This window comes from Ignatzschineria sp. LJL83 (assembly GCF_054871845.1).
Map to the genome: position 1 here is coordinate 57,672 of NZ_JBTXLY010000001.1, position 57,671 is coordinate 115,342.

The window sequence follows — 57,671 nt, forward strand, 5'->3', positions numbered from 1 at the left end:
GGAGTAATCTCTTAAAGCTTCAAGGTATTGCCAAAGGCATCTATTTAGCCGTTGGCGGAATCACGCTGTTAGTCGTCACAATTGTGCTGATTGCCGGTGCTAAGAACCCTGAGGGCGTGAATGCCGGATCACTTGCACTTTTTGTGAAAGGTAATCCGATTATCTATCCGCTTCTTGTTGTGATGTCTGTTTTCTGGCTCTCTATGCCATTTTTGCTTTCGATTCATGCAAGAAAGCCTTTAGCGATTTTGACAAATCGTGAGTTTCTTTTTGTTGCAAGTATTCTCTCTCTATCGGCGCTCATTATTACCCTAGCAGCATTTCAGCAGGGATTAGTCTTTATCTTCTATCTGATTTTACTCATTATTATTGCCGATAGCAGTGCGTACTTTGTAGGTAAAGCTTTTGGAAAACGAAAGCTTGCGCCGAGCATTAGCCCTGGAAAAACCATTGAAGGCGCAATGGGTGGACTTGTGATTGGTGTGATCTTTTCATTTATTTCGATTCTATGCTTCACAAGTGGCGAAAATCCGATCTTTCCGGTTGATGGCTCAAAAGTAGTTTTAATTGTGAATTTTGTCTCTTTAAGTGCATTAGTGGTGATTGTGTCGATCTCCGGTGATCTATTTGAAAGCGTAGTCAAACGTTCTGCGGGAATGAAAGATAGCGGTAATATCTTGCCAGGACACGGCGGCGTATTGGATCGCATTGATGCATTAACAGCCGCAGCACCGCTCTTTTTTGTAGGTTTACAATTTGTATGAATAAGCTCAAACAAGTTTCTATCTTAGGTGCAACGGGTTCTATCGGCGATTCTACCTTAAAGGTGATTCGTGAAAACTTAGATCGTTACCAAATTCACTCGCTAGTTGCGCATAAAAGCGTTGATAAAATGGCAATGCTTTGTCAGGAATTTACGCCTAAGTACGCCATTTTAGAAGATGAAGTTGCGGCAAAAATGCTTCGCTTAAAAGTGAAAGAGCTGGGTTTATCTGTCGAAGTATTATCAGGCGAGCAAGCAGTCATCGAGCTCGTAAAAGATGCAGACATTGATTTGGTAGTTGCGGCGATTGTAGGTGCGAAAGGTTTTTTATCGAGCTTATCTGCAGCAAGAGCAGGAAAGACGATTCTGCTTGCCAATAAAGAGACGCTTGTTGTGGGCGGAAAACTCTTTATGGCGGAAGCGAAAAAGTTTGGTGCGACGATTCTGCCTATTGATAGCGAGCATAATGCGCTCTTTCAGTCTCTCAGTAAACATGCAGATCATACAGCTTCTTATGAAGGTGTAAAACGCTTGATATTAACGGCATCGGGTGGTCCTTTTCGGGGATTTTCACGGGAAGCGCTTTCCAAAGTGACTTTAGAGCAAGCTTTGAAGCATCCGAATTGGTCAATGGGTGCGAAAGTGACCATTGATTCGGCAACTTTGATGAATAAAGGCTTAGAGTTTATTGAAGCACACTTTCTCTTTGATATGCCGGTAGAGAAGATTAGCGTTGTCGTGCATCCGCAAAGTATGATTCACTCATTAGTGGAATATATCGATGGTTCTCTCATCTCTCAAATGGGAAGCGCAGATATGGCAATTCCCATTGCGCATGCGTTGGCGTATCCTGAGAGAATTAAATCGGGCGCAAAAGATTTAGATTTAACCACAATGCCAGCATTAACGTTTGAAGCGCCAGATTTAGTTGCTTTTCCAGCACTGAAATTGGCGAAAGAATCTTTAATTGCCGGAGCATCACATTTGGTGGCTTTGAATGCGGCAAATGAAGTGTTTGTAGATCAGTTTTTGCAGAAGAAGATCGGCTTTTTAGATATCTCCGATAACGTTGCAATGATTTTAGATGGGGTGACGATCTCTAACTCGGCATTAGATAGTGAAGAAGCTCTATTGGATTATGATCAAACGATTCGGGAAATTGCCGAAAAGATGGTTCATTCACAATATTAAGACGTGAGTATTTTAACTGATTGAAAAATCTATAAATATTGGCTTGTGGTAGAATTGGATCAGCTTTATAAAAGTATCCATCAAGTAAGTATCATGCATTCAATCAAGACTTCTACGATGACTAGAATTTTAAGATTTTATGAATACTTTTGTGGCATGTAATCTTTAGTAACTTAGGAATCAATAATGTTTTCAGGACTTTTTAATTCAGTATTTGGTTTTTTACTCTTAATGGGTGTGCTTGTCACGATTCATGAGTTTGGGCATTTTTATGCCGCTAAAAAACTAGGATTTAAAGTTCTGACCTTCAGCATCGGATTTGGGAAAAAAGTTTGGGGCCGTGTTGGTAAAGATGGCGTTGAGTATCGTATTGGGCTGATTCCACTTGGGGGTTATGTTGGGCTTTTAGATGAACGAGTTCATGACATCCAACCCTCAGAGAAAGACCAAACTTTTAATGCAAAACCTGTATGGAAGCGTGCTGTTGTAATCGCCGCAGGTCCCGGTGTGAATCTTCTGTTTGCCATTGTGCTGTTATTTGGGCTCTATCTATATGGGATGCCGGCAATTAAAGCGAAAATTGATACGCCACCAGCGAACTCGGTGATGGCAATTGCAGGATTTGAGCGAGGCGATGAGGTTGTTGCCATTGAAGGTCGTTCCATTCGAACCGCAGAAGAGATGCTTATGGGATTTGTAGAGCATTTAAATGATGGGGAAGCAACCGTTGAGGTTCTGCGTAATGGGCGATTGGAAACTTTAGAGATTCAGATGGATGAACCGCTTCGCTTAAATGCCAATGAGTATATTGATCAGCTATTGGGTGCAACACTTTATATGCCACTGATTCCGCCTGTTATCGGTATTGTGGTAGATAGTAGCGCATCATCTAATGCCGGTATTTTGGTAAATGATGAAATTATCAAAATGGATGAAACATCAATTCACAGTTGGCAGGATCTCCTCTTAAAGATGCAAGAATTAGATCAGCAGGATATAAATGAGCATCTTTTAAATCTCACAATAATGCGTCATAAACAGATCATAGAAGTGCCTGTGCAACTGACAAGAGATGGGAATGGTCGTTTTATGCTTGGGATTGGTGTGAGTAATATTGATCCTGAAATTATGGCAGAATTTGAATCATTACAAGTATTACAAAAACATTCGATTATAGATTCATTTAAATATGCGATTAAAGATACTTATTATAATTCTTTATTAATATTTAAGTTTATCGGTAGAATGATTACCGGTGAAATTCATCCTAATGTCATGGCAGGTCCTGTATCGATTGCAGATGTTGCCGGTAAAAAATTGGATTCAGGTTGGATTCACTTTATTCAATTAATGGCACTATTTAGTGTGAATCTAGGTATTTTAAATCTTTTACCAATTCCGGTATTAGATGGTGGGCGCTTGGTTGGTCTTGGCATTGAAGCCGTAGCAGGGAGAAATAGAATCCCCGCAAGACTTTCCATGATGGTGATGCAATTGGGCGCGTTATTTCTATTTTTATTTATGGCTTTGATTATTTTTTACGATATTACAAAATGGTTTTAAAGTGATAAATATTGGATTTTTTGCAGTTATTCGGTATATTAACGCAGTTTATAGATGCATTTCTATGCCCTAATGATAGAGAATTTTAAAATGGCAATTGTCGATATAAAGAAAGTTTTTTTTGCAACAAGTTTGCTCATTGGATCAACAGCATTTGCGCAAAAATATGAAGTAAAGGACATTCGAATTGAAGGTCTTGAGCAAATTAATCCAGGAGCCGTTTTTACGACATTAGGATTGGATCCTGATGCGACCGTTCAGACGGGGAACGTTAAAGATTTAGTTGAAAGACTTTATTCGACAGGGTTATTTAAAGATGTCACGGTTAAAACAGAAAACGGACGCATTTTAGGACGTACAAGACCTAAATCCATTACGGTACAAGTTGCAAGACCAAAGCAGGGCTCGGCAATTAGACAAGGCGGTGCTTTTGGTAATATTCGAACAGAAGCGCAAGAGCCTGAAATTGAATATGTGTATGAAGAGATTCCTTGTACTCCTGAGGATCCACGCTGTCAGCCAAGAGAAACAATCGTTCGCTCTGATTTAGTGATTGAATTAGCAGAATTTCCAGTACTTTCAAAAGTGACTTTTAATGGAAATAAGGATCTTAAAGATAAGCAATTAACAGAAATCATTGCAGCTGCAAACTTAAGACCTGGGGAAACCTTAAGAGGATCCTCTGTAGAAACTGCGAAAAACAATATGCTCAAAGCATATGAAACTCGTGGAAAATACGCGATTATTATCGAACCTAGAATTGTAGAGTTGCCGCGTAATAGGGCAGAAATTCAATTCGATATTTCAGAAGGTCGTACAGGTCAGATCCAAAAAATCAACTTTACGGGAAACAATGCTGTTTCAGATGGTAAGTTGCTTCGTCAAATGCGAGTGCGTGAATCGAGCCTGAAAACGATTTTCTCATCAGGAGATCGATATGACCCATATACGATTCAAGATGAGTTAGACAAGGTCCAAGAATATTATCGTGATAATGGTTATTTGAAAGCAGAAGTAAACTACTCAAGTGCGACCATCAGTCCAAGTCAAGATACGATCTATTTAGATATCGATATCAATGAAGGTCAAAAGTATACTTTTGGCGACTTTACAATTGTGGGAAATTACCCAAGCGTCGATCAGGAAGAATTACTCTCTTTAGTGACAATCGAAGAGGGAAATACTTACCGCGCTAAAACCGTCGATGAGAGCGTTAAGGCTATTCAAGATCGATTAGGGAATGAAGGTTATGCATTGGCGCGTGTGAATGCGATTCCTAAGATTAATGAAACAGATGCTGTTGTGGGTTATGCTTTTGCGATTGACCAAGGTGAGCGTGTTTATGTAAATCGTATTAATATTGAAGGAAATGAACGTACTCGTGATGAAGTTTTCCGCCGTGAGTTAAGACAGATGGAAGGTGGGCGATTTGTTGCGAGTGATATTGAACGTTCTCGTGTACGTATTCAGAGATTAGCACACGTTGAAGATGTGAATGTAAGCACCAATCAAGTAGAGCCGGGTGTGGTTGATTTAACGTATAACGTTAAAGAGAGAAGTGCGGGATCTATAACTTTTGGTTTAAGTTATGGAATGGATAGTAAATTCGGGATTAATGCCGGCTTTAATCAACCAAACTTTATGGGAACAGGGCATGAGCTAAACGTTCAAGCAGAAACCAATAAGAGCGGTAGTTATTATGGAATTGATTATATGAATCCATATATGACTAAAGATGGTTTAAGTGCCGGGGTATCTTTGAGCTACAGTAAGCAGAAACATGACTATGATGACACTGGTAACTACATTGCCGATGGTATCTCATTAATGTTTAACTTTGGATATCCTGTGAGTGAATATACTTCTATTCGTGCGGGTATTGGTTATGAAAACCTTAACCTAAAAACAACCTATTCATCTCCTGCGGAAGTTGTAAAAGAAATTAGTGGCATATCGTGTGGTAATGGTGTTTATTGTGCGGATGGAACACCTCTTTACAAGAGTAAACGACATTTATACCGTATGAATGTCGGTGTATATCGTGACACTAGAAATAGAACAATCTTTGCTTCAGATGGTAGCCTTAATAGTGCGACATTATCAGGTACACTTCCTGGTTCAACAGATAAATTCTATAAAGTACATTTGAAGCATCAGAGCTACTATGAGTTAGGAGAGACAGATGATTATGTATTATCTGTACGTGGTGACATCATGGCGGGTTGGGGTTATGGGAATACGAAAGGATTACCATTTTATGAGAACTTCTATGCGGGAGGTTTAGGAACTGTTCGTGGTTTTAGAGGAAGCTCTATTGGTCCTAAATATAAAGGTACTGATGATGCAAAAGGTGGAGCAATGCGCTATAACGCAACTGCCGAGATGATCATGAAAGTTCCTGGGTTTACAGATAATAATGATGTGCGTTGGAGTATTTTCTTTGATGCAGGTAACGTGACTGCAAAACCGAAGAAACCGGAGTTTGGAGATGTAAGATATTCAGCGGGTATGAGCTTTGTGTGGTTATCCCCACTTGGACCTCTTGCTTTCTCTTATGCAAAACCTTTCCATTCTAAAGATGACGATCGTGAACAGAAATTCCAGTTCTCTATCGGTATCCCATATTAATGGATACTTGAATGGTGATTATGAAAATTCATCACATATTTAAAAAAGGGGCAGCAGCTTTGATAACTGCTGCTCTCCTCATTTGCGGAACGCCAACTTTTGCACAAGATCTGAAAATAGGCGTTGTTGATATCAATCTCCTTTTAGAGAAATATATTGAAGAGAAAGATATCTACTCGTTATTAAATGAGGAGTTTTTTGCAAGAGATCAATATCTTTTGAAAAAGCGTGATCAAATTGAAGGATTACGCAGAGAACTGATTAGTCTGAGTAATGAAGAAGCATCTTCCGTCAGAGAGATTGAGCGTAATATCGTGAATTTAGAACGAGAATTTGTTCGAATTAGTAACGATACTCGCCAAGAATTTAATCTACGAAAGAATGAAGAGTTATACAAATTACAAAGAGAAATTAATACCGCAATTTTACAATATGCCCAAGATCATGATTATGATCTGATTTTAGAATCAGGGCTTCTATTTGCGAAAGAGACGCTTTACTTAACAGAGCCTATTTTTCAAACACTTGTAAAAGAGCACGAGGAATAATAATGACATTACAAGAAATTTTCACTTATCTTGAAGAAAAAGGTGAAAAAGTAACATTACATGGCGATGGTTCTATTGAAATTTTAGGATTATCAACCATTCAGCATGGAAAAGATCAAACACTCTCTTTCTTCCATAATCCTCGATATAGACAATATTTAGAAACTACCAATGCTGCAGCTATTTTAGTGGACGAGCGAAATTTTGAGCATGTCACGCAGCCGGCAATTGTCTGTGGGAATACCCATGCCGCTTGGGCGTATGTAACACAATTGTTTCAGAAAGATTTTCGTAATTTTTCCGGTATTCATCAAACAGCGGTGATTGCGGAGAGTGCAAAGATTGGCGAAAATGTAACGATCGGCGCATATAGCGTGATCGGGGAAAATGTGGTTGTCGGTGATGGTAGTTACATTGATGGACATTGTACCGTTGAGCGAGATGTTGTGATGGGCAATGATTGCTATCTTTTCTCAGGCGTGACCGTTCGTTATGAATGTCAGCTGGGTGATCGAGTAGTGCTTCACCCGAATGCCGTCATTGGTGCAGAAGGTTTTGGTTTTGCGCGAACGGCGCAAGGCTATATTAAAGTCGCGCAACTTGGGCGCGTGGTATTAGCGGATGATGTTGATATTGGTGCAGGAAGTTGTATAGATCGTGGTGCAATTGAAGATACAATTGTCGGTCGAGGCACGAAAATTGATAATCATGTGCAGTTAGGACATAACTGTATTGTGGGTGAAAATACGGTGATTGCCGGTTATACCGGCATTGCTGGCTCCACAGATATTGGTAATAATGTGGTCATTGGCGGCGGCGTTGGGATGAATGGTCACATGAAAATTGAAGATAATGTGATTGTTACCGGCGGAACTCAGGTCAGTCAGCCACTGAAAGCTGGAAAAGTGTACTCTTCAATACCGCCGGTATTAGAGAACAAAGAGTGGCGCTATAATAGTGCACGAATTAAGCGTTTAGGAGATCTTTTCGATCGAGTAAAAACGCTTGAAAAACATATAAAACAGATCGACGAAAAGGTTGAATAAGTTGCTGTTTAACATCTGAATTTAAAAATTTAAAGAAGGGTTTTCATAAAAGTGGCAAAAGGATAGAAGTCACGAAGCTCTTTTTCATTAATAAGAGATGGATGAATAAATTGATGAGTAGGTTGCTATGAATAGAATGTTATTCGATAGCAGAGTTGTGAAATATCAAAATGACAATTAGAAAATTAAAAAATAGAGAATAATAATATGAGTGATAATAAAGTAATTGATATTAATGAGATCATGAAATACTTACCGCATAGGTATCCATTTTTAATGATTGACCGTGTGCTTGATTACACTCCTAACGAAACCTTACATGCTCGTAAAAATGTCACGTACAATGAGCCTTATTTCTTAGGACACTTTCCTGTAAAACCGATTATGCCGGGCGTAATGATTCTTGAAGCATTAGCGCAAGCAACAGGGATTTTAAGCTTTAAATCGGTAGAAGATTACGATTCAACGGATCAATCCATTTATTACTTTGTCGGCATTGATAAAGCACGTTTCCGCCGTCCTGTTGAGCCAGGTGATACGCTCGATCTTAAAGTACAGTTCCTTCGTGCAAAACGTGGAATTTGGGCGTTTGAAGGAAAAGCATATGTAGATGGTAAACTCGTTTGCCAAGCAGAGTTAATGTGTACCCGTCGTGAGGCTTTTGAATAATGAGTACGCCATTAATTCATCCATCTGCGGTGATTGATCCGACAGCTGAATTGCATGAAATGGTAAAGGTTGGTCCTTTTTGCGTTATTGGTCCGAATGTCAAAATTGGCAAAGGTACCGAATTGATGTCGCACGTTGTGATTCAAGGCCCGACAACTATTGGTGAAGATAATACCTTCTATCAATTTAGTTCCATTGGTGAAGTGCCACAAGACAAGAAATATCAAGATGGCGATCAAGTTTTCTTAGAAATCGGCGATCGCAATACGATTCGTGAATATGTCAGTATTAACCGCGGAACCATTCAGGATCATGCGCTCACGAAAATTGGTGATGATAACTGGATTATGGCAACGTGCCATATTGCACACGATTGCATCGTAGGAAATCGAACCATTTTTGCCAATGGTGCCTCTTTAGCAGGTCATGCGATTATTGAAGATGATGTGATTTTGGGCGGATATTCCATGATTTATCAGCGTTGCCGAGTGGGGCAAGGCGCGATTACAGGATTCTCTTCAGGAATTCATCGTAACGTTCCACCATTTGTGACAGCTGCGGGCTATCGTGCGGTGCCATCAGGCATTAACTCTGAAGGTTTGCGCCGTAAAGGGTATTCTCCGGAAGCGATTAAAGCAACAAAAGATGCTTATCGTGCACTTTATCGTAAAGATCTTCCTCTTCATGATGCAATTAAGGAAATCAAGAAGTTAGCAGTTGAAGCGCCACATTTAGAGAAAATGGTGACGTTTCTAGTAGAAACAGAAGATCGAGGAATTGTTCGATAAGGATTGATCAGGTTGATGGCTAAACGATAACATTCGATAGAAATCGTGAACCATTATTAGATATTACCGAAAATGGGCTTTTGAAAATCATATGATTCATCATTGATGAAAGTATGAGGTTTGAATAGCCCATTTTTATTCGGTTTTAGCGCATGAAAATCAGAGAAATAATCGGAGAAAAACGATGACAGAAACGAATATAAATACGACTCTCTCGAATAATGAGGAAGCGCCTATTTTCATGCTGGTTGCCGGTGAATTATCGGGAGATCTTCTGGGGGGTGGATTAATCAAAGCGATTAAAGAGATTTATCCTAAAGCGCAGTTTTTCGGGATTGGTGGCCTGAATATGATTCAGGAAGGACTTGAATCTATTGAGCCGATTGAAACGCTCTCTATCATGGGATTAGTGGAGATTTTAAAAGATCTTCCGCGTCTTTTTAAAGTCAAGAAAACGTTGGTGGAAGAAGCGATCAAGCGTAAGCCCATTTGTTTTATCGGCATTGATGCGCCAGACTTTAATCTACGCCTTGCTAAAGATCTTAAAAAATTGCAGATCACAACATTTCAATATGTATCTCCTTCCGTGTGGGTTTGGCGGGAAGGTCGCGTGAAAACCATTCGTAGAAATATCGATCGTGTGCTTTGTTTATTTCCTTTTGAAGTCGATTTTTATAAGAAACATCAGGTGGATAGTGTTTGTGTCGGGCATCGTTTGGGGGATGAAATTCCTTTAGAAACAGATATGGCAGTAGCAAGAATGCATTTAGATCTGGATCAGGAAGCACAATATTTAGCGATGTTGCCGGGCAGTCGCCGAGGAGAGATTTCTCGATTATTACCCTTCTTTTTAGATTCAGCGCCATTAATCTTGGAAGATTATCCCAATTTAGAATTTTTGATTCCGGCAGCAACCCAAAAAATTAAAGAACTCATTGAAGAAGCGATTGCTCAATTGCCGGCAATCTTGCAGAACAAGATTCATCTATTTCAAGGGCAATCTCGAGAAGTGATGAGCGCTGCAGATTCTGTATTATTGGCATCTGGAACGGCGGCATTAGAAGCGATGCTTCTTAAAAAACCGATGGTAGTTTGTTATCGATTTAGTGGTTTTACGGCGTGGCTGGCACCGAAAATTGTGAATATTACGCATTTTTCTCTGCCGAATATTTTATCGAAAGAAGTGCTTGTTACAGAGCTCTTTCAAAAAGAAGTGACGCCGGAGAATATTCGTAAAGAGATCAATCTCACATTGGAAGATAGTGAAGAGAATCAGCAGAAGCTCCTAAAATTTAGAGCGCTTCATGAGTCTTTACGCTTAAATTCGGATATTGCTGCAAGAGATGCCGTGATTTCTCTCTTAAAAGAGAAGGGAGTGTTATAGATGAAACAGGAAAGTTTAGGGTTTGATTTGGAATTGGATTCTCAAATAGAGAGAGAAGAAATCATTGCCGGCGTTGATGAAGCAGGCAGAGGACCTTTGTGCGGAGAAGTCTTTGCGGCGGCTGTGATTTTAGATCCTGATAATCCCATTGAAGGATTAGATGATTCTAAAAAGCTCACTGAAAAAAGACGTACACAATTAGCCATTGAGATTAAAGAAAAAGCGAAATCTTGGGCGATTGCGAGTAGCTCTGTCGAAGAGATTGATGAGATTAATATCTTACAAGCCACGTTACTTGCTATGCGAAGAGCAGTGGATGCATTAGATATTACGCCAACATTATTACGAGTAGATGGCAATCAAAATCCGAAAAGTCATGTATCGGCAGAAACAATTGTGAAGGGCGATGCGCTCTTTGCAGAAATTAGTGCGGCATCGATTTTGGCGAAAGATGCGAGGGATCAATCGATGATTGAGGTTGATGAAGAGTATCCGGAATATGGATTTGCACAGCATAAAGGCTACGGCACAAAGGCGCATATGGAAGCTTTACAAACATATGGTGTGACGCCAATTCATCGGAAAACGTTTGCGCCTATTCGCAAACTGATAGAAGCAGGTAAAGATTAAGATAATCGTGAAGTAGGTCATGCGCTTTCAGTTATGAAATTCAAATGTTGTATTAAAAGACAATATTATAGAAAGATAGTAGAATATTGAAAAAACATCTCAATGAAAGGTTAATAATGAAGAACTCTAAATGGTTGGATTTTGTTGTAGGATTATTTGTTCTCAGTGGCATCGCAGCATTCGGGTGGTTAGCGTTAAATGCAAGTAATGCAACATCGGGATTTGGTGGTGGGAAACCTATTCAAGTGACGACTTCATTTACAAATATAGGCTCATTAAAAATCAAAGCGCCTGTGATGATTGCCGGCGTTCGAGTAGGCCAAGTTAGCAGTATTACGTTAGATCATAATAATTACAAAGCAATCGTATCTTTGGCATTAGATAGCACTGTGCCGATTCCAAAAGAGGGAACGATGGCGATGATTAATACATCGGGATTAGTGGGCGAGCAATATATTGCGATTGAACCAGGATATTCTGAGGCAGTATTAGAAAATGGAGATACCATTCGCCGTACGCAAGATGCATTTGTGATGGAGCGTTTAATCGGGCAATTGATGGCATCATTTGGCGATTCAGGGAAAGATAAATCGAATGATGATGATTCTGAATCTTCCTTTAAACCTTCTTCCCTATTAGATTAACGAAAGGGCTGAGATTCTTAGACTCTTAGATTCATAGTTGTGATGACATTCATACATGATGAATCTAGAAAATAATAGAGCCAAGAACAAAGCGAAGAAAGAAAAATAGATGCAAGATGAATTAATATTAAACCGGACGGAAGGTGTTGTACTGAATAAGCGACCCTTTAAAGAGTCCGGTTTTTTAGTGGATCTTTTTACAAGGGATTACGGTCGATTAACCGTTTTCGCAAGAGGACGAGCGAATCCCAAGAAGCCTTTGAGCCATCTAGAATTATTTACCTATAGTGCATGGTATTTAAAAGAGGGAAAAGCTTTTTACTTCATTCAAGAAGTTGATGATCTCTTTGCCATTCGGCTTTCCGGTCGGGAAATTTGGACGGCGTACTATTTGAATGAGTTACTGCTTCGAACCTTCCCCAAAGAGCAACCTTCAGAAGAGCTATTCGATATCTATTATCGAGTACTAGAAGCCTTAAAATCAGGAAAAGAGATAGAGCCTTATTTACGGCAATTTGAGAGTAGTTTATTGGCGGATTTAGGGATTCTTCCTGATTTAATGTTTGATGCTGCCGGCGATGAGATTATCCTTAAGAAACGATATTATCTCTCTTATGAAGAAGGATTATTGCCTATCGAATATCCCGGCACATTTCAGGTTTCCGGCAAGTTATTATCGAAAATTAATGATGGCGAAATATTAGAGCGAGAAGATGCGCTGACATATCGGAATATGATGCGATACCTGCTTGCACCACTGCTCGGTGGAAAACCGCTACAATCTCGGGTTTGGATGCAGAAACTCTATAGTAAGGGCAAGGTTTAATAAATAGTTAAGCGTCATAAGGTCTAGAGAAGATACTCCTTGAACAGGAGGGGGTTTCTAGTTTTTTTAATTTAAATTGGCTTAATTCGGTTTGACTGGAAATTGTGAGATATGCCGATAAAAATATTGGCAGAAAAATTGATAGCTAAATTGCAATAGTATTATTACACCTAGAGGCATAGAGCTCCGAACTATATTATCGATGAGCCGATTAAAACTAATATCCAAGTGAAAATCAAGAACGATCATGCAGAGCAATATCGTGACAATGAGATTGATGATAGTAATCCACCGATATGATAGCTTGAAAAAAAGTAAAGTAGAGAGTACGAAGCTATATATATTCCCATAAGCAAAAATAATGATAAAGTTTAGAAAAATCCAGCTCTTAGATATATGATGCTGTTGATCAGCCATATCTCCATTTACCCATAAATGGAGTGTAAATAGACACATAAATATCATCATAATTCCTTCATTAAGAAGAAATATATATAACCACTGGAAAAATTTACTCATAGCAATGTCTCGTATGTTATTAATTAACCCCAATCCGATTCTAATCCAATATTGATCGGATTGGGTATTAAAACAGTGAGTTATGATCTAAGTTGGGTTATTCGCTTTCTCTTCTCGCATTTTGTTCATCTTCATCTCGGCGTTTACTCATGTAGAGATTCAGCAAAGTAACGAGGAAAACAATCGTAGCGACGATTCCGATCATAATGGTAGAGAGTGCATTAATATTAGGACTAACACCTAATCTCGCTTTGGAGTAGATCCAAATAGGAAGCGTTGTACCGCCGGGACCTGTGGTAAATGTCGCAATCACTAAATCATCTAATGATAAAGTGAATGAGAGAAGCCAGCCGGAGATAATTGCCGGAAAGATCATCGGAAGCGTGATGTAGAAAAAGGTACGAATCCCATCTGCGCCAAGATCCATCGCCGCTTCCTCAATATGACGATCAAATCCCGTTAAGCGAGATTGCACAACTACCACGACATAACACATGGTAAATGTGATGTGTGCGATCATCATTGTGAAAAATCCGGTACTAAACTTCAATGCCACAAAGGTTAGTCCGAGTGCACTTCCCATGATTATTTCGGGCATGACCATTGGTGCATATGTAATGCCGGAAAAGAGCGTTTTTCCTTTAAATCTACGAAATTTTACTAAGGAAAATGCCGCCATTGTGCCTAATACGACGGCAAAAGTGGACGTTGCTAATGCTAAGAGTAGACTTGTTTTTGTTGCTGACCAGATCCCTTCTTGTTGAAACAGATCGCTGTACCATTTCGTGGAAAACCCACTCCAAACGGTAACGAGTTTGGATTCATTAAAGCTATAGAAAATCACTAAAATGATGGGAATATAGAGGAAGAGTAAGCCTAAAATTAGTGCTGTCCAATTCAGCGCGGTCATTCTTTTTTTCATAGTGCGCCTCCTAGTCGAATTGCTTTGCTTGAATGCGATTAAAGATATAGATCGGAATCAACACAATCAATAATAGAATCACAGAAATTGCCGAAACAAGAGGTAAGTTCATGCCTTGAAGGTAAGTGTCATAGAGCACTTTTCCAATCATGGTGACATTAGAACCACCGAGAAGATCAGGGATGACAAACTCTCCAATTGCCGGAATAAAGACTAAGAAACATCCTGCTAAAACGCCGGGAAGCGATAATCTAAAAGTAATCGTCCAGAAGGTTTTAATGGGCGGTGAGCCTAAGTCTAATGCTGCTTCCACTAAGGTATCGTCAATTTTGATTAACGTTGCGAATAATGGCAAAATCATAAAGGGCAGATAGCCATACACAATGCCGATATACACTGCTAAATCTGTATGAAGAATATGAAGCACCACAGGGGAGCTCGGATCAATTAAACCAATTCCCATTCCAACCCAATTAATAAAGTTATTGAGAACGCCGGTGGGAGAAAGGATCGTAATCCATGCATAAATTCGGATTAGAAAAGAAGTCCAAAAGGGCAGAATCACAAGCATGACTAAAAAGAGTTGCCACTTTTTAGACGCTCTCGACATCGCTAGCGCAATAGGATAGCCAATAAGTAGCGTCAATAATGTAGAGATAAAGGCGATTTTCACACTATTTAAATAGGCGTGAATATAGATGCCATCTTCCCAAATCTCCATATAGTTCTGGAAGTTCACGGTAATCTGCAATAAGCCATCATCTACCCACGCCAAAAGATTGGAAAATGGTGGAGATGCGATTTCAGCTTCCGTAAAACTAATTCTTAAAATAATTAAAAAGGGGATCAGGAAGAAAAGAATGAGCCAAAGATAAGGCACACCGATTAAAAATCGGTGGCTATGACCAAGACCTACCAAAAAACGATAAGGCGCAAAGCGTAATAATTTACGATGGGTAAAGTTCAAGCGAGAAACAATCTCCGCCATAATGCCGGTAAATGTTCCGACCTCTTGTTGACGATGTGGCATTGCCAACCCTCCATGATTAAAGGTTAAGAGATGAGTACAATTCCTGAATCATCTGTAAAGCTCACATAAACACGATCTTCGTGAGTAATTCTTTGCTCAATAATGCGCGTATCATTCATTTGAGAAACGGTAATCATCTTCTCATTATCAAGTTTTACGTGATAAATCGAAACGTTCCCCATATAACCAATATCCCAAACTTCCCCTTGTACGCAGTTAATAAGCGTATTTTCCGGCGGCGTAAGAGAGATATCGAGCTTTTCAGGACGAACTGCAACCCAAGCTTGGGAACCCACGGTTGCCCCAACTCCTTGCGCACAGACTAAAGGCGTCGGTGCTTCAAAGCTCTCAATAGTTGTTTGATTGGAAGAAATTTCCGAAATCACACCTTCAAAGATATTTACATCGCCGACAAACTCCGCAACATAGCGAGAGTTCGGGAATTCATAAATCTCTGCCGGCGTTGCAACTTGTGCAAGGCTTCCTGAATCCATGACAGCAATTCGGCTCGAAACGGTCATCGCTTCTTCCTGATCATGCGTCACAATAATAAACGTCATGCCAAGCTCTTCCTGAATGGTCATGAGCTCAAATTGTGTCTGTTCACGAAGACGTTTATCAAGCGCACCTAAGGGTTCATCAAGAAGCAGTAATTTAGGTTTTTTGACAATACTACGAGCAAGCGCTACACGTTGACGTTGTCCACCTGATAACTGATGCGGTTTACGTTTCGCAAAGCGTTCCATCTGCACAAGCTCAAGCATTTGAGTAACCCTGCGACGAATCTCCGGCTTTGACACTTTATCTTGCTTCAATCCAAAGGCGATATTATCTTCCACTGTCATATGAGGAAAGAGCGCATAGCTCTGAAACATCATATTTACAGGTCTTTCGTAAGGCGGGATTTTCGACATATCTTCGCCTTCTAGTAGAATTTTACCAGAAGTGGGAGTTTCAAATCCTGCAAGCATTCTTAAAAGCGTTGTTTTACCACAACCTGAGGGACCCAAAAGAGAGAAAAACTCGCCTTTATAAATATCTAGAGAAATATGATCCACCGCTAGATGATCATCATAGCGTTTTACGATATCGGTAATTTCAACATGAGGAACAGAATTAGGATCACGCCAAGGTTCATTCTTGTGTAAACGACTTTGTTGTTGCATAAGCGCCTCCGCATTTGATTAAAGAGGGAAATCTTTAAAAATGGTTAAAGGGAAAGGTCAAGAAAGGCTTCTTATCTCGGTGTATTGCGAGGGCTGAATTTTAGTGTGTTTTGCGCAATGGGGCAAGCCTTTTTCAGGATAAATTTTTCTGAGAAAATAACTGCTTAAAAGATAAACCCCAAGAGTATTGCTCTTAGGGCTTCTTCCATTTTTGACTCGCATAAGTAGAATCTGTTTTTAGCTTATTTTAGGTCTATTGTTTATGCGATTTTTATTTATCTTATCGTTGTTTTATCTTTATTTTGTATCTGGTTTTTATTGTATTTTACGCATGTTTTATGATGGTTTCTTAAAAAACCGTTAAAACTTCATTTATGGGTAAGCGGGACTTTTTGAGGGTCACATTAAAGTCTTCATTGCTGTGATATCCCAAAGATGCAACGACAACACTGCGATAGCCTTTATTCTTTAGATCTAAAATTTCATCGAGTTTATCGGGATGGAAACCTTCTATTGGTGTTGAATCAATATCAAGTGCTGCAGCTGCAAAGAGAAGATTGCCAAGGGCAATATAAATTTGCTTATCTTGCCAAATATGAAGATCTTCCGGCGTATGATCATTTAAACCTACGAAATAACGGCGACCTTTGTCATTCGCTTCTTTCATGCCTTCTTCAGGAAAGCGAAGATCTTTCTCTTCTTGATCAACGATTTCTGCCAGGAAGTCGCTCGACAACTCGTTTTTGGCTAAGAATAGAACAACATGAGATGCATTTTGTACGCGAGGTTGGTTGAAGTCCATAATTGCCGGTAAGATTTGTGCTTTTGCTTCATCTGTTTCAGCAATCATAAAATGCCAAGGTTGAGAGTTTACGGAAGAAGGGCTATTTCTTAAAACGGTATACAGCTGCTCTATAAGCTCCTTAGAGATTTTTTTCTTAGGATCATAAGCCTTACAGGTATAACGGCGCTCTGAAATTTCAGCAATTGATGACATAAAATAACTCCTTCTATTTCGTATGAATGACAAAATATAATCATATTACAAGTCGATCGTAAGATCATAAAATACCGGATAACTGTAGCATTATCTATGAAGAAATAGCAATTCGGCACACCTTATCTTATCTATTAATTGTTTGAAAATAGAGTGATAGAACTATATTTTCAAATAGGTTTTAACGATGTTTAAAAGTTTTGGGCATCGATCTTATGGATATTTTGAGGCGCTATAAGATTTTTTTATAACTAAGAATGAATCGAGGAGTTATATTTATTATGGATTTTTAAAATTATGATGCGTTGACAAAGAAAAAAATGGATTGTGGTAAAATCGCCGAATTAAGATAAATATATAGCTTTTTTTATAAAGCTATTTGCATAAGGTTATTCATGGTATTAATAAAGGCTTTTAAAATCATAGGAATGTTGATTGCAATCATTGTGGTTGTTCTCGGAGTTTTGGCTGCATGTGCGGTAAAACCGCTTCCAAAGTTAGAGCAGGTTGAAAGCCGAGCATTGCCGGCAAACGATAATACACAACTCGCAAAACTATTAGCGACAGAATTACCGGAAGATCCGAACTTAACGGGAATTTTTGTACTAGGAGATCCCTTAGATGCATTCGTTGCGCGTTCGGCAGTTATGAAACTTGCTGAAGAATCAATAGATCTTCAATACTATATTTGGCGCCCTGATACCTCGGGAATGATGTTGCTGAGAGATGTTTATGAAGCGGCTGAAAGGGGGGTGCGAGTTCGATTATTGCTAGATGATAACAATACTTCCGGAATGGATGATCTTCTTTCTATTTTAAATGACCATCCCAATATTGAAATTAGACTATTCAATCCTTTTACCAATCGTAACGTTCGATTTTTAGGATATATCATCGACTTTAAACGACTCAATCATCGGATGCACAATAAGTCTTTAATCGTAGATGGTCAGATTGCCATTACGGGAGGAAGAAATATTGGGGATGAATATTTTGCAGCCGGCGATGGAATGGTTTTCTCTGATTTAGATGTGATGGCGATTGGAAAAATTGTGCCGGAACTTGCCAGAGATTTTGATGATTATTGGAATAGCGTTTTAGCTTATCCTTCAGAGCAGATTATCACTAAAGAGTATGGCAGTGACTATCTTGCGGCATTAGATAAATTAAGACGTACAAAGTTTCGAGCAGATGTTTCTACTTATGAGTTAGCGCTTTTAAATTCTAGATTATTAGAAAGAATAGTGGATAACGATATCCGTTGGCGCTGGTCAGAGGCACATTTAGTATCAGATCCACCCAGTAAAGCATTAGGTGTTTGGAGTGAAAATGATTTCCAAAAACCGCTATTGGAAGCTATTGGTAATGTGAAAAAGGAGATCTTTTTTGTCTCCCCTTATTTTGTACCGACAGGGGAAGGAACGGAATTTTTAATCGATCTTGTGAATAAGGGAATAGATGTTTCTGTCTTAACAAACTCTTATAAAGCGACGGATGTGATATTTGTGCATGCGGGGTATATGGAATATCGCCAAGAATTGATTGATGCCGGCGTTAAAATCTATGAGCTAAAAGCGGATGGTAATCAGGATCATATCTCAGGTGTAACGGACAAGGGATTAGTGGGAAGTTCTGCATCGAGTTTGCATGCAAAAACATTTGTTGTGGATCGCTCTCAGTTGTTTGTGGGGTCTTTGAATTTAGATCCTCGTTCTGCAAAAATTAATACAGAGATGGGAGTCGTCATTTTAAACCCAGAATTGTCGAAAGAGATTGGGGAAGAGATTGATGCTACGCTTTTAAGTCAATCTTATAAAGTGATTTCGGTAGATGGTAAGCTTCAATGGCAAGTATACGAAGATAATGAACTTATTGAAACATTTGATGTAGAGCCTAATACCAATATGTTCACGCGAGGCTTTATGAAGTTTTTAACAGTACTGCCGATCGAGGGGTTGTTATAAAAGATTTCAGGATAGAATAAGGATCAGCTTCTGTTGTGTTTTATTTTGAAGTAGATCTACTAAAGTTTGTATATATAGACTGAAATCGGTTTAAGAAAGTTTAATGGTAAAATTAAGGCTAATACATGGTTGGGTCGAATGCTTGCATTCTTTTTAAAATCCCATGCCAGCAGTATCAATTCTTTTTAGAGTTTTAAATCGGAATGGCTATAAAATATGAGTATTGAATGACGTTCGTAAAAATAGGTTTATTGGAGATATATTGGAAGTCAAAAAAGCGCTATTGAATTAGCGCTTTTTTCATGTCTACTTTATCCATATCTTCATCTATATAGAACCTGTGATTCTGTATTTTGAGTGGAGGAACTATTTGAATTTAGCAATAAAGGCTTCATGAGCGGCGAGTTCGTCCGGAGTTGCGTAAAAAACTTTACGCTTTACTGCTGGCATTCCATCTCTGCTTGCTTTTTGTGTTGCTAATTCTGCGCTATTTTTGAGGGTATTCTGAGTTTCAAAGATATCAAAGAAAGACTCTTGCCCGCCGGTCATGTTGAGATACACTTGCGCCAATAATTCTGAGTCGAGTAGGGCGCCGTGAAGTTCACGTCTAGAGTTATCTACGCCAAGTCTTCGGCATAATGCATCAAGCGTATTTCTTTGGGAAGGATAGAGCTCCCGAGCCATTTTTAAAGTATCGATCACAGGAGAGCGATCCGTGACTTTAGGCAAGCCCATTCGTTCTAATTCAAAGTTTAAGAAAGGAACGTCAAACCCAGCGTTATGAATAATCAGTTCAGCGCCATCAATATAATCTAAAAAGCTTTGACCCACTTCTGCAAATAGAGGCTGATCTTTTAAGAATTCATCACCAAGACCATGAACATTAAATGCTTCCAGAGGCATGGATCTTTCAGGGTTAATATAGACATGAAAATGATTGTCGGTGATCTCCCGATCAATCATCTCAATACAGCCGATCTCAACCATGCGATCGCCTTTATTGAAGTCAAAGCCCGTGGTTTCGGTATCTAGTATAATTTGTCTACTCATAATAAATGTACTCTTAGTATGACTTTCTGTAATAAATTCTTAGTGGATTATTGTTTGATTCAGAATAGATTTATGAAGCTGTAATCAAACTTTAAATTGCAATAAACATCCGATTATTAGATGTTTTATTGGGTTGTCAGATCTGTTAAAACTTCTTTAAAGATTGTTTTAAATATTGTTCTTAATCGCACTAGTTGCTAAATCATCAACAATCTCATTTTCTCGATGTCCAGCATGGCCTTTTACCCAACACCAATCGATAGACAGATGACGTTCTTTTTCACTTAACAGTAAGCGCCAGAGATCTTGATTGAGTACCGGTTTATTATTTGCTGTCTTCCAATTTCGTCTAATCCAGCCATCAACCCAGTTCATAATACCTTGTTGTACATATCGAGAATCTGTTGTGAGAACAATATGGCAAGAGCGTTTCAGGGCTTGTAATCCTTTGATGGCCGCTGTGAGTTCCATGCGGTTATTAGTAGTATCTGCTTCAAATCCTGAGAGTTCTTTCTCATGACCTTTATATACTAAAAGCGCACCCCAGCCTCCGGGGCCAGGGTTGCCACTACATGCACCATCTGTGTAAATATGGACGATATCCGTTGTATCTTTGTTTGCATCTTGCATATTAAACAGCAACCAATCCTTTAATTGTCGGATGAGATCCATAGTCTTGAATCTCAAAATCTTCAAATTTGAAGTCGAAAATATCTTTGGGGTTATTATGAATCACAAGCTTTGCAAGTGGCATTGGCTCACGAGAAAGTTGAAGATCTGTCTGCTCTAAATGGTTGGTATAGAGATGACAATCGCCACCTGTCCAGATAAAATCACCCACTTCAAGATCACAAACATGTGCAATCATATGTGTTAAAAGCGCATAGCTTGCAATATTAAAGGGAACACCTAAAAAGATATCGGCAGAACGTTGATAAAGCTGGCAGGAAAGCTTGCCATTATTCACGTAAAACTGAAATAGGAGGTGGCAGGGCGGTAGTGCCATTTTATCAAGCTCTCCCACATTCCATGCACTGACAATTAATCTGCGGGAATCAGGATTATGTTTAATATCGTGAATAAGATTTGTGATCTGATCAACCACAGATCCATCCGATTTTGGCCATGAACGCCATTGAGCGCCATAAACAGGACCTAGGTCACCATTCTCATCAGCCCACTCATTCCAAATACGAACGCCATTTTTTTGAAGGTAATCAATATTGGTATTGCCTTGAAGGAACCAGAGAAGCTCATAAATGATGGAGCGTAGATGAAGTTTTTTAGTGGTAACTAATGGAAAGCCTTCTTGTAAGTTAAAGCGCATTTGATGGCCGAAAATAGAATATGTGCCGGTATTTGTGCGATCTTCTTTGAAGTTGCCGTTGTCGCGAACTTCACGCATTAAATTAAGATACTGTTTCATGCTGATTTCCTGCGATAAGCCATGATAATGATAAATAGACCAATAACGATCATTGGGATACAAAGGAGCATTCCTTGAGTGAGCCAACCCCCAAAAATATATCCAAGATGTGCATCAGGTTCTCTAAAGAACTCTACGATAAATCGGAACCCACCATATCCTAATAAGAAGATTCCGGAAGCTGCGGCTCTTGGTCTTGGCTTTGCCGTATAGATCCAAAGAATGATGAAGAGTAGTAAACCTTCAGTTAAAGCTTCATAAAGTTGGGATGGATGACGATAGATTAAATCAATAGTTGTTGGGGCATATTCGAATAAAAATCCCCATGTTTGGTCGGTAAAGTTCCCCCATAATTCGCCATTCATGAAATTTCCCATACGGCCAAAAAAGAGTCCTAAAGGAATGAGTGGCGCAATAAAATCTGTAAATTCCCAAAAGGTTTTTTTGTAATGTCTGGCCACAAAGAAGCTTGCAACCAATACGCCAATCAATCCGCCATGGAAGCTCATGCCGGACCATTCGATCATTTCGCCGGTCCATCCAATGATCGACATAGGGTTTTGGATAAAGTTTCCAAAATCATAAAAGAGCGTATATCCAATTCTTCCGCCTAAAATGGCACCTAGAAAAAGGTAAAATGCCGTATCACTAACTTGTGATGTCGTCCAACCGGAATTTGGTTTTTTAGCGCGATAGCTTCCTAAAACAACGGCAAGTCCTAAGGCGATAATATACATGAGGGCATACCATCTTAGAGCAACGGGACCTATTGAAAATATTACCGGATCAATTTGCGGCGAAAAAAAGAGTGACATTGCTATCCTCACGAAAAGATGATTTAGTCGAAATATAAAAAGGGCTTACAGAAAGCCCTTTTAGAATATTTGAAAGGAATAACGATTCTACTGTTCTTCAGTCTGTACTTCAATTATTTCTGATGGAATACCACGATCATTTTTCACTTTTTCAATGACTTCATTCATCGTAATAATGAGTTTTTGATAAGCGTTTTCATTACCAGGACGTCTTGATGCTTTGTCTGCACTTAAGAGGTATTGTCCATCAATAATCACAGCCGGTGTAAAAGGAACTTGATATTGGTTAGAAATAAGTTCAGCTGCTCTATTGAAAGAACTCTTCGCACCAAAGCTACTCCACGCTTTTAGAAATTTATCTCTATCAATGCCTTGAGTCTTCATGAAATCTGCAATTTGGTTAGCATTAATAAAGCGTTTACGCTCTTTATGGATGGCATTAAAGAACGCTTGATGACCTCTTTCTAATTCATTCATCGCTTCTAAAGTATAGAATGCTTGAGCATAAAGCGACCATGTTCCTTGGCCAGGTGCAGCAAGAGAAACGGTCGTGAGATAATCGTTATCTGCTTGGCTCTCTTTCCAATTTTGGAAAAGTGGCTCGAAATTGTTACATGCCGGACAAGCATAAGAGAAAATAGTCACAACCTCGATTTTATCAGGATCGTAGATGTTGTCGACTTTAGGGGAGATTTGATCATAATAATTTTGAGCAGATGCAATCCCTACAGTGGTAGCAAATAGCAATACCGTTGCTGTGAAAAATTTTTTAAACATAAGTGAAAACTCCTTGAAATAGAATTGTTGTACTTATTTACCATGATGCTTCAGTGTAATGCAATGATTCTTAAGAAAAAAGTGAGCATGAAGCTCACTTTTTATGAATACATTTCAAGATTTATAAGAATAATATTCTTATGGTTGTAAGCCTTGGATGTAAGAAGACACTTCTTTGATCTCAGCTTCTGTCATACGTTGTGCAATATCACGCATGATACGAGCAGGGTCATTTTTACGCTCATCAGTTTTGAAACGATTTAATTGTTTCTCAGTGTAGTATGCATGTTGACCGGCAACAGCAGGATAGTTTGCCGCAGCATTTCCTTGACCTGTTGGGCTATGACATGCTGAACATGCTGGGATTCCACGAGCAATATCACCACCACGGTAAATTTGCTCACCGCGAATTGCAAGTTTTTCATCCGCAACGTTATAAGTGGTTTTTTGTTTAGAGAGATAGAGAGCTACATCTGCGATATCTTGCGGAGTAAGTTTATCTGCTTCAACACTCATTTCTGAGTCAAAACGTAAGCCATTTGTAGGATCACTATATGAACGCTTTAATTCATATAATTGTGTACGAATGTATTTTTGATGTTGACCTGCAAGTTTTGGATATAAGTCATTTGTACTTACACCATTTTGACCATGACAAGATACACAGGTCTCTGCAATTGCCTTACCTGCTTCATAGTTTGGTGTGATTTCATTTGCATTAATGTTTGTGAACATTAAGGTAACACCAATTCCAATTAGAGCTTTATAGTTAAAACGCACAGCAGTTTACTCTCCTAAATTTGGGTTGTTTTATTGCTAATTGATACGACGAAATATGCCGAGAAGTTCTGATCGTTGCAGGGTTCTTTGCAACGCTATCAATCAACTCTTCAAATAATTTATACTAAATATTGCACTATTCTATTCTATTTTGAAAAAAATATGTAGTAGGAGAGTGAAAGAAGTTTGCCTGAGGCAATATTCTACTGTTCACAATCTTCTTAGTAAGCCTTCAATATTTTATGATAATTGAATTGAAGATAGTCTATAATAGCTTGTTTAGAAAGTTATACGTTGCTTAAGGAGTGAGAAAATCAATGCCCGTTATTACTTTGCCTGATGGCAGTAAAAGAGAGTATCAAAACGCTGTTACTGGATTAGATATTGTGAATGATATCGGACCGGGGCTTGCAAAGGCTGCGCTTGGAATTGTTGTGGGTGGAGAAGATAAAGATCTTAGCTATACCATTACCGAAGACGTAGACTTTAAAGTGCTAACGGTAAAAGATGACGCGGGATTAGATATTGCAAGACATACCTTGGCTGCGCAAGTACTCGCAAGGGCAGTAAAAGATCTCTATCCTGATGCAAAATTAGCAATCGGACCAACGATTGATAACGGTTTCTATTATGACGTTGATTTTGTCGAGCCGATCGTGCCAGAAGCACTTCCAGCGATTGACAAAAGAATGCGAGAAATTCTAAAAGAAAATTTAGAAGTGACTCGCGAAATGTGGGAAAGAAACGCAGCAAAACAATACTTCTTAGATAAGAATGAACCTTATAAAGCAGATATCATTGATCGTGCGCCGGAAGATCAGCTAGAGATTTCTCTCTATCGTCAAGGTAACAACGGCGAGGATATCTTTATGGATCTCTGCCGTGGCCCTCATACTCCAACAACCAATAAAGGTAAGCTTGCCTTTGCATTAACCAATATTGCCGGTGCATATTGGCGTGGGGATTCTAATAATAAAATGCTCACACGTATTTATGCAGTTGCTTTTGCAACGGATAAAGAGCTTAAAGAGCATTTAGAAAGAGTTGCGGAGGCAGAAAAACGTGATCATCGCCGTATTGGTCGTGCGCAAAACCTTTTCCATCTTCAAGAAGAAGCACCGGGAATGGTTTTCTGGCATCCAAAAGGTTGGACGATTTGGCAAAACGTTGAGCAATACATGCGTAAACGCCAGAAAGAAGAAGGGTACTTAGAGATTCGTACACCACTTGTAATGGATCGTACACTTTGGGAACGCTCAGGTCACTGGGAAAACTATAAAGAAAATATGTTCACAACGTCATCGGAAAATCGTGATTATGCGGTAAAACCAATGAACTGTCCGTGTCATATTGAAGTATTTAACCACGGATTGCATTCATATCGTGATTTACCAATGCGTTTAGCAGAATTTGGTTCATGTCATAGAAATGAACCATCAGGTGCACTTCATGGATTAATGCGAGTTCGTGGATTTGTTCAGGATGATGCGCATATTTTCTGTCGTGATGATCAAGTCGTTTCAGAAGTAGAGCGTTTTCATAAATTCGCAATGAGCGTGTATGATCATTTCGGATTTAAAGACATCAGTGTGAAACTTTCACTTCGCCCAGAGCAACGTGCTGGTGAAGATCATATTTGGGATATGGCAGAATCTGGTTTAAGAACGGCGTTGGGAGCTGCAGGAATTACCTGGGAAGAGCTTCCTGGTGAAGGTGCTTTCTACGGCCCTAAAGTGGAATACCATATTAAAGATGCAATTGGTCGTTCATGGCAGGTAGGAACGATTCAGTTAGACTTCGTGCTTCCGGAAAGATTAGATGCAGAATTTGTAGACGAAGATAATACTCGTAAGCGTCCTGTAATGCTTCATAGAGCAATCTTAGGATCTTTCGAAAGATTTATCGGGATTCTTATCGAGCACTATGCAGGATCGATGCCATTGTGGTTAGCGCCTGAGCAAGTGGCTGTTTTACCTATTACAAGTAATCAGACTGAGTATGCGGAAAAAGTTGCAAAAGCACTTAAAAAACTTAATATAAGAACAAAAGTGGATGCACGTAATGAGAAAGTTGGCTACAAAATCCGTGAAGCAACAATTTCTCGTGTGCCATATATCCTTGTTGTAGGACAGCGAGAGATGGAAATGGGACTTGTTGCAGTTCGTACAAGAGAAGGGCAAGACCTTAGTACGATGACATTAGATGAATTCGTGGAATTTATTCAAAAAGATTTGTAGAATAAGAACGTTATCTACAATTTTGGATAGAATTCTTAATATTTAAAGATCTGGAAGATATCAAGAAGAAATGAAATTGATGGTATTGGTCGATCGAATTGGTAGTGAATTGATATCTTTACCAGAATCAAACAAGAAATTAGTTTAAAACGTTAATTAAAACATTATTAGTGAATAGGAGATATTACTATTAGTAATCAATATGAACACCGCATCAACGAGAAGATTACGGTAAAAGAAGTACGCTTAATTGATGCTGAGGGTGAGCAAAGAGGAATCGTTCCACTTGATGAAGCTTTAGATTTAGCATATAATGACTCGCTTGATTTGGTTGAAGTTTCTCCAACAGCGAAACCACCTGTTTGTCGTATTATGAATTACGGTAAATACCGTTATGAATTACGCAAAAAGGCTGATGAAGCTAAGAAGAAGCAGAAACAAGTTCAAGTGAAAGAGATCAAGTTTCGTCCGGCAACGGATGAGGGGGATTATCAGGTAAAACTACGCAACCTGATACGTTTCTTGAAAGATGGTGATAAAGGCAAAGTAACGCTTCGTTTTAGAGGTCGTGAAATGGCTCACCAAGATCTAGGTATGGATCTTCTTCTTCGTGTAGAGCAAGATTTAAAAGAGTATGGTGTTGTTGAGCAAAGACCTAAAATTGAAGGTCGTCAAATGACAATGGTACTGGCTCCTTTAAAGAATGCAGCAAAAGAGTAGATCAGTTAATTTTATTAATTTAGAAATGCGAGTGGATTAAAATGCCAAAATTAAAAAGTCATAGCGGCGCTAAAAAGCGTTTCCGCAAAAGCGCAAGTGGTAGCTTCAAGCGTCATTGTGCGTTCCGTAGCCATATTCTTACTAAAAAAACAACTAAGCGTAAAAGACATCTTCGTGGTGAGGCTGTGATCTCTAAAGCAGATCATAAGCAAGTAGCGCAAATGTTACCGTACGCATAAGTATTAATTAGGAGAATTTAAAAAATGGCAAGAGTAAAACGTGGGACGATCACTAAAGCGCGTCACAAAAAAATCTTAAAAAAAGCTAAAGGTTATTATGGTGCGCGTTCACGTAGCATCCGTACAGCAACCCAAGCAGTTTATAAAGCGGGTCAGTACGCATACCGTGACCGTCGTCAACGCAAAAGAGACTTCCGTGCTCTTTGGATCGTTCGTATCAATGCAGCATCACGTGAGTTTGGTCTCTCTTACAGCCGATTTATCAATGGTTTGAAAAAAGCCGAGATCCAAATTGACCGTAAAGTGCTTGCAGACATGGCAGTTCATGACATTACTTCGTTCGGCGTATTAGCTGAGCGTGCAAAGTCAGCATTAGCGTAAACAAATATCTCTCAGTTAAAAAATATAATTTATATTAATTTAACCAATAGAGTTTAGAACAAAAAGGAAAAGCGGCTATAGATGCTCTTTTCCTTTTTTTATTTAAAAAAACAGATATGTAGGTAGATGAACTAATGAGTCTAGAGACAATTCTTCAATCTGCTTTAGAAGCGATCACTAAAGCAGATAATTTGCAGGCACTTGATGAAGTACGCGTAACCTATTTTGGTAAAAAAGGTCAAATTAGCGCTTTAATGGCAGAATTAGGGAAGTTAGATCCTGATGCTAGAAAAGCGCGTGGCGCCGAGATCAATAAAGTTAGAACTGAAGTAATGGGACAACTTGAAGCGAAAAAAACAGCATTAGAAGAGGCTGAATTAAATCGTCAATTGATGACAGAAACAGTAGATGTTACGCAATCAGGTCGAAATAGTGATACGGGTGCACTTCATCCGATTACAAGAACAATGATGCGTATTCATGAGTTTTTTGCATCCGTTGGATTCGATATTGTAGAAGGTCCTGAAATTGAGAGCGACTTTTATAACTTTGAAGCTCTGAATATCCCTGAGCATCATCCTGCTAGAGCGATGTTTGACACGTTCTATTTTGATGAGCACATTTTACTTCGCACCCATACTTCTAATACGCAGATTCATGTGATGCAAGAAGAGAAGCCGCCGATTCAAATGATCGGTTATGGCCGTGTTTACCGTAGTGACTCAGATGTAACTCACAGTCCAATGTTCCACCAAGTGGAAGGGCTTGTGATTAATAAAGATGTGACTTTTGCAAACCTGAAAGGGATTTTGACAGAGTTCATGCAACAGTTTTTTGAAAAAGATTTAAAACTTCGTTTTAGACCTTCATTCTTCCCATTTACAGAGCCATCTGCTGAAGTTGATATCGAATGTGTGATCTGTAGCGGTGATGGTTGCCGTGTTTGTAAAAACACAGGTTGGCTAGAAGTTCTAGGTTGTGGAATGGTGCATCCTAATGTCTTGAAAGCCGTGAATATCGATCCTGAAGAGTTCCAAGGTTATGCCTTTGGAATGGGTGTTGAACGCTTAGCAATGCTTCGTTACAGCGTGAATGATCTTCGGTTGTTCTATGAAAATGATATGAACTTCTTAACACAATTTAGATAAACAATTACTGGGTAAGAATATTATGAAAATTTCAGTTTCGTGGTTAAAAGAGTGGATTGATACCATTCCTGAAGATCTTGCAGATCGTTTAACGATGGCAGGATTAGAAGTAGAAGGCGTTGAATTAGCGGCGCCAAAATTTACCGGCGTTGTGATTGGTAAAGTTGTGGGTTTAGAGCAACATCCTGATGCAGATCGTTTACGTGTTGCGCAGGTAGATGTAGGTCAATCTGAGCTTGTACAAATCGTTTGCGGTGCACCAAACGTGGCGGTGGGTATTAAAGTTCCTACGGCACTTGTGGGCGCTGTATTGCCGGGCGATTTCAAAATTAAAGATGCAAAACTTCGCGGTGTTGCTTCTTCTGGAATGCTCTGTTCTGCAAAAGAGCTTGGCGTGAATGAAGATGCTTCAGGCTTAATGATTTTAAGTGATGATTTAGAGGTCGGCGCGGATTTTAGAGTGGTATTAGATCTTGATGATGAAATTATCGAGATTGATTTAACGCCAAATCGTGGTGATTGCTTAAGCATTTTAGGCGTTGCTCGTGATGTTGCGGCAATGACAGGTCAAGAAGCAGATTCTGTGGAAGAAACAGTGATTACTGTTGAAAGTGATCTCACAAAAGCAGTTAGCGTTGAAGATGCGCAAGATTGCCCAAGATATTTAGGTCGAGTGATTGAAGGTGTGAATCCTAAAGCGGAATCACCGCTTTGGATGCAAGAGCGTCTTCGTAGAAGCGGGATTCGTCCACACGGCATTTTAGTGGATGTAACGAACTTAGTGTTACTAGAGATTGGTCAGCCACTTCATGCATTCGATTTTAGTAAGATTGAAGGAGATATTCTCGTTCGCCGTGCGAAAGATGGGGAGAAACTCAAGCTTATTAATGAAGATACAATTTCTCTCAAAGCAGATACGCTAGTGATCGCAGATGCGCAAAAAGTATTGGCAATGGCCGGCATTATGGGCGGAGAAGAGAGTGCTTGTAATGATGATACCACGACAATCTTCTTAGAAGCTGCATGGTTTAATCCGATTACAATTGCCGGTAAAGCACGTAATTATGGTCTTCATACAGATTCATCACATCGCTTTGAACGTGGTGTTGATTTTGCATTGGTGGAAAAGGCGCTTAACTATGCAACAGCGCTCATTCAGCAATATGCAGGCGGAAAAGCAGGCAAAATTTCACAAGTGGAAGATGTTAAATTTTTACCACAACGTGAACCTGTAAAAGTAAGATTTTATAAAATAAATCAAATAATTGGACAAGAATTTACAAAGCATGATATAAATACGTTTGTGAATCGAGTAGGAAATGTGACAGAAATTCACGATGATTACCTTGTCGTGGTGCCACCTTCTTACCGATTCGACCTTCAAATCGAGGAAGATTTCATTGAAGAAGTCGCTCGTTTGAACGGTTATGACAATGTTCCTGTCTCTTTTGAAATGATGTCACAAGTATTGATGACAAAAGTTCCAGAATCGAAAGTAACATTAACAGATTTTAAGAAAGTTTTAGTGAGCCGTGGATTCCACGAAGTCATTGAAATGAGTTTTGTAAGTCCTGCATGGCAAGCGATTTTAGATCCAAATAAAAAAGCAATCGCACTGAAAAACCCGATCTCAAATGATCTTTCAGTGATGAGAACAACGCTTTTACCTGGAGTTTTAGGGGCAATGGATCACAATCTTAAACGTCAGCAGACAAGATTAAGATTCTTTGAATCAGGTCGTACTTATAACGGTACGCTTGATAACCTAGAGCAAGAACTACATATTGCCGGTGCAATTTGTGGAACGGCAGCACCGTTACAATGGGGTGTTGATGCTCGAGCGGTTGATTTCTTTGATTTGAAAGGAGATGTTGAAGCGCTTTTAAAGAAAACTGGCAGAGATGACTTTGTGTTTGTACCTTCTCAACGTGAGATTTTACATCCAGGACAAAGTGCAGATATCAAGTCAGGTAATGGCGAAGTGATTGGATATTTAGGAAAGTTACATCCTAGCGTTGTAAAAGCGTTAGATTTAGGTAGAGATGTATTTGTGTTTGAGCTTAATTATGAGCGCCTCGCAGCATCTGAAACGCCGAAGTTCAAAGAACTTTCCCGTTTCCCTGTATCTAAACGAGATTTAGCGTTAGTTGTGCCGGCAGATGTTTCAACTCAGCAGGTGATTGATGTGATGAAAGGCGAGAAAAATGCTCGTAAATATCTTACACAAGTAACGTTATTTGATATCTATACGCCAAAAGCTGAAAAGTCGGAAACAACTTCGAAAAATATGGCATTTAGTTTAACGTTCCAAAATCGTGAAGAAAGTCTGAAGGATGCGGACGTTGACACAATAGTAGAAGAGATTCTTGCGGACTTAGCGGTAGCAGGGGTTTCGCTTCGACAATAAGTAAAAGATATTTAAATTAGTTATAGTTAAAAATATGTAAAGGAGTTACAGATGTCTACTTTAACGAAAGCTGCAATTACAGAGAACTTGTATCACAGCACTAATATTTCCCGTGAAGATACGAAGCAATTCGTAGAAGATTTCTTTGGTGAAATTAGTGATGCGTTAGCATCAGGTCGTGCAGTGAAGTTATCAGGATTTGGAAGTTTTGAATTACGTGATAAATCAGAGCGTCCAGGAAGAAATCCTAAAACTGGGGAAGAAATTCCAATCAGCGCACGCCGTGTTGTGACTTTCCGTATTGGTCAGAACTTACGTTTAAGCATGAATGATTTAAGTGAAACAGCAGAAAAGTAGATCTTTTTCCTAAGAGCTTTTAAGTTAATAACCTCGCAATTTGCGGGGTTTTTTTATGTTTTGAAGATAACAGCGTATAATTGAAAAATTATTTTATCTGGATATCGATATCGTTATTTCAGCTTTTTTGAATGGATATTCTTAAAGAATATTTTTAAAGGATGTTATGAAGTCATCTCTGTTTCGCTCGCTCTTTACGGTTAGTGGTTTTACGCTCCTATCTCGAATTATGGGATTATTGCGAGATATTATCTTCGCGAGCTACTTCGGTGCCGGCGCAGCAATGGATGCTTTTAGTGTCGCTTTTAGAATCCCAAATCTCTTTCGTCGTTTTTTCGGGGAAGGCGCTTTTAACCAAGCTTTCGTGCCGGTATTTAGCGAATATCGATTAGAGAAAACAAAAGATGAACTGAAGTTTTTCCTTGCGGAAGTGAGCGGGACTTTAGGAATTGTCTTGCTTCTAATTACCATTTTAGGTGTAGTTTTTTCCTCAGAAATGGTTCTGCTGTTTGCATCAGGATTTGTGAATGATACCGAAAAATTCACAATGGCAGAATCCCTTGTGCGTTTGATGTTGCCATATCTTTTCTTTATCTGTATGACGGCAATGTATGGCAGTGTTTTAAACTCTTTAAACAAATTTGCAATGCCGGCGGCAATTCCCATTGTGCTCAATGTCTGTTTAATTGCGGGTGCTTTTATTAGTAGTTACTTTGCAGAGCCTATTATGGCGCTCGGTTATGCCGTATTTTTAGCGGGAATTATTCAGATGTTTTCTCTCTTTTATGCCGTGAAAAGAGAAGGATTAACGATGTTGCCGAAAATCAACTTCTCATCTCCCGGCGTGAAGCGCATTATGTTTTTGATGATTCCGGCAATCATCGGTTCATCGAGTAGCCAAATTAACATTTTGATTAACACGCAACTCGCTTCGAGATTAGAAACAGGAAGCATTACATGGCTCTACTATTCGGATCGATTAGTAGAATTCGCCATTGGTACATTTGCCGTTGCACTTGGAACGGTAGTATTGCCAAAACTATCAGAACTCTACACAAAAGGGGATTTTACTAACCTTAGTAAAACCATCGATTGGGGCGTGCAGTTATCTCTGATTATCGGTTTGCCGGCAATGCTCGGCTTGATGTTTTTAGCAGAACCGCTTTTGGCAACGCTCTTTATGCGCGGTGAATTTTACGAAACCGATGTCATTATGGCAGGGAAGAGCTTGGTCGCATATGCGCTGAGTATTCCGGCATTTTTCATTATTCGAATTTTAGCGCCAGTTTATTTCTCTCGGCAAAATACAAAAACGCCGATGTATTTCAGCTTAATCGCCATTGCGGTAAATATCGTTCTGCAATTTATTCTTGTGGGATATTATCAGCATGCTGGGCTTGCGCTTTCCTCTTCCATTGCCGCTTGGGTGAATGCATTTCTTTTAGGCGCAGGATTAATCTTTATGAATATCCATCATTTCAAAGCGTTATTGACAAGAAGAATGCTCGCATTATTGCCGGCAAATGGCGTCTTAATTCTGATTCTTGTATGGGTTCACGGCTTTAATGCATTTTGGTTTGATGGACCATTTATTCTGAAATTACCCTTAATGCTCGTCATTATCGTTGTTTCAGTGATTCTCTATTTCGGCATTTTACATCTTTCAGGTTTCTCGTTAGCAAGATTAAAAGGTCCTTTAGCGAACATGAAAGATTAGAGAAAAACTTGCCGGCAATACATTATCCTGAATTGTTTTAGATATTTATGTTCTAGGTATCTATATCTGCGATTGCGTTTTAGCGAGTTTCTTTTTACGGCGAATACGGTGGATTTCACTGCTGATATAGATAATGACGGAAATCCAAACGATGATAAATCCGATCAGATTATCTATTGAAAATACTTCGTTAAACACGATTAATCCCAAGAGAAATTGGCACGTTGGGGAAACGTATTGCAAGATTCCTACTATGGAGAGCGGAATATATTTCGCACCTTTGGCAAAGAGTAGAAGCGGAATCGTGGTTGCGGCGCCGGAAAGCAGTAGAATCACAATTGCTAATGTCGGAAGATCTAAAAAGAGCAGTTCGCCTTTCTGATGAGCAAGCGTTAAGTAGATTGCCGTAAATGGGAACATGAAGAGCGTTTCAAGGAAAAGTCCCGGAAGCGGTGGTAGGGAAGCGACCTTCTTAATTGCCGCATAAATGCCGAAAGAGAATGCTAACGTTAAAGCGATATAGGGAATTTTTCCGCCTAAAAATGCAAGCCATAGGATTCCAACGCCGGCGATGATAATGGCGAGAATCTGCGCTTTAGTGAGCTTTTCTTTGAAGAGAATCATCCCTAATAAAATGCTCACTAAAGGATTGATGTAATAGCCTAAGCTTGCTTCCAATACTTGGTGTGATGAAATCGCGTAGAGATAAACAGACCAATTGAGAAAGAGGAAGAAGGAAGAGCCGATAAAGGTAATGATAATCCGGCGATTCGTTAAGGCATCTTTTAAAAGTGTGCGATCTTCTTTTCTAAAACATAATAGAACCGTGATAAAAAAGAGCGCCCAACCAATTCTTTGCGCCATAAGTTGAAGCGGATCCATGCCGGCAAGCGGATACCAATATAGTGGGAAAAACCCCCAAATGGTGTAGCAAGTCAGGGTTAAAATAACCCCTTTTTTGTAGTTATCTACCGTATTGAAATTTTGCATGGAATTGAGCTTTTATGGGTATTTTATAGCCAAAGAGGATCGAAGCGAAGCATCATGAAGAGAGCAATAGTTTAGCAGGAATTTAAGTCGTGCGCTTTTGATCTTTAATCTTGATCTTCATTGAATATCGATTGGATCTTCGCTCTCAATCCGTATTCTTGATCAAGAAAAATAGACAGAAGCCGACAAGGATTATTTTATTTAGGTAAAATGGCGCTATTATTTTTAAGTCATACGTTTTAGTAACTTCATATAGAGATATTCTGTATAAAATTGCCGGCGTTTGCGGACAATATCCATTGATAGAGGAATGAAGATTGTGATTAAAGTTCAAAATATTGTGGTAGATAATCAGAAACCATTTGTGCTGTTTGGCGGGATTAATGTTTTAGAATCTTTAGATAGCACTTTAAAAGCCTGTGCTGAATATGTGAAAGTCACAGAAGAATTAGGCATTCCTTTAGTCTTTAAAGGCTCTTTTGATAAGGCAAATCGCTCATCGATTCATTCTTACCGTGGCGTTGGTATGGAAGAAGGTTTGAAGATTTTTGAAGCGGTTAAAAAAGAATTTGGTGTGCCGGTGATTACCGATATTCATGAACCAGCGCAAGCAAAGCCCGTTGCGGAAGTGGTAGATGTTTTACAATTGCCGGCATTTTTAGCAAGACAGACAGATTTAGTTGTGGCGATGGCGAAAACAGGCAAGCCGATTAATGTGAAAAAACCACAATTTTTAAGCCCTTCACAAATGCTCAATATCGTAGATAAATTCAAAGAAGCCGGCAATGATCAAATCATGCTCTGCGAGCGTGGTGCTTGCTTTGGTTACGATAACTTAGTGGTGGATATGCTCGGATTTGGCGTGATGAAAAAAGTCTGTGATAACGCGCCGATCATCTTCGATGTGACGCATTCTCTTCAGCAACGTAATTCCTTAGAGAAAGCATCAGGCGGTCGCCGTGAACAAGTTTTAGAATTAGCACTTGCCGGTATGTCAACAGGACTTGCGGGCTTGTTCTTAGAATCACATGAAGATCCTGATAAAGCGAAATGCGATGGACCAAGCGCATTGCCACTTCATCAGCTCAAACCTTTCTTGGAAAGAGTGAAGGCGGTTGATGATTTAGTGAAATCATTTGCGCCATTAGAGATTCGTTAAAACTCATTCTTAAGAAGAATGGTAAGACAGAATAGACAAGACGTTTTGTGAGAAATGGGTAACAATCGAAGTTGTTACCTATTTTTTATGGCATTATGAATAGCTTTAGAAGACAGTTTTAGAAGCTCAATTGAATCAAGGAGAAGAACATGGAAGTATCGACTCAAACGTATCAAATCCCGGCAAGCACGAAAGGGAAATTTGCGATCTTAATGGGATTATTAGTCGTCATTATGATTGTGTTAGAAGCAATGTGGGTTGCACGAGTGCCGGCAATAGTATTCATTGGCTTTGGCGTATTTTTCTATTTTACCGGCATTTCTACGGCAACTTTAACGGCAAATGCATTATCCGTAAAACCCACCATCGGCAGAGCGCGCATCTTTTCATTTCAAGAAGGAACATTTGAAGTGAAAACACAAACAGGATTCTTATCTTATCTATCAAGCTTAAAGCCAGAAGCGAAAGTATTGCTTTATACGAAAAATGGCGGAAAACCTGTGATGGTGCTGAACGGTTTATATCGCTCAGAAGATGTTGAAGCGATTTATGCCGAGATTCAAAAGAGATCTTAAAATCTCATCAATGATTTCATCAATATTTGAGATAATAAAAAACCTAACAATCATTCGATTTGTTAGGTTTTTTTGTGTTTGATGATCTAGCTTTCTAAATTGCTTTAGTGCGCTCTTGTAACCAAGCGATGACTTTTTCATCTTGAATCTTTGGTGACAGTTCACGGTAAACTCTTTCGTGATATTGATTTAACCATGCGATCTCTTTTGCATCTAAGAGAGAAAGATCGATCAATCTTGTATCGATTGGGAAGAGCGTTAAGGTTTCGAAATACATGTAGTTGCCGAACGCTTGCTCTTTTTGAGATTTTACCGGCAATGATACCACGAGGTTTTCAATACGAATTCCCCATTCGCCTTCACGATATAATCCCGGCTCGATAGAAGTAATCATGCCTTTTTTCACATTAGATTGCTCGGAGATAGGCGCTCTGAATGAGAGCACTTGCGGACCTTCATGCACGTTCATAAAGTAACCGACGCCATGACCTGTTCCGTGACCATAATCTAAATGATTTTCCCAAAGTGGACGGCGCGCAATGGCATCTAATAACGGCATTGGAATATCTGCCGGGAATACTGTTTCGCTCATCACAATGAGGGATTTGAGTACAATTGTGAAATCTCTCTTTTGCGCATCGGTTGCCGTATTGATAGGAATCACTCTTGTGATATCCGTTGTTCCATTTTGATATTGTGCACCGGAATCAATTAAGAGTAAGCCGTTTCCTTTGATTTCGGAATGTGCTTTTTGGGTTGCATGATAATGGGGAAGTGCGCCATTTTCATTAAAGCCGGCAATAGTGTTGAAGCTTAAATCTACGAAATTCGGACGATTTGAACGCGCTTTTTGAAGCATATCGGCAACATCGAGTTCTGTTAAGTTTTCACCTTTTGCGAGCTTTTCTTCAAACTCAGTGTAAAACTCCGCCATTGCAACGCCATCTTCACGCATTGCTTCTTGAATATTGGCAATATCTTGATCGCTTTTTTGTGATTTCAATAAAGTGCTTGGATTTGGGCAATAGACGATTTCACAATCTTCATCAATAGATTCAAGCGATGCATAAGTGGTGCGTTTCTCATCAAGCATCACAACTTTGTGTGTTGGGATATTTGCAAGCTCTTCATAGTAAGCTTCGTATGGAAACACAGTGATTTTGTTATCGGAAAGATGCTTTTTCACTTCTTGCGATAATTTATCTTCATCAATAAAGAGCGTGATGGAAGAATCTGTAATCATCATAAATGCAAGAAATACAGGATTAAAGCTCACATCTTTACCACGAAGGTTGGTAATCCAAGCGATATCATCTAAGGTTGAAATGATATGAACATCCGCTTCCGCTTCTTTCATTGTTTGGCGAATTTTAGCGAGTTTACTCTTCGTTGTTTCTGATACAAATTTTGGATCATGTAAGTAGAGCGCTTCTGTTGGAAGTGGCGCACGATCTTTCATGATGAAAGAGAAAGGATGCGCATCTGTTGTGAGCGTGATCTCGTGTTCAGCTAATGCTTCATAAAGTTCTACGAAGTTCTCAATGGAAATTGTATCTCCAAGCACAGCGATATCGCTATTTGCCGGGATTTTAGCTTGAAGGAATTCTGCATATGATGGTGTTTTGCCATCGCCCATTTTCATGAGCTGAATATTGGTGCCGGCAAGTTCTGCTTCCGCTTGAACCCAATAACGGCTATCTGCCCAAAGATACGCTTTATCATTTAATACCACTAAAGTGCCGGCAGAACCTGTGAATCCTGAGAACCATTCACGTAATTTCCAATGCTCTGGAAGATATTCTGAAAGATGAGAATCAGCGCTTAAAATTAACCAAGCTCTGACTTTATCTTTCTTCATGGATTTCTGTAATGCCGCAAGACGAGAATTAATAATAGATGATTGGCTCATAATGATGATCCTTTTAACATGATTCTTTATGGAATTGTGGAGTCTTAACCGTTTCAAAAAACATGATGATCCATGTGATTTAATGGGAGTCAGTTTAGCATTATTCCTCAATTTTCGGCATTTTGCTGTGAGATATATTTTGTGTGAAATGTGAAAAAATTAGCCGAAAGATCATTTTTTCAAAATAGCGCATAATTATGGAGGAAAAACGCTCTAAGATTAGGTATGATTAATAGCTTGAAATACTAGCTTGAATCCATAACTTTTTTCGTAGGCTTGATAGATAATGAAATATGTGAGTACGCGTGGGGGCGATGCGCCCAAGTCATTTTGTGAAGTTGTGTTAGAAGGTCTTTGCCGAGATGGCGGACTATCGATGCCGGAAACCATTCCGCATGTTTCGAGAGAAACCTTAAATGAATGGCGTAACTTACCGTCTTATAGTGCATTAGCGCTTGAAGTTGCATCACTTTACGCAACGGATATCCCCCGTGAAGATCTCAAAAAACTCGTTGAAAGTGCTTACAATACAGATAACTTCGCGGTAGAAACGATTATTTCAGAACGTTCTATTGGCGATAATGTAAAGGTGTTAGGGCTTTCAGAAGGTCCAACATTTGCATTTAAAGATATGGCGATGCAATTTTTAGGTCAGCTTTTCCCGTATGTATTAGAAAAAGCGGATAAAACCTTAAATATTGTCGGTGCAACATCCGGCGATACAGGTTCAAGTGCGATTCATGCAATGAAAGGTAAGCCACGCATTAATGTTGTGATGTTAAGCCCGCATAATCGCATGAGCGCTTTCCAAACGGCGCAAATGTACTCCGTTCAAGAGAGTAATATTTACAATATTGCCGTTGAAGGCGTATTTGATGATTGCCAAGATCTCGTAAAAGAACTCAATAATGATATTGCGTTCAAAGAGAAATATCATTTAGGTGCGGTAAACTCCATCAACTTTGCGCGTATTTTGGCGCAAATCATCTATTACTTTAAAGGTTACTTCATGACAACTTCATCTAATGATGAAGAGATTGATGTGGTGATTCCTTCAGGAAACTTCGGCAATATCTTTGCCGGCATTATGGCGCGTCAAATGGGTTTACCAATTCGTAAACTGATTTTGGCAACGAATGAAAATAATGTATTAGATGAATTCTTTAAAACAGGTGTTTATAAACCACGTGCTTCAAAAGATGTGCATTTAACGTCAAGTCCTTCAATGGATATTGCGAAAGCGAGTAACTTCGAGCGCTTTATCTATCTCATTGCCGGCAATGCAAAAACAAAAGCATTGTGGGATGAGATTGATACGAGTGGCTATTTTGATCTTACAAAAGATGCATTGTGGGCAGATCGAGCATCTTGGAATATTGAATCCGGCGAAAGTACGCATCAAAACCGCATTGAAACCATTCAAAAAATCTATGCAGATGCGAATGAGTTGATTGATCCACATACGGCAGATGGCGTATTTGTGGGAAGTCATTTCTTAGATGGTACAACGCAAGTCTGCTTGGAAACTGCAAAACCAATTAAGTTTTATGAAACGATTAAGCAAGCGGTGAATGACGCGCCGTTTGATCTCGCTGAAGTAGAGAAGATCGAGGCTCTTCCTCAGTCTAAGGAAGTGATGGCAAATGATGCAACACTTCTACGTCAATTTATCGAATCCGCTTTAAATTAAGGAATACGAAATACCATGAAAAAAACATCATTTCCAAAAGATGAGATGAAAGTTGTTCTCTTAGAAGGTGTCCATCAAGATGCGATTGATTACTTCAAGCGCGCGGGCTACAACAACCTTGATATTCATTCGACAGCTTTAGAAGGTCAAGCGTTGATTGATGCATTGAAAGATGCGCATATTGTCGGAATTCGTTCTCGTACGCAATTAACAGAAGAAGTATTAAGCCAAGCGCCACGTTTAATGACAATTGGTTGTTTCTGTATTGGAACGAACCAAGTGGATTTAGAAGCGGCGAAAAAACGTGCAATTCCAGTATTTAACGCACCATATTCCAACACACGTTCAGTGGCTGAGCTTGTGATTGCAGAAATGATAATGCTTAAACGTGGCATTGCTTACAAAAACTACGTTTGCCATAAAGGTGGCTGGGTAAAATCAGCAGCGGGTTCTTATGAAGTTCGTGGTAAAACCTTGGGAATCGTGGGTTACGGTCATATCGGAACGCAAGTAGGCATCATGGCGGAAAGCCTTGGTATGAACGTGATTTTCTATGATATCGAATCAAAATTAGTGCTTGGAAATGCGCATCAAGTGGAAACATTAGATGAGCTTTTAGCGCAATCTGACGTCGTAACGCTTCATGTGCCGGAAGATGATGGTACGAAAAACCTCATGAGCCGTGAGCGTATCGAGAAGATGAAGAAAGGTTCTGTATTAATCAATGCAGCGCGTGGAACGATTGTAGATCTTGATGCATTAGCAGATAACATCAAAAATGAGCATCTTTTAGGTGCGGCAATTGACGTTTTCCCTGTTGAGCCAAAATCGAATACAGAAGAGTTCCAATCGCCACTTCGTGAGCTTCAAAATGTGATCTTAACGCCGCATATCGGTGGATCAACATTAGAAGCGCAGCAAAATATCGGTGTTGAAGTAGCGTCTAAATTGGTGCTTTACTCAGATAATGGATCAACGGTTTCAGCGGTAAACTTCCCAGAAGTAACATTACCAAAACAACCAGGAAGCCATCGTATTTTGCATATTCATGAAAATACGCCGGGAATTTTACGTGCGGTGAATGAGCTTGTATCTGATCTTGATCTCAATATCAATGCGCAATATCTCCAAACTTCAGGCGATATCGGCTATGTGGTATTGGACGTTTCAGGTAAAGAAGAGAACGCAATGAAATTACAAAATGGAATGAAAGACATCAAAGGTACTTTGAAATGTCGAATCCTCTACTAATTTGTAAAAAATGATTGGTTATTGAAAATATCTAAATATAATGGGCTTAAAGGATACCTTTAAGTCCATTTTTTATTGTAATTTTGCATTTGAATTTTATATTTAAATTCTATATTTAAATTCCATATTGAATATTCAATGATTACCTCTTGAATTTATCGGGTAAAAGAGAGAAGAAGATGTCATTAAGAGATCAGTTAGTGAAAGCCGGATTAGTTTCTAAAGAGAAGGCTAAGTCCGTTCAGAAAGAAAAATCAAAGCGTCAACATCAAGCACATCGTGATAAGGCTTTAAAGGCGGAATTAAGCGCCGAGAAAGCACAGAAGCAGGAAGAGATTAAGGCTTTTGATGAAGCGAAGAAAGCGGTGGATCTTGAGAAGAATCAGGCGATTTTAGCAAAACAAGAGAAGAATCGTGCGCGTGGCGAAATGCGAGATTTAATCGATCGTGAACGAGTGAATAAAGAGAAGGGCGAAGCAAGATTTAACTTCAGCCATGATGGTAAAAAGATTCGTTCTGTATTTGTGACCGATCAGCAGCATAAAGAGCTTGGTGATGGAAAATTGATGATCTGCCGTAATGATCGTGATGGCTTTGACTTTCCTGTATTGCCGGCAACCTTTAAAGAGCGTATTCATCGCTTAGAAGAGAAGATTGGCGATAAGATCTTCTATTACATCTCTTCAGCGCTCACAGAAGGTGAAGCAGAAGATGAATGGGCAGCGTGGGATGCATATGAAGCCTCATTAAAGAAAGATCCTAAACATTCTTAATATTTGAATCTGCCTGTTTAACAAAGCTGAACGTATTAAGAGCTCTAAGTGAGAGCTCTTAATTTCCGGATTCTTAATTTAGAAATTTTGAATGATTAGATGCTGGTGGAAAAATAATATTTCAGCGGATATTCATTGAAGTTTTTTTACTCTTAGAACGTTAAAAAGCACTTCCTTGAAAGAGAAGTGCTTTTTTATGTGCGTAATTTTGAAATATTTTAGTTTTGGATAACAATAACTATTTGCCGGCAGCTTCGCGTTCTTCCTTTGCTTTTTTCATAAAGAAGTGAGTTAACCACCCCATCATGATAATCATAAATACAACTCCAAAACCAACAATTGCGACAAAATAGGGATCAGCGCCAATCAATTTCATCATAGATATTTTCCTTTTATAAAATACTAGATTGATCAATTTTAAAATAAAAAATAATATTAAATCGATGCAATTAATATCCCACAAAGAGCTCTGATAATCTATCTTTTACCATTAACTATTTAATTTTATTGATGTTGATCAAGTTTTGAGAGATGATGGAATTCTAGTGATTGCAATGCTTTTAGAGTTTTAAGTAATTAGGTTTAAATAATATTTAACATAAATATTAGTAAATAATAATTGGTGTTATTAGGGTTGAAAGAGATAGAAGGATGATATATTTCAGATGAGTATTGATGAATGCTAAAAGCGGTTTTGTTGAGATTATGGAAGATAATCTGATCTTCGTTTATAAAAATAATGAGATAATAAAAAACCCACTAATTTGAAATTAGTGGGTTTCTATAAGTGGTGGCTCGAGGCAGAATCGAACTGCCGACACGCGGATTTTCAATCCGCTGCTCTACCGACTGAGCTATCAAGCCGTGCTAAGAGGTGTATTAAACAGCATTCAAGAGTTCCCGTCAAGCCTATTTTTGAAATAAATAACGAAATAGGTGGTTTTGGTAAAAACTTACTCAAAAGCAGCTTGGAAATGGGCGTGTTTGGCTTGATTTGAGTTGTTTCGATACATTTCACAGGGTTTCTTTTTTAGTTTCTTGTATCCAAAATCTCTTGAGAATATTTTAAAGATATTTGAAAAAGCTATTTTTTAGACAATTTTTGGGAAAATAACTGGAAGAAGGGGGAAGAGTGGTTTTTATAGAATACCGAGATTATTAAGAGGGGAGTTTTAGAATCTAGGAATAACAATATTTCAAAAACCGATTCCCAAAAGTATTGGAGGCAGAAATAAGATGGGAAATCTAAAGTAATCTATTCCTAGAGATGACAAATATAGAGATAATAAAAAACCCACTAATTCAAAATTAGTGGGTTTCTATAAGTGGTGGCTCGAGGCAGAATCGAACTGCCGACACGCGGATTTTCAATCCGCTGCTCTACCGACTGAGCTATCAAGCCGTGTTGATGAAGTGTATTAAACAGCATTCACTGGCATTCGTCAAGAATAGAAGATGTTGTATTATTACGCAATTAGAGCTAGCTATTGATATCACGGGTTAAAATGCCACGATAAAGTTTAAAAATAGAGGGTTTTATTAAAATGACGTGGTCTAGGGTAGAGAGATTAATCGAAGAATCGCTCCAGAAAGGATTTCCAGGTGGGCAACTTTTGATCGAAAAAGAGGACGAGATTATTTTGAACCGAGCATTTGGTGCTATCTCTTTGCCGGAATGTGAGCTTTCGTCTAAAAACAGTGCGGAAAACTCAATGATCTTCACAAGATCAGAATCAGTAACGACCAATACGCTCTTTGATATTGCGTCTTTGACCAAGATTTTTGCGGTGACATATCTTTTTCAAATCTATTTTGAAGAGAATTCACAAATTCTAGAGCAAACGATTGGCGAGATATTTCATGAAGAGATTCAATCAAAAGAGATCGTGATTTCAGAAGCCGTTGCCGGCATTTCTATTAAAGCGTTGTTATCGCATCACGCCGGTTTTGAACCCAATCCACTTTTTTATGATCCAAGTTATTCCAAAGCGCTCTATTGTCAGGTAAGAGAATCCTTTACGGCATTTTTACTGAAAGCGCCATTAATTCATCCGCCGGAAACAGTTGGACTCTATTCCGATGTGGATTTTATGCTTTTGACGTTTATTTTAGAAAAGATTGCCGGAAAATCTATTGAAGCGCAGTTGGAAGCGGTTTTTTGGAATCCTTTAAAGCTCGATCGAATCTGTTATCAGCCGTTAGAGAAAGGATTTGATATCACGGAGATTTCGGCAACAGAGCGCAACGGCAATACGCGAGATGGTTTGTATGATTATCCGAATATTCGCACCGAAATGATTCACGGCGAAGTGCAAGATGAAAAAGCGTTTTATTGCATGGAAGGAATCTCTGGTCATGCCGGCATTTTTAGTAATGCCGAGAGTTTGTTAACGCTGTTTCGCTTGATGTATCAAGGCAATTCCTTTTTTAATGAAAAGACAAAGCAGACTTTTTTATCGCCCCATTATGCTGACCGCACTTTTGGTTTAGGCTGGCGTTTAAATGGGGAAGATATGCGTTATATGTTCGGCGATGTGGCAAGTATGCAGGCTTATGGGCATACAGGCTGGACAGGATGTTTGCTGATTCATGATCCAAAATACGCTCTGACCATTATCTATTTAACGAATCGTAAAAATACGCCGGTCGTGAATCCTACCGAGAATCCCCATCTTTTTGCCGGCGATCAATTGCCAGCGGGGAAATATCTCCCTATCATTCAGGCTATCTACCAAGATTTAGGAATTTCTCAATAATGTTCAAATCCCAACCCCGTTTATTACCGCTTTTGTGTGCGCTATTCTTAGGGGCTTTAATGCCACTTAGCTTTGCACCTTTTAATCTCGCATTTTTTGCGCCGATTGCACTCACGGCATTACTGTTTTTAATAGAAGGAAAAACGCCAAAATTTGCCGGCATTTTGGGATTAGCATTTGGATTTGGAATGTTTGCTTGGGGAATTTGGTGGATTCGAATTAGTTTGATCGAATTTGGCGGTGCGCCGATGATTTTTGGGGTTCTCATTACTTTTGTTTTGGCGCTTTATCTATCCCTCTATTTTGCGATTTTAGCGTATGTGACGACTAAATCTTCGTGGGCTTTACCCCTTAAGATCGGCGTTCTATTTCCTTTAATGGGTGTATTACTTGAATACGTTCGCGGACATTTTTTGACCGGTTTTCCGTGGTTATCATTAGGATATACGTTTACTGATTTGCCCATTTCATCTTGGATATTCCCTCAAATGGGTGCATTAATGGCAAGCTTTTGGGTCTATTGGTTCGCAGGAATACTGTTTTTAATCGTGAGAACGCTTTTCATCGCTTCTGCGCGAACGTTAAAAGGATTATGGTCGGCATTCATGCCGGCAATGTTGCTTTTTTTCGGAATGGGAAGCATGGTTCTCATTTCTGCTTTATGGATTTCAGATAAAGTTCAAAAAATTGATGAGCCTTTATCGGTTGCGTTATTACAAGGAAATATTGCGCAAGAACTAAAGTTCTCTGAAGAGCAATATTACGGCATTTTAACCACTTACTTAACGTTAACGGAAGAGGTTGCCGGTCGTGCGGATTTAATCATTTGGCCAGAAACGGCAATCCCTTCTTTTTATGAGTTTGAAGAGGGCTTAGGAAATCATCTGCGAGAGCTTTCCAAAGGGCAACAAACGCAAGTGATGACCGGCATTTTCTCCGGCAATGGAAAAGTTGTGAGAAATTCTATTGTGACCTATAGCGATGATTTACGCATCAATGATCAGCGCTATGATAAAGCCCATTTAGTGCCATTTGGTGAATATATTCCATTTCGAGAGTTTCTGACGATTTTTGACAGCATGATTGAGATTCCCTTTTCAGATTTATCCAAAGGGAATCTTGCACAAGAGGCTTTTATCATTCAGAAAGAGAATGGGATGTCGTTGAAAGCTTCGGCATCGATCTGTTATGAAGCCGTATTTGGCGATGAACTTCGGGAACAAGGCGGAATATCAGATTTTCTTGTCAATGTGAGTAATGATGCATGGTTTGGGGATTCTATTGGTCCTTGGCAACATTTTCAAATAGCAAGAGCGAGATCTATTGAGCTTCAAAAAGAGATGTTAAGAGCCACCAATAACGGCATTACAGCATTAGTTGGTAAAGATGGGGCTGTAAAATCGTTGTTGCCACAATTTGAAGAGGGCGTTTTAGAAGTGAATGTCACCTCTTATACCGGCGTCACGGGATATGCAAAACTCGGCGATCTCTTTTGGGTGTTGATCGCTTTTGTCGGCATTGTTTTTGGATTTATCGGGAATCGTATCGGAAATCGTCTTCGCAAACGCCGTGCTTCATAAGATGTCATCAAGATTAGGAAGGATCATGATGAATTATGACAGAAAGTTTCCTTGAGTGATTCTAGAGCTGTTTTCAGAAAAAAGAAAAGCCACTAAATGCCGGAGCTGTTTAGTGGCTTTTGCCGTAAGATTTCTACTGATTCTTACTGATTTTCGGCTTCTATTTTGCCGTAAAAATTCTTAATCAGATTTCACAAATGATCTTGTTGTGATTTTACTGTGCTTCTTTCTTAGATTCTCTAAATGGCAATGGGCTGTATCTTGAATAGAGCATGCAACTTACGAATAAAATTGAGGTTAAGAGAAAGTAAACACTACCAATGCCGGGGTATCCTGACACCCAAATGTCGGTTGCGGCGATAAAGTAGAAGAGTGACAGGAAACTTGTCCAAGCATGCGTAAATCTTTGGGCGCGAAGCAATCCTCTTGCCGGAAAAATCAGAGGCATTAATAAGCCGATGACAAGAAACATTCTCGGTTGTTCTGGGTAGATTGTATTCGATACAATGCAGAAGATTGTGAAGAAGAACAGCGCAAAGTAGGCTAAGAGCGCACTAATTCTTGAAATAGAAACAATCGGTCGCATATTAGAGTAGGATCCTATAAAAATGGGTTATGAAACGTAGTATGTTATCACGAAAGTGAGGAGTTGGAAGTATGCCGGAATTACCAGAAGTTGAAACCGTTAAAGCGGGGATTTCGCCTCATATTGTCGGGAAGAAAGTTCGGGGAGTGGAGATTCATCATCCCACTTTACGTTACCCCATTCCTATTGAGATCGAAAAAATCTACGGCGAAGCCATTGAGAAAGTCGAACGCCGTGCGAAATATCTGATTATCTACACTTCTCATTATAAAGTCCTCATTCATCTTGGAATGTCCGGCGCTATTCGGGTGTTAGATGACGAGATTGATCTCAAAAAGCATGATCATTTTGTGCTCCAAATGGAAGGCGATAAAAAGCTTGTATACAACGATCCTCGGCGTTTTGGCTTTATTCTGCTTTATGGCAAAGATGAAGTGATTCCTTTCTTAGAAAAACTTGCGCCGGAACCGCTGAGTGATGAATTTACAGCGGAATATCTCTTTCCAAAGCTTAAAACGAGAACTCGACCCATTAAATCGCTCTTAATGGATCAGGAGTTTGTGGTGGGCGCTGGCAATATTTATGCCAATGAATCACTTTTTATGGCAGGAATTCATCCTGAAAGACCTGCGAATAATCTCACGATGGATGACGTTGAAAAACTCGTGTTTGAAGTGAAGAAAGTGCTTGCAAGAGCCATTGAGCAGGGCGGCACAACTTTGAAGGATTTCACAACACCGGATGGAAGTCCGGGGTATTTTGCACAAGAATTGTTAGTTTATGGGCAAAAAGGACAACCTTGTGTGATTTGTGACACATTGATCGAAAGGATTGTTTTAGGGAATCGAGCGACTTATTTTTGCACAAAATGTCAGAATTAGATCAAGAATTGAGGGGTTTTCCCGAGAGCTTTTGAAAAAGGGCTGTTACTTTTTTTTGAAAGGTGTTAGTGTGAATTTGTACTAAAAAACTGATGTGTAAATTCTGAAAAGAGTTTGAATCTGTTGTGAATAATAGGATTTGGCTCTCAGGTTTTAACATTTTTTTACAATTGTCATAAGATGGATTTTTGACATTTTCTAACTAAATAAAAATTGATAAACAATATTCGTAAAGGAGACTTATATGAATCTTAATTTAACAGGTCAAGGTTTAGAATTAACAGATGGATTGCGTAGCAGAGTTGAAGATAAATTTGAACGTTTAGAGCGCTACGGAGATAAAATCACATCTGCTCATGTCATCCTTTCAATTAAAGATAAAAAGCAAATTGCGGAAGTCACAATCTCTATTGCAAAAGCGAAAGATCTTCATGCGGAAGCAGTAACGGAAGATATGTATTTATCGATTGATGAGATTGCAGATAAAATTGAGCGTCAAATCATTAAACAACGCGATAAAACCATCGCATCAGAGCGTAAGCCTGGTCAAGATTACCGCCGTGAAGAAGGTAAAGAAGAATAAGATGACTTTTGATTTTTCTTTCTCAAATCGAATAGGGCTTTAAATAAGGCTTTAATAAGAGATTGAATAATTTTGAGAGAGAAATCCTGATGAAATAGGGCGCTCTGCCGAGAAAAGACGATGAATAATTAGCCTGAAAATCAGCATTTAAAAATAATTATCTTCTATTTTCAATTAATAGGCATTTCCCTAACAATCAAAATCATTAAGATCCCCGTTTTTTAACGGGGATTTTCTTTTTTCAAACGTTAATAAAGCGTATGATAAAGGGCTTGTTACAGATTATTGCAGATTATTGCAGATTAACTATCTTACTTTGATTGTGTAAAAGGATTCATCATGTTCGCAGCGGATTCAAAACATTTAGTCGTTGGCTTTGGAATTACCGGTCTTTCTATTGTGAAAGCGCTTCATAAACTCGGCGTTTCTCATATTGCGGCGATGGATTCGAGAGATAATCCGCCCAATGCCGAGGAGATTGCAGAATTCGCTCATGCGCTTCATACAGGATCCTTTCAAACGCCCTTTTTAGAGGAATGTGATTATCTTTGGGTAAGTCCGGGAATTGCCATTGCAACGCCGGAATTGCAAAAGACTATTGTACGATTGCCAAAAGAGCATGTCGGCGGCGATATTGAGCTTTTTGCACGATTAGTACAAAGCAATATTGTGGCAATTACCGGCACCAATGGAAAAAGTACGGTCACAACGCTTGTGGGAAATATTTTTGAGGAAGCGGGTTTCGATCTTTTTATGGGCGGAAATTTGGGAATGCCGGCGCTTGATCTATGGCTTCAATTTGAAGAGAATCGTACGAAATATTCTAATCCTCTCTTTTTGCTTGAGCTTTCGAGTTTTCAATTAGAAACTACAGAAAGCTTGAAAGCGGATATCGGCGTTTTACTCAATTTATCACCGGATCATTTGGATCGTTACCGAGATTATCAGCATTATGTGGAATCGAAGTTTAAGCTCTTTGCCCAATCAAAAACGATTGTGATTCCGGCAAAAGAAACATTGGTGGATGCAGCACTTTTGGATGCGCGTTTTCAAGGATTTTCAAAAACGGTGAGATTTTCGCTAGAAACAGAAAATCAAAACGATAACAATGACAACAAGGATAGCGAGGATAACAACGATATTTGCGCATATTATTGGGCGAATTTGGCAAGTAAACAGATTGAGAATAATCAGGAAGAATCAGGTTCTGCTTCTATCTCCTATGCCGGCACGAAGTTGGGCGGCACGCATAATATTTTAAATATCGTATCAGCGGTGGCGATTGCCGAGAGCTACGGCGTTCAGAAAGAAGCGATAGAGCAAGGAATCATTAGCTATGAACCTTTAGCGCACCGCTCTGTATTTGTGAGGGAAATTGCCGGCGTGAGTTACTTTAATGATTCAAAAGCCACGAATCTCTCTTCCACAGAAGCGGCCATTTTAGGGTTTCCGGAAAGAAAGTGGCTTATTTTGGGGGGGGTGACAAAAGGACAAGATTTCTCATCACTTGAAACGTTACTTCTGAATAACATTGCCGGTGTTGCGCTTATCGGCGTGGATTACTCTACGATTCAGCCATTCATTCCTTCTCATATCCCTCTATTTGAAAGTGGGACATTAGATATCGCTTTGAAAACATTGAAAGATCAAGCGAGATCGGGCGATATTATTCTCTTTTCTCCGGCATGTGCGAGCTTTGATCAGTTCAAAGGATTTGAACACCGCGGGGATGTATTTGAGAAACTTGTGCGTCAACTGTAATGAAGTTGAGATTGGCTGTTTTAAGTCATAACGATTTACATCGTTGATGTGATACAATTTTCAGCGTATTGACTAAATTTTAGGTGTGTTTTGAAGAGCTCATTGTTAAATCAAAAAATAAGAATAGATCCATGGTTGTTAGTTACCTCATCCCTCTTTTTACTCATTGGGTTATTGATGGTGACAACTTCATCGGGTTATATTGCCGAATATTATGGATTATCGCCTTACCATTATGGAATTAGACAGATTATCTATATTGTGGCAGGCTCGGTATTAGGATTTGTAGCTTATCGAATTGATCTTGAAAGTTGGTACAAAATAACGCCCCTAGTTGGCATTGTGACTTTTGTGAGTTTAATATTGGTATTGATTCCCGGCATTGGACGAGAAGTGAATGGTGCGCTTCGTTGGATACCGATCCTCTTCTTTAACTTCCAGCCTGCAGAATTAGCAAAGTTTGCAGCGCTGATCTATATCGCTTCTTATCTTAATCGTCGAAAAGACACGATAGATAAGAGTATGACAGCACTAGTCGTTCCACTTGGAATGATGGGAGTTTTTGGAGTTCTACTTTTGTTAGAACCTGACTTTGGTTCTACGGCAATTATTTTCGTCATTGGTTTAGGGTTAGTCTTTATTGCCGGCGTGAGCTTGTGGCGTTTTGCGATTGTGTTAGTGCCAGTTTTAGTGGCAATGGTTTTAGTGTTATATACATCTCCTTATCGAAGAGCTCGTTTATCAGGATTTATGGATCCGTGGGAAGATGCTTATAATCAAGGTTATCAGCTTGTTAACTCTCTGATTGCTATAGGTCGAGGTAAGCTTTCGGGGGTTGGCATTGGCGAAAGTATGTCTAAACTTGGGTATTTGCCGGAAGCTCATACAGACTTTATTTTTGCGATTTATGCCGAGGAATTTGGATTCTTTGGTGTTTTATTTCTGATTTTTATCTATATGGCATTCGTCTATAAAACCTTTAATTTAGGGGCGAGAGCTGAAAAACTACAGAAATATTTTGCAGCTTATGTGGCTTATGGAATGGGGCTTTGGTTTGGGACGCAAGCGTTGATTCATATCGGCGTTGCATCGGGAATATTGCCGACCAAAGGATTAACATTGCCACTGATGAGCTACGGGGGTTCTAGTATGATTGTCATGATGATCGGACTTGGACTGCTGTTTAGGGTGGATAATTTTGTACAAAGTACCGCAAGACAGGAATATCTCGATAAACAAGAGAAAGAGATGCAACAAGACATTGCGAGATCTGCAATGAAAGGAACTGCGTAAATGGAGCAAAAAAATATTGTCATTATGGCGGGAGGTACCGGTGGACATATCTTTCCGGGGCTTGCAGTGGCAGAAGCTTTAAAAGAGAAGGGCTATTCTATCTATTGGCTTGGAGCAAATGGTTTAGAGTTGAAGCTTGTACCACAATATGGATTTCCTTTGCACTCTCTTTCTATTGCAGGTTTACGCGGAAACGGTGCCAAAGGTTGGTTGCAGCTTCCTTTTAAATTGAGTGGTGCTGTGAAAGATGCTCGCAATTTTTTGAAAAAAGTGAAGCCACTTTGTGTCATTGGTTTTGGGGGATTTGCGGCGGCGCCCGGCGGAATTGCTGCTAAAACATTAGGGATTCCCATCATCGTGCATGAGCAAAATGCCGTTCCGGGGCTTGTGAATAAGGTATTATCCCGTCTAAGTAAGAAAAATCTTGCGGCATTTAATGAGATGTTACCGAATGCAACGGTTGTTGGAAATCCTATTCGCGAAGGTTTATTGCAGATAAAGCCTTTTAGAGAGCGATATGCCGAAAGAGGTAATTCTCCCATTAGAATTTTAGTGGTTGGAGGATCTCAGGGTGCGCGAATTTTAAATCATCTAATGCAAGATTTTGCACAAACAGAAGATGCCGGCAATTTTGAAATTTGGCATCAAACAGGACAAGCATTTTATGATACACATAAAGATGCGCCCTATTTTACAACAGATCACTATCACTTAGCGCCCTTCATAGAAGATATGATGACGGCGTATGAGTGGGCTGATTTAGTGATTTGTCGAGCCGGAGCATTGACGGTTTCAGAAGTGTTAGCCGTCAATGTTGCGAGCTGTTTTATCCCATTTGCAAAAGCAGTAGATGATCATCAAACAAAAAATGCGAAAGCATTACACGACATAGGAGCGGCTTTTCTATATAGCGAAGAGGAGATATCTCTTCCGATATTGGAGGAGTTGCTGCGTAATTTTACGCGACAGGATGCCATTGAAATGGCATCAAAAACAGAAATTTTAGCGAAGCCAGAAGCAACTAAGTTGATTGTTTCAGAGGTGGAAAAGGTCATACAATCATGAATCATAAAAGTTATATTTGCCCATCAGACATGCGCCGTATTGAGAGAATTCACTTTGTGGGAATCGGCGGGTCAGGAATGTGTGGCATTGCAGAAGTATTGCTGAATTTAGGATATGAAGTCACAGGTTCGGATATCTCAGAATCTCCAGTTGTTGAGCACTTAATTGATCTTGGTGCTTTAGTCTGGATTGGACATCAAAAATCCCATGTTTTGGGTGCGGATGTGGTTGTTACCTCAACGGCAGTGAAAGAAGATAATCCTGAAGTTGTCGGCGCAAAAGAGGCGCGTATTCCGATTATTCAACGCGCGCAAATGCTAGGGGAATTAATGCGTTTCCGTTACGGCATTGCCGTTGCCGGAACTCATGGGAAAACAACAACAACAAGTTTACTTGCTTCTATTTTGGATGAAGCAGGACTTGATCCAACATATGTAATTGGTGGTCGTTTAAATAGCTCGAATGCCAATGCGAAATTAGGACTTGGTCAATATTTAGTAGCAGAAGCGGATGAATCAGATGCGTCATTTTTGAATCTTCATCCGATGTCGGCAATTATTACTAATATCGATCAAGATCATATGAGCACTTATGGTGGCGATATTGAAAATCTTCGTCAAACATTTGTGGATTTCTTACATCTGTTGCCATTCTATGGCTTTGCGGTTCTCTGTATTGATAATGAAGAAGTCGCTAATTTAATCCCGAGAATCCATCGTCCGATCATTACTTACGGCGAGCATCCTGATGCGGATTATCAACTCTTGAATTATGAATCTCGCGGAATGGAAACCTACTTTGAAGTAAAAACACCACACGGCGTAAGTGAGTTTATGGTGGCGCTTCCGGGAAAATATAGTGTATTAAATAGCTTGGCTGCAATTGCAATTGCAAGTGATTTAGGGGTTCCTAATCCAGCAATTAGAAGAGCATTAAGACGATTTAAAGGCGTTGGTCGCAGATTCCAAATTCATCCATCGGTATCTCTGAAAGCAGGTGGAAGTGTAATGGTGATGGAAGATTACGGGCATCATCCGACAGAAATTCAAGCGGTACATGAAGCGTTAACAGCAGCCTATCCAGATAAGCGTATCGTTGTTACATTCCAGCCTCATCGAAATTCCCGAACGGCGGAGTTATATACTGAGTTTGTAAATGTATTGTCAGAAATTGATACGGTATTAATTACAGATATTTATTCTGTTAGAGAGCCTGCAATTGAAGGCATTAGTGGAGAACAGCTGACTTCAGATGTTGTTGCCAAGGGCGGTAAAACAGCATTGTTTGTAGGAAGTATTGATCAGATTCGTGAGTGTTATGCCACAATTGCTAAGGATGGCGATCTCATTGTTATGATGGGAGCGGGAAATATTGGTGGCATTGCTGCTAATTTCTATAAAGGAGAAGACTTGTAATGACAACGACAACATTTAAATACCAAGATCCTAAAGTGTTTGGGAAAGTGGCAGTTGTTTATGGTGGAAACTCTATGGAGCGAGAGGTTTCTCTCTGGTCGGGAGCTGCAGTTTTAGAAGGTCTTCAAGCGAAAGGCATTGATGCTCATGGCATTGATGCAAAAGATGAAGGGCTTTTAGTTAAACTTCAAAATGAAAATTTTGACCGAGTATTTATCGTACTTCACGGTCGCGGAGGGGAAGATGGCGTATTGCAGGGAGCATTAGAGCATCTTAATATTCCTTATACGGGGAGTGGTGTACTGGCAACTAGTTTGGCAATGGATAAAATTAAGACGAAGCAATTATGGAAGGCCGTGAATCTTCCAGTACTTGAATCTTATATTATTGAAGACGAGGAAGCTGCTCTAACATTACAGAATCAATTAACATACCCTGTTGCGGTAAAACCTGCAGAAGAAGGTTCGAGCATCGGTGTTAGTCGTGTGGATCATGCGGAAGATTTGGTAAAAGCATGGAAAGCGGCCGGTGGTTATAATTCTCCGGTATTTGCTGAAAATTGGATTATCGGTAATGGGGAATATACGTGCGCTATTTTAAATGGCAAAGCGCTTCCTATTATTCGTATGGAAACAGATTTGGCATTTTATGATTACGAAGCTAAATATCTACGCGACGACACAAGATATCATTGTCCATCAGGATTAGCAGAAGCGGATGAAATGCGTTTTCGAGAACTCTGTGAAAAGGCTTTTGCATCTATCGGCTCTAAAGGGTGGGGACGAGTGGATTTTGTGGTAGATAAAGATAATCAGCCATGGCTTTTAGAGATTAATATGGTGCCGGGAATGACGAATCATTCGCTTGTTCCCATGGCAGCAAAAACAGCGGGAATCTCTTTTGAAGAGCTCTGTTGGTTGATTCTAGAAGACTCAATGCCGACGGTGTAGTTTTATTTTTGCGCAATAAGAGATAGGTCAAGGTTTAACTTGAAGAGATCGTATAAAACATCACATACTCATCAAAGAAAGATGCGTAGAAAAAGACGGCATCAGTTTGGTGTTGTCCAAAAAAAGTCTTTTAATTGGAAACGATTTGGGTATTTGCTTTATCGATTCATAAGATTTTTACTGCTTTTGACTCTATTGGTCGGCATTGTTGTCGGACCTTATTATGGTTGGCAATATTTAAAAAACAATAATACATTTTTTAAAATAGAGACTGTTTCGGTATATGGAGAAATAGAGTATTTGCCACCAGAGAAGGTAAATGACCTCGTTAAAAGTGCAATGAATCAAAATCTAATTGGGCTTGATATGCAGCAATATCAGGATGATATATTGCAAGAGTCTTGGGTAAAATCTGTTTCACTGAAGAGGCAATGGCTTCATGAGTTAGAGGTGCATTTGGTGGAGGAATCGCCAATTGCGATCTGGAATGATCAATATATGGTAGATGCGAATGGCGGTGTTTTTGAGCCTTCATTTATCCCTGAAAAGGATTGGGTTTATTTATCGGGACAAGATTCTAAAATTAATGAGATTCTTTTGGTGTTTGAAGAAACAAAAAAACAGTTAGCAAAATCGGGGTTTATCTTAAAAAAGATCGGGTTGGATGAAAATGGATCATGGACTATACTACTTAGTAATGATTTATTGCTCATTATGGGATCGGAAGATTATTCTCAGCGACTGTCACGTTTTTTACGGCAATTTCCAGATCGAGATGTATTAGAATTAATACAGCATATTGATTTTAGGTATAAAAATGGATTCTCCGTGAAGTGGCGAGAGGATCAGGTCAAAGATGAGATTGAGATGAGCAGGCAGGGTAAAAGATAGATGGCGGAGACTTCAGTGGAATCAACAGGCGTTTGCATCGATATTGGAACTCACAAAGTTGTCGGAATGATAGCGGATGTGCGAGGTGATGGATCAATAGAGGTTAGAAAGATGATCTCAAAACCATCACGTGGTATAAAAAGAGGCGTTATTACAAATATTGCCCCTATTTCAAACATTATTAGCGACATGATTCATGAGTTTGAAAAAGAGTGTGAGGTGGTTGTGCAATCTGTATCAACTTCAATCACAGGATCTCACATTCGAGGGCGTAGTAATAATGGGGTTGTGACAATATCTGGAGAGCGATTTTCAGAAAAAGATCATGAGCGCATTTTTGTAGAGGCCGGGAAAATTAAACTGGATGTAGGCGAAAGTGTACTTCACGTATTGCCACAAAAATATATTATTGATGGTGGACAGCCGGTTGAAAATGCAATTGGTCTATCAGGCGTGAAGTTTTCACTAATCGCCCATCTTGTTACCGCGGCAACGAATGAAATTACCAATATTACTAACTGCATCGCTGAAAGCGGTGTGGAAATAGATAATATTATCTATGAAGGAATATCTTCAGCTATTAGCGTTTTGAGTGATGATGAAATCGATAGAGGCGTGACACTGATTGATATTGGTGCAGGTGTTACAGATGTTGTCGTATATAAAGCAGGAGTAGTTGTTTATCACGCCTCTATTCCGTTGGGTGGCGATGATATCACATCAGATATTGCAAAAATCAAGCGGTTTTCAACGCAAGTGGCTGAAAGTATTAAGATTGAGTATGGCGGATGTGTCGGGTTTTTGAGTTATGATGATGTTTTTACTTTACCTGTCATCACGAACCAAAGTGAAAATCGCACAATGTCCAAAAGAGAGCTCTCTTCAATTATTGAAGCTAGATATCGAGAGATTTTAGAATTTGTAAAATCAAAAATTGAGGAAGCGGATGTATATCAGGTGCATGATGCGGGAATTGTATTAACAGGCGGTGGAAGTCTATTGCCGGGATGTGTCGAGTTGACTCAAGAGATTATGGAGAAACCTTGTAGAATTGGGCTACCCATGAATGTTGTTTGTAAGGATGGTGCAAGATTGACTCCGGAGCATGCAACAGTTGTTGGATTGCTCGCATCGCATAAACATGAGCATATTTGGCAAAAAGAATTGCAAAAAACAATGCCAAACGGGAATTTTTTTAGTAACATATGTAGGAAAATCACTGGAATGTGCCAACGCTATTTCTAGTATGACAAAGAATACGAATAAATTGAGGATTAAGAATGTCCATATTTGAACTGCAGCAAGATCTTAACGAAGATGGGCCGATCATTAAAGTCATCGGTGTAGGTGGAGCTGGTGGTAATGCTATCTCGCACATGGTTAACTCGGGGTTGACGGGAGTCACTTTTATTGCGGCAAATACGGATTCACAAGATCTTCGTGAAGCTAAGGCGGATATCCGCATTCAATTGGGTGAAGAACTCACGCGAGGGCTGGGTGCTGGGGCAAATCCTGAAATTGGAAGGCAAGCCGCAGAAGAAACGAAGGATCATATTAGAGCTGAGCTTAATGGTGCTGATATGGTCTTCATTGCTGCAGGAATGGGCGGTGGAACAGGTACTGGTGCAGCTCCTGTTGTTGCGGAAATTGCGAAAGAACTTGGTATTTTGACAGTAGCGGTGGTTTCAAGACCCTTTTCTATGGAAGGGCGTAAACGAGATCAAGCGGCGAGCCAAGGATTAAAGCAATTAGCACAACAGGTAGATTCACTCATCACAATTCCTAACGATCGTTTAATGAGTGTTTTAGGAAAAGGTGTAAGCTTGTATGATGCGTTTAATGCCGCTAATAATGTGCTTTTTAATGCAGTTCAGGGAATCACTGATAGTATTATCAAGCCAGGAATGATTAATCTTGACTTCAATGATGTTAAAACAGTTATGAAGCAACAAGGTTTAGCGATGATGGGTGTTGGTCTGTCATCCGGTGATAATGCTGCTCGTGAAGCGATTCAACAGGCGATCTCTTCTCCTCTCTTAGAAGAAGTTAGTTTGGCGGGAGCAAAGGGTTTGTTAGTCAATATTTCTGGCGGTTTTGGATTAAGTATTGGCGATCTGCATGATATCGGTGAGATTATCGGTGAGTACGCAAATGAAGAAACAACTGTAGTGCTCGGCGCTGTTATGGATGAGAATATGGGGAATGAGATTCGTGTAACGTTAGTTGCAACG

51 protein-coding genes, 2 tRNA genes and 1 pseudogene (2 of these 54 cut by a window edge) are annotated in these 57,671 nt (G+C 39.4%); 38 read left to right on the top strand and 16 right to left on the bottom strand.

The window, feature by feature from the left end; genetic code table 11:
• The 12 genes from ACYSN2_RS00235 to recO form a co-directional block, all read left to right on the top strand.
• Window positions 1-764, top strand: partial view of a phosphatidate cytidylyltransferase gene (locus ACYSN2_RS00235; RefSeq protein WP_461748246.1) — the 3' portion only. 124 nt of this gene lie to the left of the window's left edge; only the last 764 of its 888 coding nucleotides appear in the window; its start codon lies beyond the left edge, outside the window; it ends in the stop codon at window positions 762-764.
• Complete coding sequence (gene dxr, locus ACYSN2_RS00240; RefSeq protein ID WP_461748247.1) at window positions 761-1,954, top strand: 1-deoxy-D-xylulose-5-phosphate reductoisomerase; 1,194 nt, start codon at window positions 761-763, stop codon at window positions 1,952-1,954. Before ACYSN2_RS00235 ends, dxr begins: the two co-directional genes overlap by 4 nt.
• 186 nt (window positions 1,955-2,140) lie before the next feature.
• The gene (rseP, locus tag ACYSN2_RS00245; protein WP_461748248.1) at window positions 2,141-3,517 is read left to right on the top strand and encodes an RIP metalloprotease RseP; all 1,377 of its coding nucleotides are present in this window, start codon (window positions 2,141-2,143) and stop codon (window positions 3,515-3,517) included.
• Window positions 3,518-3,607: 90 nt separating this feature from the next.
• Entirely contained in the window at window positions 3,608-6,145 is a 2,538-nt protein-coding gene (bamA, locus tag ACYSN2_RS00250; RefSeq protein WP_461748249.1) for an outer membrane protein assembly factor BamA, read from the top strand.
• An 11-nt stretch (window positions 6,146-6,156) separates the two neighbouring features.
• On the top strand, window positions 6,157-6,693 hold the full coding sequence (locus ACYSN2_RS00255; protein ID WP_461748250.1) for an OmpH/Skp family outer membrane protein: 537 nt from the start codon (window positions 6,157-6,159) through the stop codon (window positions 6,691-6,693).
• Between the two features lie 2 nt (window positions 6,694-6,695).
• The gene (gene lpxD / locus ACYSN2_RS00260) at window positions 6,696-7,739 is read left to right on the top strand and encodes a UDP-3-O-(3-hydroxymyristoyl)glucosamine N-acyltransferase (protein ID WP_461748251.1); all 1,044 of its coding nucleotides are present in this window, start codon (window positions 6,696-6,698) and stop codon (window positions 7,737-7,739) included.
• 207 nt (window positions 7,740-7,946) lie between these two features.
• On the top strand, window positions 7,947-8,408 hold the full coding sequence (gene fabZ, locus ACYSN2_RS00265; RefSeq protein WP_461748252.1) for a 3-hydroxyacyl-ACP dehydratase FabZ: 462 nt from the start codon (window positions 7,947-7,949) through the stop codon (window positions 8,406-8,408).
• Window positions 8,408-9,196 carry an acyl-ACP--UDP-N-acetylglucosamine O-acyltransferase gene (gene lpxA, locus ACYSN2_RS00270; RefSeq protein WP_461748253.1) on the top strand — a complete coding sequence of 263 codons (789 nt, stop codon included), beginning with the start codon at window positions 8,408-8,410 and terminating at the stop codon, window positions 9,194-9,196. Before fabZ ends, lpxA begins: the two co-directional genes overlap by 1 nt.
• Window positions 9,197-9,380: 184 nt before the next feature.
• Entirely contained in the window at window positions 9,381-10,580 is a 1,200-nt protein-coding gene (gene lpxB, locus ACYSN2_RS00275) for a lipid-A-disaccharide synthase (RefSeq protein ID WP_461748254.1), read from the top strand.
• Window positions 10,581-11,210 (top strand): ribonuclease HII, encoded by a 630-nt coding sequence (rnhB, locus tag ACYSN2_RS00280; RefSeq protein ID WP_461748255.1) that lies wholly within the window; start codon window positions 10,581-10,583, stop codon window positions 11,208-11,210.
• Window positions 11,211-11,326: 116 nt separating this feature from the next.
• A complete protein-coding gene (gene mlaD, locus ACYSN2_RS00285; RefSeq protein WP_461748256.1) occupies window positions 11,327-11,854 on the top strand; it encodes an outer membrane lipid asymmetry maintenance protein MlaD in 528 nt (175 codons plus the stop codon).
• 109 nt (window positions 11,855-11,963) lie between these two features.
• A complete protein-coding gene (gene recO / locus ACYSN2_RS00290) occupies window positions 11,964-12,680 on the top strand; it encodes a DNA repair protein RecO (RefSeq protein ID WP_461748257.1) in 717 nt (238 codons plus the stop codon).
• Window positions 12,681-13,296: 616 nt separating this feature from the next.
• Here recO and ACYSN2_RS00295 read toward each other — a convergent pair.
• The 4 genes from ACYSN2_RS00295 to nfsB all read right to left on the bottom strand — a co-directional run bounded on the left by ACYSN2_RS00295 (window position 13,297) and on the right by nfsB (window position 17,314).
• Entirely contained in the window at window positions 13,297-14,121 is an 825-nt protein-coding gene (locus ACYSN2_RS00295) for an ABC transporter permease (protein WP_461748258.1), read from the bottom strand.
• Window positions 14,122-14,131: 10 nt separating this feature from the next.
• Window positions 14,132-15,151: an ABC transporter permease subunit gene (locus ACYSN2_RS00300; RefSeq protein WP_461748259.1), complete on the bottom strand. Its 1,020-nt coding sequence runs from the start codon at window positions 15,149-15,151 to the stop codon at window positions 14,132-14,134.
• A 23-nt stretch (window positions 15,152-15,174) separates the two neighbouring features.
• Window positions 15,175-16,317 carry an ABC transporter ATP-binding protein gene (locus tag ACYSN2_RS00305; protein WP_461748260.1) on the bottom strand — a complete coding sequence of 381 codons (1,143 nt, stop codon included), beginning with the start codon at window positions 16,315-16,317 and terminating at the stop codon, window positions 15,175-15,177.
• Window positions 16,318-16,666: 349 nt separating this feature from the next.
• Window positions 16,667-17,314 (bottom strand): oxygen-insensitive NAD(P)H nitroreductase, encoded by a 648-nt coding sequence (nfsB, locus tag ACYSN2_RS00310; RefSeq protein ID WP_461748261.1) that lies wholly within the window; start codon window positions 17,312-17,314, stop codon window positions 16,667-16,669.
• 395 nt (window positions 17,315-17,709) lie between these two features.
• On the opposite strand from nfsB, the gene ACYSN2_RS00315 reads away from it, so the two are divergent.
• Complete coding sequence (locus ACYSN2_RS00315) at window positions 17,710-19,278, top strand: phospholipase D family protein (protein ID WP_461748262.1); 1,569 nt, start codon at window positions 17,710-17,712, stop codon at window positions 19,276-19,278.
• 366 nt (window positions 19,279-19,644) lie between these two features.
• On the opposite strand, the gene dnaQ is transcribed toward ACYSN2_RS00315, so the two are convergent.
• The 6 genes from dnaQ to ACYSN2_RS00345 form a co-directional block, all read right to left on the bottom strand.
• Window positions 19,645-20,328, bottom strand: coding sequence for a DNA polymerase III subunit epsilon (gene dnaQ, locus ACYSN2_RS00320; RefSeq protein ID WP_461748263.1), 684 nt, complete (start codon window positions 20,326-20,328; stop codon window positions 19,645-19,647).
• 168 nt (window positions 20,329-20,496) lie between these two features.
• On the bottom strand, window positions 20,497-20,958 hold the full coding sequence (gene rnhA / locus ACYSN2_RS00325) for a ribonuclease HI (protein ID WP_461748545.1): 462 nt from the start codon (window positions 20,956-20,958) through the stop codon (window positions 20,497-20,499).
• 1 nt (window position 20,959) lies between these two features.
• Window positions 20,960-21,754, bottom strand: a complete 795-nt coding sequence (gene thyA, locus ACYSN2_RS00330) for a thymidylate synthase (protein WP_461748264.1) — start codon at window positions 21,752-21,754, stop codon at window positions 20,960-20,962.
• A complete protein-coding gene (lgt, locus tag ACYSN2_RS00335; RefSeq protein ID WP_461748265.1) occupies window positions 21,751-22,569 on the bottom strand; it encodes a prolipoprotein diacylglyceryl transferase in 819 nt (272 codons plus the stop codon). The genes thyA and lgt overlap by 4 nt, the downstream gene beginning before the upstream one ends.
• An 87-nt stretch (window positions 22,570-22,656) precedes the next feature.
• Window positions 22,657-23,346 carry a thiol:disulfide interchange protein DsbA/DsbL gene (locus ACYSN2_RS00340; RefSeq protein WP_461748266.1) on the bottom strand — a complete coding sequence of 230 codons (690 nt, stop codon included), beginning with the start codon at window positions 23,344-23,346 and terminating at the stop codon, window positions 22,657-22,659.
• Between the two features lie 138 nt (window positions 23,347-23,484).
• Window positions 23,485-24,126, bottom strand: a complete 642-nt coding sequence (locus ACYSN2_RS00345) for a c-type cytochrome (RefSeq protein ID WP_461748267.1) — start codon at window positions 24,124-24,126, stop codon at window positions 23,485-23,487.
• Between the two features lie 317 nt (window positions 24,127-24,443).
• Here ACYSN2_RS00345 and thrS point away from each other — a divergent pair, with 317 nt between their 5' ends.
• The 8 genes and pseudogenes from thrS to murJ all read left to right on the top strand — a co-directional run bounded on the left by thrS (window position 24,444) and on the right by murJ (window position 33,332).
• Window positions 24,444-26,363, top strand: coding sequence for a threonine--tRNA ligase (gene thrS / locus ACYSN2_RS00350; RefSeq protein WP_461748268.1), 1,920 nt, complete (start codon window positions 24,444-24,446; stop codon window positions 26,361-26,363).
• 183 nt (window positions 26,364-26,546) lie between these two features.
• A complete protein-coding gene (infC, locus tag ACYSN2_RS00355) occupies window positions 26,547-27,083 on the top strand; it encodes a translation initiation factor IF-3 (protein WP_461748546.1) in 537 nt (178 codons plus the stop codon).
• A gap of 41 nt (window positions 27,084-27,124) precedes the next feature.
• The gene (rpmI, locus tag ACYSN2_RS00360; RefSeq protein WP_461748269.1) at window positions 27,125-27,322 is read left to right on the top strand and encodes a 50S ribosomal protein L35; all 198 of its coding nucleotides are present in this window, start codon (window positions 27,125-27,127) and stop codon (window positions 27,320-27,322) included.
• A 24-nt stretch (window positions 27,323-27,346) separates the two neighbouring features.
• The gene (gene rplT, locus ACYSN2_RS00365) at window positions 27,347-27,703 is read left to right on the top strand and encodes a 50S ribosomal protein L20 (protein WP_461748270.1); all 357 of its coding nucleotides are present in this window, start codon (window positions 27,347-27,349) and stop codon (window positions 27,701-27,703) included.
• A gap of 134 nt (window positions 27,704-27,837) precedes the next feature.
• Window positions 27,838-28,851, top strand: a complete 1,014-nt coding sequence (pheS, locus tag ACYSN2_RS00370; protein ID WP_461748271.1) for a phenylalanine--tRNA ligase subunit alpha — start codon at window positions 27,838-27,840, stop codon at window positions 28,849-28,851.
• A gap of 7 nt (window positions 28,852-28,858) precedes the next feature.
• Window positions 28,859-31,258, top strand: coding sequence for a phenylalanine--tRNA ligase subunit beta (pheT, locus tag ACYSN2_RS00375; protein WP_461748547.1), 2,400 nt, complete (start codon window positions 28,859-28,861; stop codon window positions 31,256-31,258).
• Window positions 31,259-31,303: 45 nt separating this feature from the next.
• Window positions 31,304-31,615 (top strand): annotated as a pseudogene (locus ACYSN2_RS00380) (integration host factor subunit alpha); the annotation flags it as partial.
• A gap of 166 nt (window positions 31,616-31,781) precedes the next feature.
• Complete coding sequence (gene murJ, locus ACYSN2_RS00385) at window positions 31,782-33,332, top strand: murein biosynthesis integral membrane protein MurJ (RefSeq protein ID WP_461748272.1); 1,551 nt, start codon at window positions 31,782-31,784, stop codon at window positions 33,330-33,332.
• A gap of 60 nt (window positions 33,333-33,392) precedes the next feature.
• On the opposite strand, the gene rarD is transcribed toward murJ, so the two are convergent.
• Entirely contained in the window at window positions 33,393-34,322 is a 930-nt protein-coding gene (gene rarD, locus ACYSN2_RS00390; RefSeq protein WP_461748273.1) for an EamA family transporter RarD, read from the bottom strand.
• 319 nt (window positions 34,323-34,641) lie between these two features.
• On the opposite strand from rarD, the gene kdsA reads away from it, so the two are divergent.
• On the top strand, window positions 34,642-35,481 hold the full coding sequence (gene kdsA, locus ACYSN2_RS00395; protein WP_461748274.1) for a 3-deoxy-8-phosphooctulonate synthase: 840 nt from the start codon (window positions 34,642-34,644) through the stop codon (window positions 35,479-35,481).
• A gap of 149 nt (window positions 35,482-35,630) precedes the next feature.
• Window positions 35,631-36,056: a hypothetical protein gene (locus ACYSN2_RS00400; protein WP_461748275.1), complete on the top strand. Its 426-nt coding sequence runs from the start codon at window positions 35,631-35,633 to the stop codon at window positions 36,054-36,056.
• Window positions 36,057-36,150: 94 nt separating this feature from the next.
• On the opposite strand, the gene ACYSN2_RS00405 is transcribed toward ACYSN2_RS00400, so the two are convergent.
• Entirely contained in the window at window positions 36,151-37,965 is a 1,815-nt protein-coding gene (locus ACYSN2_RS00405) for an aminopeptidase P family N-terminal domain-containing protein (protein WP_461748276.1), read from the bottom strand.
• A 286-nt stretch (window positions 37,966-38,251) separates the two neighbouring features.
• Between ACYSN2_RS00405 and thrC the strand changes: the two genes are divergently transcribed.
• The 3 genes from thrC (at window position 38,252) to ACYSN2_RS00420 (ending at window position 41,679) form a co-directional block, all read left to right on the top strand.
• Window positions 38,252-39,655 (top strand): threonine synthase, encoded by a 1,404-nt coding sequence (gene thrC, locus ACYSN2_RS00410; protein ID WP_461748277.1) that lies wholly within the window; start codon window positions 38,252-38,254, stop codon window positions 39,653-39,655.
• A 15-nt stretch (window positions 39,656-39,670) separates the two neighbouring features.
• Complete coding sequence (serA, locus tag ACYSN2_RS00415) at window positions 39,671-40,906, top strand: phosphoglycerate dehydrogenase (RefSeq protein ID WP_461748278.1); 1,236 nt, start codon at window positions 39,671-39,673, stop codon at window positions 40,904-40,906.
• Window positions 40,907-41,085: 179 nt separating this feature from the next.
• Window positions 41,086-41,679 carry a DUF2058 family protein gene (locus tag ACYSN2_RS00420; protein ID WP_461748279.1) on the top strand — a complete coding sequence of 198 codons (594 nt, stop codon included), beginning with the start codon at window positions 41,086-41,088 and terminating at the stop codon, window positions 41,677-41,679.
• A gap of 238 nt (window positions 41,680-41,917) precedes the next feature.
• Here ACYSN2_RS00420 and ACYSN2_RS00425 read toward each other — a convergent pair whose 3' ends face one another.
• The 3 genes from ACYSN2_RS00425 to ACYSN2_RS00435 all read right to left on the bottom strand — a co-directional run bounded on the left by ACYSN2_RS00425 (window position 41,918) and on the right by ACYSN2_RS00435 (window position 43,081).
• Window positions 41,918-42,058, bottom strand: coding sequence for a hypothetical protein (locus tag ACYSN2_RS00425; RefSeq protein ID WP_461748280.1), 141 nt, complete (start codon window positions 42,056-42,058; stop codon window positions 41,918-41,920).
• A 409-nt stretch (window positions 42,059-42,467) separates the two neighbouring features.
• A tRNA-Phe gene (locus ACYSN2_RS00430) sits at window positions 42,468-42,543 on the bottom strand.
• Window positions 42,544-43,005: 462 nt separating this feature from the next.
• Window positions 43,006-43,081, bottom strand: a tRNA-Phe gene (locus tag ACYSN2_RS00435).
• Between the two features lie 142 nt (window positions 43,082-43,223).
• On the opposite strand from ACYSN2_RS00435, the gene ACYSN2_RS00440 reads away from it, so the two are divergent.
• Both ACYSN2_RS00440 and lnt read left to right on the top strand, forming a co-directional pair.
• Window positions 43,224-44,435 carry a serine hydrolase gene (locus ACYSN2_RS00440; RefSeq protein ID WP_461748281.1) on the top strand — a complete coding sequence of 404 codons (1,212 nt, stop codon included), beginning with the start codon at window positions 43,224-43,226 and terminating at the stop codon, window positions 44,433-44,435.
• Window positions 44,435-46,015: an apolipoprotein N-acyltransferase gene (gene lnt, locus ACYSN2_RS00445; protein ID WP_461748282.1), complete on the top strand. Its 1,581-nt coding sequence runs from the start codon at window positions 44,435-44,437 to the stop codon at window positions 46,013-46,015. The genes ACYSN2_RS00440 and lnt overlap by 1 nt, the downstream gene beginning before the upstream one ends.
• 214 nt (window positions 46,016-46,229) lie before the next feature.
• Here lnt and ACYSN2_RS00450 read toward each other — a convergent pair whose 3' ends face one another.
• Complete coding sequence (locus tag ACYSN2_RS00450) at window positions 46,230-46,601, bottom strand: DUF2069 domain-containing protein (protein WP_461748283.1); 372 nt, start codon at window positions 46,599-46,601, stop codon at window positions 46,230-46,232.
• Window positions 46,602-46,672: 71 nt separating this feature from the next.
• On the opposite strand from ACYSN2_RS00450, the gene mutM reads away from it, so the two are divergent.
• From mutM to ftsZ, 10 genes are all read left to right on the top strand, one after another.
• Window positions 46,673-47,482, top strand: a complete 810-nt coding sequence (gene mutM / locus ACYSN2_RS00455; RefSeq protein WP_461748284.1) for a bifunctional DNA-formamidopyrimidine glycosylase/DNA-(apurinic or apyrimidinic site) lyase — start codon at window positions 46,673-46,675, stop codon at window positions 47,480-47,482.
• A 244-nt stretch (window positions 47,483-47,726) separates the two neighbouring features.
• Window positions 47,727-48,065, top strand: a complete 339-nt coding sequence (gene hpf, locus ACYSN2_RS00460; protein WP_461748285.1) for a ribosome hibernation-promoting factor, HPF/YfiA family — start codon at window positions 47,727-47,729, stop codon at window positions 48,063-48,065.
• A 339-nt stretch (window positions 48,066-48,404) separates the two neighbouring features.
• The gene (murD, locus tag ACYSN2_RS00465) at window positions 48,405-49,826 is read left to right on the top strand and encodes a UDP-N-acetylmuramoyl-L-alanine--D-glutamate ligase (RefSeq protein WP_461748286.1); all 1,422 of its coding nucleotides are present in this window, start codon (window positions 48,405-48,407) and stop codon (window positions 49,824-49,826) included.
• A 102-nt stretch (window positions 49,827-49,928) separates the two neighbouring features.
• A complete protein-coding gene (ftsW, locus tag ACYSN2_RS00470; protein ID WP_461748287.1) occupies window positions 49,929-51,119 on the top strand; it encodes a putative lipid II flippase FtsW in 1,191 nt (396 codons plus the stop codon).
• Window positions 51,120-52,184 carry an undecaprenyldiphospho-muramoylpentapeptide beta-N-acetylglucosaminyltransferase gene (gene murG, locus ACYSN2_RS00475; protein ID WP_461748288.1) on the top strand — a complete coding sequence of 355 codons (1,065 nt, stop codon included), beginning with the start codon at window positions 51,120-51,122 and terminating at the stop codon, window positions 52,182-52,184. It abuts the gene before it with no gap.
• Complete coding sequence (gene murC, locus ACYSN2_RS00480) at window positions 52,181-53,599, top strand: UDP-N-acetylmuramate--L-alanine ligase (RefSeq protein WP_461748289.1); 1,419 nt, start codon at window positions 52,181-52,183, stop codon at window positions 53,597-53,599. The genes murG and murC overlap by 4 nt, the downstream gene beginning before the upstream one ends.
• Window positions 53,599-54,549 carry a D-alanine--D-alanine ligase gene (locus tag ACYSN2_RS00485; protein ID WP_461748290.1) on the top strand — a complete coding sequence of 317 codons (951 nt, stop codon included), beginning with the start codon at window positions 53,599-53,601 and terminating at the stop codon, window positions 54,547-54,549. Before murC ends, ACYSN2_RS00485 begins: the two co-directional genes overlap by 1 nt.
• Window positions 54,550-54,630: 81 nt before the next feature.
• A complete protein-coding gene (locus ACYSN2_RS00490) occupies window positions 54,631-55,440 on the top strand; it encodes a cell division protein FtsQ/DivIB (protein WP_461748291.1) in 810 nt (269 codons plus the stop codon).
• Complete coding sequence (gene ftsA / locus ACYSN2_RS00495) at window positions 55,441-56,685, top strand: cell division protein FtsA (protein WP_461748292.1); 1,245 nt, start codon at window positions 55,441-55,443, stop codon at window positions 56,683-56,685.
• Between the two features lie 41 nt (window positions 56,686-56,726).
• A protein-coding gene (gene ftsZ / locus ACYSN2_RS00500; RefSeq protein WP_461748548.1) for a cell division protein FtsZ crosses the window boundary here: on the top strand, window positions 56,727-57,671 show its 5' portion. The gene runs 180 nt beyond the window's last position; only the first 945 of its 1,125 coding nucleotides appear in the window; its start codon is at window positions 56,727-56,729; its stop codon lies off the right edge, out of view.

What these genes read in the sequence shown, in the direction of transcription:
- lpxD (WP_461748251.1), top strand. Translation starts at nt 6,696, where the DNA reads ATGACATTACAAGAAATTTTCACTTATCTTGAAGAAAAAGGTGAAAAA.
- rnhA (WP_461748545.1), bottom strand. Translation starts at nt 20,958, where the DNA reads ATGCAAGATGCAAACAAAGATACAACGGATATCGTCCATATTTACACA.
- serA (WP_461748278.1), top strand. Translation starts at nt 39,671, where the DNA reads ATGAAAAAAACATCATTTCCAAAAGATGAGATGAAAGTTGTTCTCTTA.
- rpmI (WP_461748269.1), top strand. Translation starts at nt 27,125, where the DNA reads ATGCCAAAATTAAAAAGTCATAGCGGCGCTAAAAAGCGTTTCCGCAAA.
- thrS (WP_461748268.1), top strand. Translation starts at nt 24,444, where the DNA reads ATGCCCGTTATTACTTTGCCTGATGGCAGTAAAAGAGAGTATCAAAAC.
- ACYSN2_RS00340 (WP_461748266.1), bottom strand. Translation starts at nt 23,346, where the DNA reads ATGTTTAAAAAATTTTTCACAGCAACGGTATTGCTATTTGCTACCACT.
- ACYSN2_RS00440 (WP_461748281.1), top strand. Translation starts at nt 43,224, where the DNA reads ATGACGTGGTCTAGGGTAGAGAGATTAATCGAAGAATCGCTCCAGAAA.
- lpxB (WP_461748254.1), top strand. Translation starts at nt 9,381, where the DNA reads ATGACAGAAACGAATATAAATACGACTCTCTCGAATAATGAGGAAGCG.
- rarD (WP_461748273.1), bottom strand. Translation starts at nt 34,322, where the DNA reads ATGCAAAATTTCAATACGGTAGATAACTACAAAAAAGGGGTTATTTTA.
- thrC (WP_461748277.1), top strand. Translation starts at nt 38,252, where the DNA reads ATGAAATATGTGAGTACGCGTGGGGGCGATGCGCCCAAGTCATTTTGT.
- bamA (WP_461748249.1), top strand. Translation starts at nt 3,608, where the DNA reads ATGGCAATTGTCGATATAAAGAAAGTTTTTTTTGCAACAAGTTTGCTC.
- dxr (WP_461748247.1), top strand. Translation starts at nt 761, where the DNA reads ATGAATAAGCTCAAACAAGTTTCTATCTTAGGTGCAACGGGTTCTATC.
- nfsB (WP_461748261.1), bottom strand. Translation starts at nt 17,314, where the DNA reads ATGTCATCAATTGCTGAAATTTCAGAGCGCCGTTATACCTGTAAGGCT.
- ACYSN2_RS00295 (WP_461748258.1), bottom strand. Translation starts at nt 14,121, where the DNA reads ATGAAAAAAAGAATGACCGCGCTGAATTGGACAGCACTAATTTTAGGC.
- fabZ (WP_461748252.1), top strand. Translation starts at nt 7,947, where the DNA reads ATGAGTGATAATAAAGTAATTGATATTAATGAGATCATGAAATACTTA.
- ACYSN2_RS00405 (WP_461748276.1), bottom strand. Translation starts at nt 37,965, where the DNA reads ATGAGCCAATCATCTATTATTAATTCTCGTCTTGCGGCATTACAGAAA.
- lpxA (WP_461748253.1), top strand. Translation starts at nt 8,408, where the DNA reads ATGAGTACGCCATTAATTCATCCATCTGCGGTGATTGATCCGACAGCT.
- ACYSN2_RS00485 (WP_461748290.1), top strand. Translation starts at nt 53,599, where the DNA reads ATGACAACGACAACATTTAAATACCAAGATCCTAAAGTGTTTGGGAAA.
- ACYSN2_RS00255 (WP_461748250.1), top strand. Translation starts at nt 6,157, where the DNA reads ATGGTGATTATGAAAATTCATCACATATTTAAAAAAGGGGCAGCAGCT.
- ACYSN2_RS00450 (WP_461748283.1), bottom strand. Translation starts at nt 46,601, where the DNA reads ATGCGACCGATTGTTTCTATTTCAAGAATTAGTGCGCTCTTAGCCTAC.
- thyA (WP_461748264.1), bottom strand. Translation starts at nt 21,754, where the DNA reads ATGAAACAGTATCTTAATTTAATGCGTGAAGTTCGCGACAACGGCAAC.
- lnt (WP_461748282.1), top strand. Translation starts at nt 44,435, where the DNA reads ATGTTCAAATCCCAACCCCGTTTATTACCGCTTTTGTGTGCGCTATTC.
- murC (WP_461748289.1), top strand. Translation starts at nt 52,181, where the DNA reads ATGAATCATAAAAGTTATATTTGCCCATCAGACATGCGCCGTATTGAG.
- murG (WP_461748288.1), top strand. Translation starts at nt 51,120, where the DNA reads ATGGAGCAAAAAAATATTGTCATTATGGCGGGAGGTACCGGTGGACAT.
- lgt (WP_461748265.1), bottom strand. Translation starts at nt 22,569, where the DNA reads ATGTCACTCTTTTTTTCGCCGCAAATTGATCCGGTAATATTTTCAATA.
- ACYSN2_RS00490 (WP_461748291.1), top strand. Translation starts at nt 54,631, where the DNA reads ATGCGTAGAAAAAGACGGCATCAGTTTGGTGTTGTCCAAAAAAAGTCT.
- ACYSN2_RS00400 (WP_461748275.1), top strand. Translation starts at nt 35,631, where the DNA reads ATGGAAGTATCGACTCAAACGTATCAAATCCCGGCAAGCACGAAAGGG.
- ACYSN2_RS00300 (WP_461748259.1), bottom strand. Translation starts at nt 15,151, where the DNA reads ATGCCACATCGTCAACAAGAGGTCGGAACATTTACCGGCATTATGGCG.
- mlaD (WP_461748256.1), top strand. Translation starts at nt 11,327, where the DNA reads ATGAAGAACTCTAAATGGTTGGATTTTGTTGTAGGATTATTTGTTCTC.
- ACYSN2_RS00425 (WP_461748280.1), bottom strand. Translation starts at nt 42,058, where the DNA reads ATGATGAAATTGATTGGCGCTGATCCCTATTTTGTCGCAATTGTTGGT.
- recO (WP_461748257.1), top strand. Translation starts at nt 11,964, where the DNA reads ATGCAAGATGAATTAATATTAAACCGGACGGAAGGTGTTGTACTGAAT.
- mutM (WP_461748284.1), top strand. Translation starts at nt 46,673, where the DNA reads ATGCCGGAATTACCAGAAGTTGAAACCGTTAAAGCGGGGATTTCGCCT.
- ACYSN2_RS00305 (WP_461748260.1), bottom strand. Translation starts at nt 16,317, where the DNA reads ATGCAACAACAAAGTCGTTTACACAAGAATGAACCTTGGCGTGATCCT.
- ftsA (WP_461748292.1), top strand. Translation starts at nt 55,441, where the DNA reads ATGGCGGAGACTTCAGTGGAATCAACAGGCGTTTGCATCGATATTGGA.
- rplT (WP_461748270.1), top strand. Translation starts at nt 27,347, where the DNA reads ATGGCAAGAGTAAAACGTGGGACGATCACTAAAGCGCGTCACAAAAAA.
- murD (WP_461748286.1), top strand. Translation starts at nt 48,405, where the DNA reads ATGTTCGCAGCGGATTCAAAACATTTAGTCGTTGGCTTTGGAATTACC.
- ACYSN2_RS00420 (WP_461748279.1), top strand. Translation starts at nt 41,086, where the DNA reads ATGTCATTAAGAGATCAGTTAGTGAAAGCCGGATTAGTTTCTAAAGAG.
- ACYSN2_RS00315 (WP_461748262.1), top strand. Translation starts at nt 17,710, where the DNA reads ATGGTATTAATAAAGGCTTTTAAAATCATAGGAATGTTGATTGCAATC.
- rseP (WP_461748248.1), top strand. Translation starts at nt 2,141, where the DNA reads ATGTTTTCAGGACTTTTTAATTCAGTATTTGGTTTTTTACTCTTAATG.
- pheS (WP_461748271.1), top strand. Translation starts at nt 27,838, where the DNA reads ATGAGTCTAGAGACAATTCTTCAATCTGCTTTAGAAGCGATCACTAAA.
- dnaQ (WP_461748263.1), bottom strand. Translation starts at nt 20,328, where the DNA reads ATGAGTAGACAAATTATACTAGATACCGAAACCACGGGCTTTGACTTC.
- hpf (WP_461748285.1), top strand. Translation starts at nt 47,727, where the DNA reads ATGAATCTTAATTTAACAGGTCAAGGTTTAGAATTAACAGATGGATTG.
- rnhB (WP_461748255.1), top strand. Translation starts at nt 10,581, where the DNA reads ATGAAACAGGAAAGTTTAGGGTTTGATTTGGAATTGGATTCTCAAATA.
- murJ (WP_461748272.1), top strand. Translation starts at nt 31,782, where the DNA reads ATGAAGTCATCTCTGTTTCGCTCGCTCTTTACGGTTAGTGGTTTTACG.